This is a genomic window from Caballeronia sordidicola, assembly GCF_000729995.1.
Taxonomy (GTDB): Bacteria; Pseudomonadota; Gammaproteobacteria; order Burkholderiales; family Burkholderiaceae; genus Caballeronia; species Caballeronia sordidicola_A.
The window spans coordinates 1-57,671 of record NZ_JNFG01000028.1; the positions used below are offsets into that span (position 1 = coordinate 1).

The following is a 57,671-nucleotide window of genomic DNA, read 5'->3' on the forward strand; positions in this document are numbered from 1 at the left end:
ACCCTGAACCCCGCCCCCCCGTCCACCGGCGCGAGCGAAAACCTAATGGGCTCGGCAATCGCAATCATCGCCGTGGTCATGGTGATCGTGGTCATGATCATCTTCATCCATCTCCCACGACGGAAACGGGTCGGCTAACCCCCCCTCCGACGCTTGCTTCCACTCCTCATCGGTGACAAGACACGCGCCGAAAGCCGCGCGCCAATGCGACTCGTCCAGGCCGGTTCCGATCATCGCCAGTTCCTGCCGCCGGTCGCCAATAGCCATATCGTCCGCATCGCCGTACCAGTCCGCTGCAATTTCAGCTTCCAGCTCCGCATCGCCGGTCGGCCATTCGCTGCGCTCCTGCGCCGCCCACCACATGCCCGCTGGACCATGCCGCAACGCGCCGCCCGCTTGCGACAACGAGCCGCCAATATCACTACGCGTTGCCAGCCAGAAAAAGCCCTTGCAACGCAATACGCCAGGCCATTCCTGATGCACCAGCGCCCACAGCCGTTCGGGATGAAACGGCCGGCGCGCGCGATATACAAAACCACCGATATCGGAATCGGCAGACTCCGGCAGCGCATCCGGATCGGCGTTCAGCATCGCCAGCCAGCCGGGCGCGCTCGACGTCGCATCGAAGTCGAAGCGGTCCGTGTTCACCAAGTCGCTCGCCGGCACCGCACCTTGGTGGGCATCGATCAGCTCCGCGCGCGGATTGAGCGCATGCAGGATGCGCCGGAGTTTGGCGAGTGTGTCGGTATCGACGAGATCCGTCTTGTTGATCACGATCACATCGCAGAACTCGATCTGCGCGATCAGCACTTCCACCACCGTGCGGTCGTCTTGTTCGCCGCTTGGTTCGTCGTTGCCCAAGCCGCGCTCGCTCAGCGCATCCGTCGACGCGTAGTCGCGCGAAAAGCTTTCCGCGTCGACGACGGTCACGATCGTGTCGAGGTGCGCGATGTCGTTATCGAAGACCAAGCTTTCGGCGATCACCTGCGGGTCGTCGGTACCGGACGCTTCCACCACGATCGCGTCGAAGCGACCTTCAGCAGCGGCGTTGTTGATTTCACTCGATAGATCGTCAATGCGGCCGCGAACAACCGCGATGGACGTGTCGGCATGATGCGCGAGCAGATGGTCGAGCAGCGTGGTCTTGCCTACGCCTGGCAAACCGGCAAGCACGGTAACGGGCAGGGGCTGATTCATCGCGTTTGGCATCGAAAGAGGGCGCGTAGTCGCGCGAGCGGCCGCTGAAAACGGTGGCGCTTTCAAGAAAACCCGCCTCAGGTATCGGCGAGCTGGAACGCGGAATTGTGCATCAAACGCGGCTGGAACGCCGCGCCATGCGATGAAAAACAGAAGAAGCGGGACGAACCAAAACGAAACGAAGGGAAGCGAACCTGAATCAGCGCGATGCCGTCAGCAACTTCCACTTGCCCAGGATATTGATGATCTGCCTGGAGTACTGATCACGCAGCGACGGCGTTTCCGAGTGATAGGCGCCGACCGCTTGCCACGTGTTGCCATACTTGTTCATCTTCTGGCGCAAATGCCACGCGGCAATATAGACCGACTTGCACGGCTGCATCAGCGTGGTGGTCGAGATGCCGTACTGCGCGAGCTGCGTCAGGTGGACCGAATTGATCTGCATCAGACCATAGTCGATGGAACCGTTCGCGTTCTTGTTCATTGCGTCCGGCTGGTTGTGCGACTCCTGCCACGCGATCGCCCGCAGGATCAGCGGATTGACCTTTTGATACTTGGCGGCTTCATCGAAACAGTCGGCGTGCGCCGGCGCGGCTGCCAGCAAGGCGCCGAAACCAATCGCAAAGAGTCGCAAAAAAATTTTCATCATTGTTGGGTACCACCTGATCGACTGTGCGCCCTGCACCCGCAGACTGCTGCGGTAAAGACGCCACTCTCAGCAAAACCGGGTAACACCCGGCAAAACTAGGTAAGACTCTGTAAACACGGGAAAACCCGCCCGCATTTTGCACGTCCAGCGCGCCGAAGCGCTCGTATCATACCGGCAGACTATTGCGTTTTAAATTTGACGTTCCGACATAGTCAAGCCATGTGACGCCAATACATGAAAGGTAATAGAAAGTTAGACTAATCTGCCGCGTCTGCCTTTATAACGGCACGAAACTCAAATTGCTCTACTGTACGGGCGAAAACGAACAAATATGACAAATCAACCTCTTCGCTATATGGAAAGGGCTGAGTAAGGGTCAAGACGCATGGGTTTTATCTGAAGTTTTATTTTGAGATTTGTGATGCTCAAATATTTAAGGAGCATCGGCCAAGGATTAGTACATTTGTGACAAACCTGACACGAAAAGCTGCTATGGTTCACGTTTTTGGGTTATGGCATTGCCCGGGCAACGGCCCTGGAAACGTCTGTTTTAAGCCTTCGTGGTGTTAAAAGCGTCGAAAGACACGCAACACGACCGGCTTGCACCGACGTGATCAGCAGGTCTAGACATCACACTCCATGAGAAGAAAACGTATGGCATTGCGCCGTGTTGCGACCGCTTTGCTGGTGGCCGGTCTCGTCACCACGCAAATTGCGCACGCACAGGTGACACTGAATTTCGTCAATGCGGATATCGATCAGGTCGCGAAAGCGATCGGCGCAGCGACTGGGAAGACGATCATCGTCGACCCACGCGTCAAAGGTCAGTTGAATCTCGTATCGGAAAATCCGGTGCCAGAGGATCAGGCTTTGAAAACGCTGCAGTCGGCATTGAGAATGCAGGGCTTCGCACTCGTGCAAGATCACGGTGTGCTCAAAGTCGTGCCCGAAGCCGACGCCAAGCTGCAGGGCGTGCCGACCTTTGTCGGCAATGCGCCCACCGCGAGAGGCGATCAGGTCATCACCCAGGTGTTCGAGCTGCACAACGAATCGGCCAACAACGTGTTGCCGGTCCTGCGTCCGCTGATCTCGCCGAACAACACGATCGCCGCTTATCCGGCGAATAACACGCTGGTCGTCACCGACTATGCCGACAACGTGCGGCGCATCGCGAGCATTATCGCGGGCATCGACACAGCGGCGGGGCGGCAGGTCGACGTGGTGCCGCTGAAGAACGCGAATGCGCTCGACGTTGCCGAACAGCTGAACAAGCTGCTCGATCCGGGCTCGATAGGCAGCACCGACGCCACGCTGAAAGTCACCGTCACCGCCGATCCGCGCACGAACTCGCTGATGCTGCGCGCGTCCAGCGGCGCACGGCTCGCAGCCGCCAAGCAGCTTGCGCACAAGCTCGACGCGGCTACCACCCAGCCGGGCAACATGCACGTGGTCTCCCTGCGCAACGCTGACGCAACGCGCCTCGCCAAAACCCTGCGCGCGATGATGGGCAAGGGCGGCGACAGCTCGTCTTCGTCGTCGGGGTCCGGGTCTTCGAGCGGTTCAGGTTCGTTTGGCTCGAACGGTTCCAGTTCGTCCACCGGCACGAGCGGCACACCGCCGCTGCCGAGCGGACTCGGCAGCAGCAGTTCGTCGTCGGGCAGCAATCCGATGGCGGGCGGCGGCCAGAGCAAGGACTCTGGCTTCGGCAACAACGACAACAGCAGTTCCAGCGATTCACCCGGCAACGGCATGATCCAGGCCGACACGGCCACCAACTCGCTGATCATTACCGCGTCCGATCCGGTATATCGCAACTTGCGCGCGGTGATCGACCAGCTCGATGCACGCCGTGCGCAGGTTTATATCGAAGCGCTGATCGTGGAACTGTCCGCAACGACGGGCGCGAATCTCGGCATTCAGTGGCAGGGGGCGCTGCTTTCTCAAGGTGGCAACAACGGCATTTACGGCAACTCGAACCTGGGCACGGGCACGTCGAGCATCGTCGATTTGACGGCAGCCGGCGCCACGGTCGCGAACAATCCGGCGTCGCTTGCAGGTCAGACGAACATCCTCGCGCAAGGGCTCAACATCGGCCTGCTGCACAAGTTCGGCAACTTCTTCGGTCTGGGCGGTTTGCTCCAGGCGCTGTCGACATCGTCGGATGCGAACATCCTGTCCACGCCTAACCTCATCACGCTGGATAACGAGGAAGCGAAGATCGTGGTTGGCCAGAACGTGCCGGTGGTAACCGGTTCGTATGCGACACCGACCGCCAATACCGGCACGTCGGTCTCAGCGTTCAATACGTTCGACCGGCGCGACGTGGGCGTGACGCTGCATGTGAAACCGCAGATCACGACAGGCGGCATCCTGAAGCTCCAGCTCTATCAGGAAGACTCCAGCGTCGATACCACCACGACCAACAATCCCGGCGGCGTGACGATCAACACGCGCTCGATCCAGTCGACCATCCTGGCGGACGATGGTGAAATCGTCGTGCTCGGCGGCTTGATGCAGGACCAGTATTCGACGAGCAACAGCAAAGTACCGCTGCTTGGCGATATCCCGTGGATTGGCCAGCTGTTCCGCAGCGAAGCGAAGACGCGGACGAAGACCAACCTGATGGTGTTCCTGCGCCCGGTGATCGTGCGCGATCAGGCGACCAGCTCGCAGATCTCCAACGATCGCTACGAAAACCTGCGTCAGCAACAATACAACTCGACCTCCGATAACCGCATCGAGAAGGATAAGGACGTTCCGGTCCTGCCGCCGGCGCCGATCGGTCCGAGCCAGGGCGGCGTGCCGTCGCAGAACTTGTTCGACTGGAACAACATGACACGCTCGCCGTCGCAGGGTGGCAGCGCGACGTTGCCGCAGGTACCGCAACCGAAGATGCAGGATCAACAAGGGCAGTACCAGGGCCAGCAGCAGTACCAGACGGCGCAGCCGCCGGTACAGGGCCAAGGGCAAAACCAGGGCCAGCCTGCGAACGTGAACAATTACGCTGTGCCGAATAACTCGGCGCCGGGCGTGCCGCTGAACAGCAACACAGGAGTGCAGCCGTGAGCACGCTGAGTGCGTCCGTCGCCAACATTGCCACAAGCACGCCGTCGCCGCTCGCGGCACGGCTGATCCCGTACGCGTTCGCGCGGACCGGACAGATCCTGGTGGCGCATCAGCACGCGGACAGCATCGAAGTGTGGATCAGCGATAAAACCAGCGACGCGGCACTCGCCGAAGTCGCTCGCAACTTTGGCGCGCTTTCCATCGTGCGTTTGCCGGTGGCCGAGCTTTCGGCTGCGATCAATTCGGCGTACTCACGCAATGACGGCAGCGCGGCGCAGGTCGTGGGCGAAGTGGAAGGCGAAGTCGATCTGTCGCGGCTGATGCAGGACATTCCCGAAATTGAGGATTTGCTCGAATCGGAAGACGACGCGCCGATCATCCGCATGATCAATGCGCTGCTGACACAGGCAGCGCGCGAACAGGCGTCGGATATTCATATCGAACCGTTCGAGACGTCTTCGGTGGTGCGCTTTCGTGTCGATGGCACCTTGCGCGACGTCGTGCGCCCGAAGAAGGCGCTGCATGGCGCGCTGATCTCCCGTATCAAGATCATGGCGCAACTGGACATTGCGGAAAAGCGGCTGCCGCAGGATGGCCGCATTACGTTGCGCGTCGGCGGCCGGCCGGTGGACGTGCGTGTGTCCACGCTGCCGACCGGTCATGGCGAACGCGCGGTCCTGCGTCTGCTGGAAAAGGACGCGCAGCGGCTGAACCTCGAAACGCTGGGTATGGCCCGCGACACGCTGGGTCACTTCGACAAGCTGATCGGCCGACCGCACGGCATCGTGCTTGTAACTGGCCCGACCGGTTCCGGCAAGACAACCACTCTTTATGCCGCCATGTCGCGGCTCGAAACCGCCACCACCAACATCATGACGGTGGAAGATCCGATCGAATACGATCTGGGCGGGATCGGTCAGACGCAGGTGAACGAGCGCATTGGCATGACCTTCGCGCGCGCGTTGCGATCCATCCTGCGGCAGGATCCGGACATCATCATGATCGGGGAAATCCGCGATCTGGAAACGGCGCAAATTGCTGTGCAGGCATCGTTGACCGGTCACCTCGTGCTCGCAACGCTGCACACGAACGATGCGGCATCGGCTGTCACGCGTCTCACCGACATGGGCGTCGAGCCGTATCTGCTGGCGTCGTCATTGCTCGGCGTGCTCGCGCAGCGGCTGGTGCGGCAATTGTGTCCCGTGTGCAAGGAAGAGCGCTCGGAAGACGGGCACATTCATTGGCATGCAGTCGGCTGCGATAAGTGCGGCAACACGGGTTATGCGGGACGTCGCGGCGTGTACGAACTGCTGCTGCTCGACGATTCTATTCGCGCGCTGATTCATCGGAATGCATCGGATGCCGAAATTTTGACGGCCGGCCGCGCGCAGGGAATGCGCACGCTGCGCGAAGATGCAAACCGGTGGCTCGCGACCGGCGCAACGTCGCTGGAAGAGGTGCTGCGCGTGACGGGCGGAGATTAAACATCCATGCCGGCGTTTCGTTTCGAGGCAATCGATCAGGCGGGCAAGTCGCAGAAAGGCGTACTCGATGCCGACAGCGCCCGTGCCGCTCGCAGCCAACTGAGGACGCAGGGGCTGACGCCGCTGGTGGTCGAAGCGGCGGCTACTCGCACGCGGGGTGAGCGCAAACAGCGGTTATCGCTGGGGAAACGCTTGTCGCAACGCGAGCAGGCCATTCTCACGCGACAAATCGCCAGCTTGCTGACAGCGGGTCTGCCGCTCGGCGAAACGCTTTCGGTGCTGACCGAGCAATCGGAGCGCGATTACGTTCGCGAGTTGATGGCCGCCATCCGCGGCGAAGTGCTCGGCGGTCATTCGTTCGCGAATGCATTGGCGGAACATCCGCGCGATTTCCCGGAGATTTACCGCGCGCTGGTGGCCGCCGGGGAACATACCGGCAAGCTAGGACTGGTGCTGTCGCGGCTCGCGGACTACATCGAACAACGCAATGCGCTGAAGCAGAAGATCGTGCTCGCGTTTACCTATCCCGCGATCGTCACGCTGATCGCGTTCGGGATTGTCACGTTCCTGCTGAGTTACGTGGTGCCGCAAGTGGTGAACGTGTTCGCCAGCACAAAACAGGCGCTGCCGTTCCTCACCATCGCGATGATGGCGCTCTCCGGCTTCGTGCGGAACTGGTGGTGGGCCGGGCTCATCGGGGTGGCGCTGCTGAGCTGGTTCATCAAGAACCTGCTCGCGCGGCCTGGGCCGCGCATGGCGTTCGATCGCTGGCTGCTCACCGCGCCGCTGCTCGGCAAACTCGTGCGTGGCTATAACACCGTGCGTTTCGCCAGCACGCTCGCGATCCTGACAGCGGCCGGCGTGCCGATCCTCCGCGCGCTGCAGGCTGCGGGCGAAACGCTGAGCAACCGGGCGATGAGCGCGAACGTCGATGACGCGATCATCCGTGTGCGCGAAGGCACATCGCTGTCGCGGGCGCTCGGCAACACCCGGACGTTTCCGCCTGTGCTGGTGCATCTGATCCGCTCGGGCGAAGCCACCGGCGACGTCACCACCATGCTCGACCGCGCGTCGGAAGGCGAATCGCGCGAACTCGAACGCCGCACGATGTTTCTCACGAGCCTGCTGGAACCGCTGCTGATCCTTGCGATGGGTGGCATCGTGCTGGTGATCGTGCTGGCGGTGATGCTGCCGATCATCGAATTGAATAATCTGGTGCAGTGAACAAGCCCATCCCATGAATGCATTCCAGACCCGCCTGCTATCGCTCATCGCGCTCGCCATTTTTTGCGCGACGCTGACGTGGTGGGTCATCACGCTGACGACTCATCAGAGTGCGCCGTTGCCCGCGGCCGCGGCAGGGCGCGCGCCGTCGGTTGAACAGGCGGCTACGTTGTTCGGCGGCCAGTTGCATCAGCAGAACCAGGACGTGCGCCTGTTCGGGATCCTCTCGCTGCAACACGGCGCGGCGGCGATCGTGAGCTACGGGGGCGAGCCTGCGCGCGCGATCTCGCTGGGCGGGCCGCTGACGCCGGGCGTGACGATCCAGGAAGTGCGCTCGCGCTCGATCATCATCGATAGAAAGGGCAAACGCTCCGAAGTGTTCCTTCCGCCGAACGCGCCCGGCCCGACCATTTATGTGCGCTGAAGCCGCCCAGGATCAAACGGATCGGACGGGGCGACGCTTACGAAGTGAAATCTGCCCAGGCGGGAGCTATAGAATGCTTGCCTGCCCGCAACGACTGTTGATTGTTCTGACGAATGGTCGAGCGAGGGCGGCGCACGGGCATCGAACATCATGTCGGGCCTGAGCGCTGTAACGACATCAATTGGAAAGGAAGACCAAGTCATGCAAATGTGGATGAAGCGCCGCTACGAACTCCAGACGGCGCAAGGCAGCCGGGGCACTCCAGGCGCGCGTCGCCAGCGCGGTTTCACGCTGATCGAAATCATGGTCGTGATCGCGATTCTCGGTATTCTCGCCGCGTTGATCGTGCCCAAGATCATGAGCCGTCCGGACGAGGCGCGACGGGTGGCGGCGAAGGCGGATATTGGCTCGATCATGCAGTCGCTGAATCTTTATCGACTCGATAACGGCCGCTATCCTACCCAGGAGCAGGGGCTGCACGCACTGGTCGAGAAGCCGACCACCGAGCCGATCCCGAACAACTGGAAAGGCGGCGGTTATATGGATCGCGTTCCAGTCGACCCGTGGGGCAAGGAATATCAATTCCTGAACCCGGGCGTGCACGGCGAAGTGGACGTATTCAGCTATGGCGCGGACAGCAAACCGGGCGGTGAGGGCAATGACGCCGACATCGGCTCCTGGCAATAGGCTCTTTAGCGTCTTCTTGCCCCTTTAACAGAAGCCAATCGACGTGAACACGCAGCACAGGCAGGACTGTCCAGCACCCGAGGCGCCGCGCCGCGCGAAGGTGCGGCCGCAGGCCGGCTTTACGCTGCTGGAAATGCTGGTGGTGCTGGTGATCGCGGGATTGCTGGTGTCGCTGGCGTCGGTGAAGCTCACGCGCAATCCGCGCACGGATCTGAACGAGGAAGCGCAGCGTCTCGCGCTCCTGCTCGAATCTGCGGGCGACGAAGCGCAGGTGCGGGCACGGCCTATTGCGTGGCTGCCGATTGAGGGCGGTTTTCGCTTCACTATCCGCACGGAAGACGGCTGGCGTCCATTACGCGACGACCTGCTGCGCCAGCGCCGCTGGGAAGGCGGCGTGACCGGCGTGACAATCCAGTACGCCGGTACGGATCAGTCCGCGGCGCAGGTGGTGTTCGGCACTGAAGCTATCGACACCCCGATGGAAGTGACGCTCGTTTCGGCGTCGGGCAGCGTGACGATCGTCGGCACCGGCAACGGCCGTTATCAGGTGCGCTGATGCCAACGCTCGCGCCCGGCCCTCGTCACGGCCTTTCATCCAAACTTAAACTTGAACGCTCGCGCGGATTCACGATGATCGAAGTGCTCGTCGCGCTGGCGATCATCGCGGTGGCGCTGGCGGCGTCGCTGCGGGCTGTGGGCGCGCTTGCCACCGGCGAGGCGGACTTGCATCGGCGGCTCCTGGCCGGGTGGAGCGCCGACAACGAACTCGCGCAATTGCGGCTCACGCATACGTGGCCGGAAATCGGTTCGCGGACGTTCGATTGCTCGCAGGGCAATCTCAAGCTGATTTGCACCGACCGCGTGTCGGCCACGCCGAATCCGATTTTCCGGCGCGTGGAAGTCGTCGTGGAGTCGCCTGGTATCTCCGGCAATCTCGCGCAAATGGTCATGGTGGTGGCGAATGAAACCAACCGTTCGCTCTAGGCGGGACGTTCGTGGCGCTCGTGGCGCTCGCGGCTTTACGCTGATCGAGATGCTGGTCGCCATCGCGATCCTCGCGGTGATCGCGGTGCTGTCGTGGCGTGGCCTCGACCAGATCATGCGCGGCCGCACGACCATCACCAACGCGATGGAAGACGAACGCGTAGTGGCGCAATTGTTCGACCAGATGCGCATCGACGCCCGCCAGGCCGCAACCGAAGACGAAGCCGGCCAGGCCGCGGTGGCTATCGGCGGGAATGCGCTGCAGATCGTGCGCGGTGTCTACACGGCCGGCGTGGCGCCGCGCTTGCAGGTCGTGCGCTACCGCTTGACGGACAATGGCCGGGTGGTGCGATTTGCGTCGCCGACGCTCGGCAATGTGGGTGAGGTGCGGCGGGCGTTATCGGCGTCGGACAACTCCGACGGCTGGACCGCGATACCGCTGATGGGAGGCGTCTCGACCTTCGCCACGCGCGCCTACGTGCCCCAATCCGGCTGGACGATGCGCATGGCCGACGTGGCGGCGCGAATCACGCTGAACGACAACAACCTGAAAGTGCCGCAGCTCGGCAATGAGCCGTTGGCGCGCGCGGTGACGGGCATTCAGATCGCGGTCGGCGCGCACAATCTGGCGCAGCCGATCACGCGCGTGTTTCTGATCGGAGAATGACCATGCGTTCTTCATCGGCTCAGGCGAAAGGAATCAGGTCTGCGAGGCCTTCCAGGCATGTGCAACAGCGCGGCGTCGCGATCATCAGTGCGCTGCTGGTCGTGGCGTTGTCGGCCATCATCGTGTCGGGATTGTTGTGGCGCGAGCAGGTGCAGGTCCGCCGTATCGAGAACCAGAAGCTGCTCGCACAGGCGCAATGGATCTCGCGCAGCGCGCTGGACTGGACCCGGTTGATCCTGCGATCCGAAGCGGATACCTCGCCGACCGTCACGTATCTCGGCGGCGTATGGGGTGTGCCGATCGCGAAAACGCGGCTGTCGGATTTCCTCGGACAAATTGGCGATGTGCGGGCGCAGCAGGGCGCATCAACGTATCTGTCGGGATCAATTGAAGACGCGCAGGCCAAGTTCAACCTGCGCAACCTCGTCTCCACGCCTACGCCCGGCTTGCTGATCATCGATGCGCAGGAGATTGCGTCGTTCCAGCGGCTGTTGACGCTGCTCGGGCTGGACGCGTCTCTGGCGAAAAACGTCGCGCTGCAGATTCGCGCCGGACTGGCGCAATCTGCGACGCGGTTCCAGACGCAATCGACCACCGCCGCCGCGAACACCACGCCGTCCACCGTGGCGGCCGCGATCGCGCAGGGCGGCGGAACGGGCGGCGGCAATTTCACCGATGACCCCGGCCTCGCCGATGCGGACAGCGACACGCCCGTCGCGCCGCTGCAGATGATCAACGTGGAGTCGCTGCTCGATGTCCCCGGTTTTTCGCCGGAAGCCGTGGAGAAATTGCGGCCGTTCGTGACGGTGTTGCCGACCACGACGTCGGTGAACATGAATACCGCGACGGCTGAAGTGATTGCGGCGACGGTGCCTGGCATGTCGCTTTCGCAGGCGCAGGCGTTTGTCGCGCGCCGCGAGACCGTGTTTTTCCACGATGTCGCCAACGTGGAGCTTGGGCTGACCGGCGCGGGCGCGAACACCGCCAACATCGATTTGAATCAGATGGACGTGACCACCAAGTATTTCCTGATCCACGGCCGCGTGCAGCACGAGCGGGCGGAAGTGGACCGGACAACTTTGCTTTATCGCGATCCAGCGACGCATAGCACGCGTATTGTCTATGTTCGTGACCAGCTTTGATGCGTTTGGACGGATTTCATCGCGGCAATTCCATTGCGGCAATTTCATTGCGACGTCGCAGTACAGTGAATAACTTTCGATTCAGAAAACAAGAGAGCGGCCTTTGAGCACATTGATCGTCCTACTGCCGCCGCGCGATCCGGCGGTGCGCTCCGAAGAGTGGCATTTGCCGGAGCTGCCCTTTTTGCTGCTCGACAAGCGCAACGTCACGCAGCGCTCCGGCCGCGCCGCGCTTTCGCTGCTGCCGCGCGCGAGCGCGACGGTGCTGATCGTCGCCGCGCGCGACCTGTTGCTGACCGCCGCGCAAATGCCGCCGCTGAAAGGGCCGCGCTTGCGCCAGGCGTTGCCCAACGTGGTCGAGGACCAGTTGATCCAGGATCCGCAGACGTGCCATATCGCTGTCGATCCGGTCGCGCTCGCGAGCGGCCGGCGCGTGCTGGCGGTGATCGATCGCGGCTGGTTCCGCTTCGTGCTCGAGGCGTTTGCGAACGCGGGGCATCGGAACGTGAAGGCCGTGCCGGCCATGCGCTGCCTGCCGCTGCATGAAAGCGCCGCCGATACCCCGAATCCGTTCGTCGCGGGCATCCTGGGCGACGTGCTGGCAACCGCTCCGGTTTTGCTCGGCGGCGGTACGCTCCGGCCGCCGGAGAGCGCTACGACGCGTGTAGAGATAGCCATTGCACGCGGCGAGCACGCGGCGCTGGGAGAAGGTCTGGCCATTCCCACCGATGCCGTGACGTCCACGCTCAGCGCGCTCGCGGGCGCCCAGCCGGCCACGCTGTACGCCCTGCGCGACGTTCCCGGCGCCGAGCCGCGGTTGGCAACGGCTCGGCCCGCGATTCCCGGCGCGCAGCCACTGACGTTCGAAACTCTCGCACGCAACGCGCTCACGAACCACTTCGACCTGTGCCAGTTCGAGTTCGCCGCGCAGCCGTGGCGGCTCGACCGCGCGACCATGCGGCGCCTGAAGCTGCCGGTGGCGCTGCTGGCCGGGGCGCTGGTGGTATCGATGATCGGCATCAATATTCAATGGCTGCAGCTCGCCCGGCAACGCGACGCGATCAACGCGCAGATGACCGAAACGCTCCTCAACACGTTCCCGAAAACCACCGTCGTGCTGGATGCGCCCGACCAGATGTCGCGTCAGCTCGACCGCTTGCGGCTCGTGTCGGGGCAACTGTCGCCGTCTGATTTCCTCTCTCTCGCCGATGCCCTCGCCCGCTCGCTCGGCCCGATTCCGGTGAATGGCATTGCGGGGCTGGATTACCACGAGCGGCGGCTGGAGGTGACCTTCAAGCCGGAAACCAAGGTCGATCCCGGCTTGCAGAGACGGTTGGAGACGAACGGGCTGGCAGGCGGTATCGACAGCAATACCGGCAAGTGGACCGTCAGGAGCGCCCAATGAAACAAACCCTCATCGACACTTGGGGCGAGTTCTGGAACGCGCGCACCCAGCGCGAAAAAACCATCCTGATGTGGGGTGGGCTCGTGGTGGCGATTGCGATCGTGTACCTGGTGTTGTGGGCACCCGCGTATGAAGGCCGTGCCCGGCTTCGCAGCGCGCTGCCCGGCATGCAGCTCCAGCTCGCGCAGATGACCGCGCAAGCGAACGAGGCGCGCTCGCTGGCAGGCGGCGGGCAGGGTGTCACGCCGACCGGAGGCGCGTTGCGCGACGCGCTGTCGAAGTCCCTCACCGATAACAACATGCCCCCCGCGCAGGTCCAGGTGGTCGGCTCGGGCGTGCAGATCCAGTTGAAGAACGCGTCGTTCCCGGAATGGACGGTTTGGCTGGACAGTGTCCGCAAGCAGTTCAAGGTGCAGGTCAGCGAGGCGCATATCACGGCGCTGAAACCCGACGGTCAGGTGGATCTGACGGCATCGTTGCAACCGGCCCAGGTGCAATGAACTACGGCATGCGGCGGCTTCTCGCGGCGTGGCCGTGGTTCGTGGTGGCGGGAGCCTCGGTGGTCGTGATGCTGGCCTTCATGATGCCGGCGGCCTGGATCGTGCCGCAATTCGCGAAGTCCACGGACGGCCACGTGAATCTCGTCGATCCTGCCGGTTCCCTCTGGAAGGGTTCGGCCACGCTCATGCTGGCGACCGGCAGCGGTGCGGCCGCTGCCGGCGGCGCGACGCTCTTGCCGGGACGGATCGAGTGGCGCACGGCTTTCTGGCCTTTGTTCACCGGCCATGTGCGCATGGAGATGCGTCAGACGGACTCCATGCCGGATCCGGTTTTCGTCGATGCCAGTCTCGCCGGTTCGACCGTCTCGCCGGGCGCGATTGCCGTGCCGGCGAGCCTGCTCTCGGGTCTGGGCGCGCCGTTCAACACGCTCAACATGGAGGGCAATGTGCGCCTCGCCTGGACCGAATGGCGGATGCTCGGGCAAAACACGTACGGGCAGGTGATCGTGACGCTCGGCGACATGGCGTCGAGCGTGTCGCGCGTGAAGCCGCTGGGATCATATAAGGTGGTGTTTCAGGCGGAAGGCCAGGCGGGAACGATCAACCTGACAACGACGTCTCAAGGGCCGTTGCTGTTGAGTGGACAAGGGACGGTGTCGAAGACATCGAACGCGTTCAACGGCGTGGCTACAGCCACACCGGAGGCTCGCGAAAACCTGGCGGGATTGTTGAACCTGCTCGGACGGCATACGGGACCGGATAGCGTCGAGCTGACCTTCGTTAGATAAGGATATGGCGCCGAAGGGCCGCGTTAGCCGCGCTTTGCCTGCCACTTCCGCCACCGCGTTAGCCGTGAAGGACGTGGCGTACCGGTGTAGACAGTAGGACTCCGCGGCATCCTCGCCCCGGCGCGTCTTATTCTTTAACCGTACCGCCGTTGGTGGCCGCAACGGTCGACGAACTTTGCGCGGAATTCAACGCAGCGCTCGACTCCTGCACCGCAACGCCACTCGCAGGAACCGCAACCGGCGCCGCTGCGCTGCCGGTTTCCTGATCCATTTGCGCCGAGTCCCAGCCGCCACCGAGTGCCTTGATCAAACCCACCGACGACACCATCCGTTCCCCGGCGATATTCGCCAGCTTTTGCTCTGCGGTGAACGCCGTGGTCTGCGCCGTGAGCACGTTGATGAACCCGACCGTGCCCGACTTGTACTGATTAGTCACGATAGCCAGCGCCTGCTGCGCCGACGCCACCGCTTGCTGCTGGATCCCAACCTCGTTTCCGAGAATTCTCTGCGACGCCAGGTTGTCCTCGACATCCTGGAACGCGGTCAGCACCGTCTGCCGGTACGTTGCCACGGCCGAGTCATACGACGCGCGCGCCGCTTCGGTTTGAGCGGCCCGCAAGCCGCCATCGAAAATGGTCGCGGCGAGATCCGGCCCAAGCGTCCAGAAGCGCGAGGGCGCAGTCAGCAATTGCGAAAATATGGAGCTTTGAAAACCGCCGCTCGCCGACAAGGTCAGCGTGGGGAAGAACGCGGCAATTGCCACGCCGATCTGCTCGTTCGCTTGCGCCGCCTTGCGCTCGGCCGACGCAATGTCGGGCCGCCGTTCGAGGATGGCAGACGGCAGTTGCAGCGGTACGTCGGGCGGCGTGGCGTCGAGCGGTGACGAAGCGATGGAGAACGTCGACGCCGGCTCGCCGACCAGCACGGCGATCGCGTGTTCGTATTGCGCGCGGGCGACACCGTTATCAATAGCCGACGCTTGTGCCGATTGCAATTGCGTTTGCGCCTGGATCACGTCCGAGCGGGCGGCCGTGCCTTGCGCGTACTGGTTCTGCGTGAGTTGCAGCGTGCGCTGATACGCGGCGACGGTGTCGTCGAGGAGCTTTTGTTGCGCGTCCAGCGAACGCAACTGGAAGTAAGTCTGCGCGAGCGAGCCTTGCGCCGAGAGCTGGGCGTTGGCGAGATCGGCCGCGGCGCTTTGTTCACCGGCGCGCTGCGCGCCGACCGTCCGGCTGACGGTGCCCCACAAATCCGGTTCCCACGATGCATCGAGGGAAAGATCGTAGCTATTGTTGATTGAACCGCCGCTGGAGACTGAGCCGGTCGAGCGGCTGGAGGAACGTGCCCGCGAGCCCGTTCCCGATATCCCCAAGGTCGGGAAATACGCCGCGCGCGCTTCCGAGACGAGCGCCCGGGACTGCCGGTAAGCCGCCGCGAATTGCGCAATAGTCTGGTTCGACGCGTTCAGCCGCGTTTCGAGGTCGTTCAACTGCGGATCGTTATAAATCGCCCACCAATTTCCACGATCCGTCCGGTCGGAAGGCTGCGCGACTTTCCAGCCTTCGGGCGCCTCTTTATACGATGCGGGAACAGTAGTGTCGGGGCGTTTGTAGTTCGGACCGACGGCGCAACCGGCCATTGTCAGTGCCAGGGCTACGGCCAGGACGATTGCGGACTTACGAGGAAAGACGGGTATTAGGGTGAACGGCATCTGCTCTGGATTCCTGTCGGAGGTTGCGTGCGCTTCGACACAACGTGGCGTGAAGCGCTTCATACAACTGGTCCGAAATGGTAACTGAACGCGCGCGAAGGGCGGGCGTCGGGCAGGCGTTAGGGTAACGGTTTGAAAGGTAGCTGGGTGTTACCCGCCGTGTGGGTTCGGTTACGGGTCGTTACGCAAACTGGAGTTGCGTAATTTGCATAACGACGCGCCAGGAACAGCGGCGAGGGCTCAGGCGTCGCAGTGTTTCGGACGACAGAGCAGTGGAGTCTTGGCGGGAGCCGGGTCCGCCGCATTGCGCGTGCGGCGATTTTCGAACCACGCCGCACCCAGTACGACAAACGAGCCACCCGGCAGCAAGAACACGATCACATACAGCGCCAGCTTCCATGTGCTCAGATTGGGCGGCAGGATGTGCAGCAAGGTGGCACTGATCGAGTGGCCGAAGCGTCGGCCGAGGAGGAGGGTGGTTTGGGCAGCGCGGTTCATCGGGTAAATCCATTTTTGCATCGAATGGTTCGATGCTTTCAGTCGGTCAGAACATGGTCTCGGGTGGCGCTTTAGCGCGTAACTCGTTGCTTAGAATAATATTGACTATGCAATCTATTTTCAAGATGCGTTTCTTAGCAAATTTTTGCAGTGTTGTTTTTCAGTCGCGGGCGCGGGGCTTGTGTCGGATGGGTACGCGTTGGCTGGCGGATGCGGCGCGTCGTTTTGGTTCGGGGACTTTCATCGTGTTCGTTTTGCGCGCTACGATCGGCCGTGCTTTGATGGACGGCCCGCGGCTTTTGAGCTCCGCGTGAATTTCCCTAGCCGGAAGCGGTAGAGGCTGCTGCTTACCGCTTTTAGCCCACCAGAACAGGGACTTTTGGGGAAAAATGCACCTTGGGCGGGAGGGTCGTTGCGCATCTGACAGGCCGCGTTTCATCCGGAGTCAGGCGAGCGATCCAGATCCGAAGAGATTCGCCGGCGCCGAAAAACGATGCAAGCGTTTAAGGCAAATCTGGAGACTTTAGATTGGACACATCGGCGCCTGTTTGGAGTCGGCGGAGTCACCGCGAGCACACCGAAGAGGTGAAGTCACGGCTGATTACGGTGCCGAATTAAAACAATGCCTATGCAAGGGTTTTGGCTATCGAACTGATAGTAACGAGTCTGCCGATGCAGCTATTAGTATGTAGACGCCACATTTTCGTCAATTGTCGCCGTCTTGCCCGCGCACGCGACGTTTGCCTGATTACATAAGCGAAGGCCGCGCCTCCCAACGAGAGCGCGGCCTTCTGCAATCAAAATCCACGGAAAACCTATTGCGGCGTCAGGTTCTGCCCAGATTGTCCCGGCTGATTCTGGAGCGTTGGCGGCATTGGCTGGACGGGCAGGTTTTGCTGCATCGGCTGCGATGGTGGGGCGGGGGAAACTGGTGGCAACGCGTTGCCGGACGCCGTCGCCCCACCGGGCGTGCCCATCTGCGATGGCCTGCCGCGCACAAACTGCTTGAAGTCCGCGCCGGCCTTCCACGGGTTCGGCTCGCAACCGAGCATATTGTCGCAATGGGCGGCGAAACCGATCGTCGCGGTCCCTTCGTTGCTGGGCGTCTTGGTGATCTGGTACGCAAGGGCGCGTTTGCCGCCGGACGGACCGTCGGTCTGGATGATCGCATCCGTGATCGTCTCCAGCTTGTATTCGGAATGGTTGCTCACCCAAACCTGCGCGCGAGCCCACCACGCGTCGCATTCCGCCTTGTTCGTGCAGGTGAGCGGCGCCGTGGCCTGCTCCATGGTCTCGCCTGAAATCTGGCCGGTCGTCGAGCAGCCCGCCAGCAGCGTGATCGCTGCTACCACCGTGCTGATTGCCGCGGACTTGGCTACGCTGTTGCTGCCCAACAAAGGCTTTCTCATTTTTCTTCCTCTCCTTGTATGTGTCCAGACTGGCCGATCGTGCCCGCCAGCCGCTGATTGGTCTGGTTCAGCTGATACGTCGCTATTTTCAGACCTGACCCGCGGACGAGCGTTTCCACGCGTTGCGCACTGTTGCAAAACAAGTAAGGGTTGCCGCTGCTGAAGCTGTGCGGCGAGGAAAAAGCTGCTGGATTTGCGATGGGCGCCGGCTTTGAAGCCGGCGCCCAGCAAGTTCAAACGCTAATGCGGTTCAACGTGTAAGCACGATAAGCGCCGACGAAGGCATCGAACGAACCGACTTCTTCACGCTCGATTCTTGCCTGATCATCCAGCGACTTTGCAGCGAGCGCCGCCATTTCGCGCTCGACGTCAGCGCTGAGCGGACGGCCACGGAAGTAATCGGCATGCTTTGCGCTCAGTTCCATCGCAAATTCGTTGAAGCTTTGATGCCGCTCGCGCATGGTCTGGAGCACGCGGGCGGACGGCGTCAGCGAGACATCGGCCAATCGTGCTCGCTGGGCCTTCAAAGCCGTCATGTGTTCATCGATGCCATGCAGCGCGTCGAGCGCCCGCGCGACCGGCTCGATGGCGTCGAGCAATGAATCCGCCCAGCCTTGCATGGAGACTTCACGGCCATCGCGTGCCAGCGTCAGGCCGGGCTTGCGGCCTTCCTTCGTGATGCGCGCGAAGTTCTCGTTGGCTTCCTCGTTGGCGGCGCGCGGCAAAAGCGGGCTGTCTTCGAGCGCGCAATACAGCAAATACGCGTCCATGAAACGCGTGGTCTCCAGCGAAATCCCGGTCGGCTCGAACGGGTCGATATCGAGACAACGCACTTCAATGTATTGCACGCCACGCGACGACAACGCATGCAACGGCCGCTCACCAGGTTGCGTCACGCGCTTTGGCCGAATGGTCGAGTAGAACTCGTTCTCGATCTGCAACACGTTCGTGTTGATCTGCACCCATTCGCCGTCGCGCTGCGTGCCCATGGCTTCATACGCCGGATACGGCTCGCTCACCGCTTTCGCGAGCACGTCGAGGTAACCGTCGAGTGTGTCGTAGCTCGGCAGCAACGCGGATTGCGCCGGGTTGTTCGTGTAGCCGAGATCGCTCATCCGCAGGCTGGTGGCGTACGGCAGATAACGCGTGGTGGCGTCGAAGGTCTCGAGCGTATTCGGGCGGCCTCGCAGGAACTGCTCGTTGAGCGCAGGCGATGCGCCGAACAAATACATCGGCAGCCAGCTTGTGCGGCGAAAATTCCGGATCAGCGCGAAATACCGTTCGGACTGGAAATCGACGAGCGGCACGCCGCTGCGGTTATCGAGCGCGGCCCATGCACGCCAGACATCTTCGTGCAGCGAATAGTTGTAGTGAATTCCGGCGATGCATTGCATGGTGCGGCCGTATCGCAGCGACAAACCGCGCCGGTACACGTGCTTCAACATGCCTATATTCGATGTCCCATACCAGCCGAGCGGGATGTCCTGATCAGCGGGAAGCACGCCGGGCATGGAGTCGTTCCAGAGCAATTCGCTGCCGAGATGGGCGTAGGCGAAGCGATGCAAGTCGTCGAGTTGCTCGAGTGTGCGCGCGACGTCGTGCTCGGCCGGCGTGATCAGTTCGATCAACGCTTCGGAGTAGTCAGTGGTGATGAGCGGATGCGTGAGCGCGGAGCCAAATGTGCGCGGATGGGGCGTGGTAGCAAGCGTACCGTCGCGCGTCACCCGCAGGCTTTCCTTCTCGATGCCGCGCAGCCCCTGGCGCAACGCAGCGCTTTGGGGGCCGCTGGTCAGTGCGGATAAGCGGCGGCGCAAGGCGCTGTCAGACGGAGATGAGAAATTCGTATTTGCCATTGCTGCGACGGTTGCGTGTCGGGCGCAGAACAGAATGCGCCGAACCAGATTTTTTAGGTAGCGGGCACTTTAACATCTCAGTGTAAGACGTGCTTGAACCCTTGCCGGATAAGGGTTTGCGCGAATTCGAGTCGTTTGGAGCGGAAGTCTCGGCGATGGGGTTTGCTAGATGATGCAGGCGTTGCGGTTCGGATGGGTAACCGCTGGTGGTTTTTTGAATGCGCTTTGGACGTGCGCAGCCTCACCCGCCTTTCGCCGACCCCGCGCGATCGGCGATCTCATTCCACACATGCAAGGCAGCATAGGCGCGATATGGGCGCCACGCCTCAGCTCGCGCGCGTAACGTCGCCGCTTTCGCCATCGACGGATCGCGTGCCACCAACGACTGCATCAAGATCAAGTCGGTACCGGGCCACGCATCGGCATCGCGTAGGGCGCGCATCGCGACATATTCCACTGTCCACGGACCGATACCCGGCATGGCCAGCAACGCGGCCCGCAGTTCGGCGCGGTCCGCATGCGGATCGTCCAGCGGCAGCGCGCCTGCTGCGACCTCGCGTGCGAAGCCCTGCAACGCGGCCACGCGTTTGCCCGGCATGCCGATCTTCTCCAGATCGACTGCGGCCAGTGCGGCGGGCGTGGGGAAACGCCAAGCCGTGCCGGCGTGCGGATGATCGGTGAGTGGCGTACCGGCACGTTCGACGAGTCTCCCCACAATGGTCGATGCCGCTTTCACGCTGACCTGCTGGCCGACTATCGCGCGCACGACCAGCTCGAAGCCGGACCACGCGCCGGGTACGCGCAGCCCGGGCACGGCTTGAGTCAGCGGCGCGAACCACGGATCGCGGCCGAGATGGGCGGCGATCGCGGGTGCGTCCGCCCGGAGATCGAACATGCGCGTCAGATGCTCGCCGATCGCTTTCGCATGGCGGCTTGCCGCGCCTTCCAGCGTCGCGACGAGACAAGGCTTGCTGGCGTGCTTTGTTACGCTGAGCGTCCCCGAATCACCGAGCCACTCGATTGCACGGCGATACGCACCGTCTTCCACCGCTTCGACGCCAAGCGTCGCGCGTCCCGCGAAAAATCGCAGGACGCGTGACCAATCGTAGGGTTCAACGTAGGGCAGCTGGATGCGGGTGAGTTTGGTTGGTGGCAATTTAGGCGCGTTCGAAAGCAGAGAGGATCGGGATGCTAATCGGCATCGTAGCGCTCAATGTGGTTTGGGAGATGCCATCAACCCAGATCCTCCGCGTCGACGGTTTCAAGCGGCGCAGCCACCCGATGCTCTTTTTCCGCCGATAACAACGCGACCTTGCGCGCGGTTCCCCATCGATACCCCGCCAGCGCGCCATCCTTATGCACCACGCGATGACACGGAATGGCAAGCGCCACAGGGTTAGACGCGCACGCATTCGCCACCGCCCGCACCGCCCGCGGCGACCCAAGCGTTTCGGCGATATCCGTATAACTGCGTGTCTGGCCGTATGGAATCCTCTGTAACGCGTCCCACACGCGCTGTTGAAATGCCGTTGGACTGATATCGAGCGGCAGGTCGAAGTGCTCTCGCGTGCCGCGCAAATAAGCATCGATCTGCACGATAAACGGTGCGAGTCGCGCCTTGTCCTCGATCCGCTCCGCGTCCGACAACTCCTGCGTCAGTTCGGCTTCGAGCGCGGCGGGGTTATCGCCGAAAGCAATCTTGCAGATGCCCTTGGGCGTTGCCGCGACCAGCACGATTCCGAGCGCCGTTTGCGCGGTCGCGAAATGCACGACCAGCCCGGCCCCTTTGCGTCGATAAGTCGACGGCGTCATCCCCAACTCAGCGGGCGCCGCCTCATACATCCGCGATGTCGAACCGAAGCCGGCGTCGTGCATGGCGCGCGTCACGTCGTCGCCACGTTGCAGCGCGCCGCGTAGCGTATCCGCGCGACGAGCGGCCTGGTATTGACGCGGCGACACGCCGACCACACGCGAAAACAGCCGCTGCAAATGAAACGCGCTGACATGCACGGCGCGGCTCAGTTCCGCGAGCGTCACGCGTTGCTGCGGGTCGGCGTCGAGCACCTTGCACGCCCGCTCCACGATCGCCAGCTCGCGCGACAGGCTGCCCGGCTGACACCGCTTGCACGCCCGATAACCGGCGGCTTCGGCTTGCTGGGTAGTATCGAAGAATTCGACGTTTTCACGCCGGGGCTGGCGCGACGCACACGATGGGCGGCAAAACACGCCGGTCGTACGAACGGCATAAAAGAATGCGCCGTCGGCGCTTAAGTCGCGGCTCGACAAGGCGTCCCAACGCGTTTCATCGTTGGAGAAAGCAGCGGTACTTGATTCAGTTTTCATCACAATCCTCAGTTTGCGAAGGGTACGTGACTACTTTAGAGGCGGACGTCTATAGGTACTCGCCGGATCTTGCTCTGTCATTTCTTCCTTGAAGTACGGGGCTGTGAACGCATGGACAAATGACGCACAGATGCGACACACCATCACCATAGGGGTTTTTACTACGATAAGTGTTGCGTCGACCCTATCGGCTGTGTAATATCGGAACTGTCTCCTCCATGTCTCCTCCTGATATGGATTCAGCCCGCTCCGCAACGAGCGGGCTTTTTTTCGTCTGTACACTTTGAAGCCTTTGTAGCCGTGCTGTTTCGCAACACTTGCTAAACTTGGAGCTGGCTTTTCATGCTCAGTTGTTGTCGGTTGTCACGTAATAACGGAGACACGCGATGCAAATATCCATCCGCGAGATTGATCACGTCGTGATTCGCTGTGCGAACCTTGATGCCATGGTGGGCTTTTACAAGACGGTGCTGGGCTGTCCGGTAGAGAAGGAGCAGCGCGACCTTGGGTTGGTGCAGATGCGCGCAGGACGCTCGCTGATCGATTTGCTGGCGGTGGGCGCAAAGATTGATCGGCCGGAAAGCGGCACGCCGGGCACGGGCAACAACATGGATCACCTGTGCCTGCGAGTGGAACCCTTCGATTCCGCCGCGTTGCGCGCGCATCTGATTGAGAACGGTGTGCTCCTGGGGGAAGACGGCCGTCGATACGGTGCTGAAGGCTTCGGCCCGTCGCTGTATCTCTTCGATCTGGAAGGCAATCTTGTCGAGTTGAAGGGGCCGCCGGAAGCGTGACCGGCGTCCTTAGCTAATCCGTCAGCGAGGTTTTCCCTTGAACACCGTCCAGTCGATAGCGACCGGGTCTACCGTAGCGCTGCCCAGCGATGCCTCGCCGTCCTGCACCGTGCATTGAAGCCGCATGGTCCGTTCCGCCAACGCACCGAGCGCTGCGGCCACGCCATCGGTGAGCGACCAGACGGTCACGTTTTGCATCCGCTCGACCTTCGCCTTGACGCCCTGCCACCAGATTTCGGAGGTGCGGCCGCCATACGCGATCACGATCACCCGATCCGCGCGTCCGCTCGCCTTTGCGATGCGCCGTTCTTCCGGCTGCCCGACTTCGATCCACGTTTCGATTTGTCCGGTCAGATCCTTTTGCCAGAGATCGGGTTCGTCGGTGTCGGACAACCCTTTGGTGAATTCGAGGCGTTCGCTCGCGAATAACGCGAACGCGGCGACACGCACCATCATCCGGTCGTCTGTTTCGGACGGATGCCGGGCGATCGTCAGCGCGTGGTCGCCGTAGTAGTGCCGATCCATGTCGGCGATTTGCAACTCAGCTTTGTAGATTGTGGATTTAAGGGCCATGCAACACCGGAAAGCCTGTTTGAGAGGCCGGAAAAAGGGGAATTCAGAACGGATGTTTCGGGCGGATCCGCAGCGTGCTCACGCATACCGACGCGTTCCGAATGACGTTCGATGACGTTCGACGCGTGATGATACCGAACGCGTTCGTTCGTTGCGGGGAATCGCTGGTGGAGGGGAGGTGTCGCCGGCGGCCCGGAATTGGTCTGTGCCACTGCCGGTGCAACGTAAGACCGTCCTGAGAGGACGCGTAACTAACCCGGCGGGCGTGAATAAATTCACGCCGCGAGCTAATTGCCCGATTAGATGAGCGGCGGTTTTTAAGCCGCCGTTATCCCTTCAGGCCGTGATTTACATGTGGTTAATTCATTGCTTAATAAATCGATCCGCAGTCCACAAGCCTTGCGTATCGCTGTTTGCGGCATTCACAAATTCAACGTCATGGCCGACAACCTGCACTACACGGAAATGAGCGCCTTCCGGAGCCGGGATGCATTGAAATCCGGTGAAGAATTCCTGCATTTTCTGCTGCTCGCCTGCTTGGGCGTGCTGATCGGCGGAATCGAATTTGTCCTTCGATAAACAGCCGAACGCGTTAGGCATGAAACTGAAGGTTTGTTGCGGCTGGATCACCTTGTCCTGGGCCTGAACCGAGGTGATCGCGCCCAATAAGCCGATCATCGCAAAACCAGCAATGGCGCGCATCTTCATCTATAGCCTCCATGCAACTCTTTAGCGGGATTTAGCTATGTATTCAGTGACTAGTTATTAATATGCAGCGTTTATCCTAGACGAGAATTTGCAAGAGGCAAGCACAACTTGTGTGCGCTCGCAACAAGACAGATTGTCGCAGACGGCTACTCGGGATTAAGCGGCTTTAAGCGCGCGGCACCGCCATTCAAAATGGCGAATGATGCGGCGCAAACACAAAAGACAAATAAAAGATGCCCAGTTCACTGGAACCGGGCATTAACCCCACGAGTGAGGGAGGAGACACAACAAAATACTGGACCTGATCGCTGGTCAAAGCCCGTTTGATACTAAGCAGAATCTGTGCCGAATGCGGGAATTGAACAGGGAAATGTGACTTGGCAGATGAACTCGTTTTAAGTCAGACACTTGGCGCACGACGCCTTTCCGTGCAGCGGCGGGGTGTAATCCGGGTCATGTCGCGATCCTGCCGTTTTTTACATAGTGTCTTGTCAGACGCGAATGTTCGTGGATTAATCGATGCTTCCTAACAGGAGCTTCCATGACCCTCGCTCAATGGCTGCCGTTCGCGGTTGCCTCCGCCATCCTTGTTGCCATTCCCGGGCCGACCGTGCTGCTGGTCGTCTCCTACGCGCTCGGCCACGGCCGCAAATACGCACTCGCCACGACTGCCGGCGTTGCGTTGGGCGACCTCACGTCGATGACCGCTTCCATGCTCGGGCTTGGCGTGTTGCTCGCGGCATCGGCGGAACTGTTCATGGTTTTGAAATGGGTGGGCGCGGCCTATCTCGTTTATCTGGGCATCAAGTTGTGGCGCGCGCCGGTGATGGATGCCGATGCGGTGAGTGCGCCTACCGAGTTGCGCACAAGTCGGATTGTCGCTCACGCTTATGCGGTGACGACGCTCAATCCGAAGAGCATCATTTTCTTCATTGCGTTCCTGCCGCAATTCATCGATCCGCATGTGGCGAGCATTTCGCAGATTGCGATCATGGAGGCGACGTTTGTCGGATTGGCTGCGGCGAATGCGTTTGCTTATGCGATGCTGGCTTCGGTCGCCCGGCGCGCGATTCGGCGGCCTGGCGTGCAGCGGGGGGTGAACCGGACCGGCGGCGCGTTGTTGATGGGAGCGGGGGTGTTTGCGGCGGCTTGGAAGAAGGCGGTTTAAGGGACGGGTGGGCGGTGCCCTGGAGAACCGCGAAGTCGGTTATCGCGAGCTTCGCTGCTGATCCGGTGAGACCATTCTGGTGGCTTCACCGAAACGGTCTCTCACCGGATGGGCTGAGGGTTCGCAAGCAACCCTCGCTTTTTTCAACTGGTTGTCTCAACCCATTCGCCGCCCCGAAGGGGCTATGGCGACGCCTGTGGGTTGCTGAATCACGCGAGCACCTCCAAGCCGTGTTTCTGAACGACTTGAAGTAGGCGCGCCGCGAGACCACTCGGCTTTTTTGCACCAGCCTCCCACTGCCTGACGGTCGAAGGGCTCGTGTTCAAGTAATGAGCAAAGACACTCTGGCTGACATTGGCACTCTTTCGGATACGTGCAACGTCCTTAGCCTCATAGCGGGGCGGCTCCTCGATGCACAGGTCGTCATACTCACGCATTGTCTTTTTGTCGATAAGCTTCGCGCGAAACAGGCCAGACGCGGCGCTGTGAATCGCCTCGGAAGCGTCGCTCTTGAATCGTTTGTCAGCCATTGCAAATCTCCAATAGTTCCTTCAGATCAACCAGCAAGTCGATATCGACTGATGTCTTGCTTCCATAGTCCTTGGCGAGCCTCTTAAACTTCTTTAGATCGATATCGCCGATGTTGTCCATGTCGCTTTTTGCAAATAGAAACACGAAGATCCATCTTCTGCCCACCTTGTTCACGACGAGGCCACGTTTCGTGTTCCTGTCCAGTCGCTTCTTCCAGACGTTGCCGCCGAGATCGTCGCCTTGGCCGTCCATCAGTTGCTTTGCGGCTTTGCACAGATCGTCGTTGGTAATGCCGGCCGACTTGGCTGCCTTGCTGAACCATGCTGTTTTAAAAACGCGCTGCGTGAGTGCCTGCATTGCATGCCGGTTTGACGATAAACATCAACTATGCCACCTAGTGGTATAGCGTTCAAGTCAAATTCTGGCGCAGGCGCGCCCATGATCCATCCCGGCTCGCGGGCAGGAGCCCGCATCGCACATCGCGCGCGGGTCAGCGAAAAGGAAGGCTAGCATCAGCGTGACCTGTCCCTGATTTCGCGACGGTGGGGTCTATGACAACGTTCAGATGCTGCAGACGTCGAGTGGTGCAAGGCTACATCAATACAAAAGCGGTGGAGTTGCTATCGGGCCGCAAGAGTGACGCTGCTGAAAATGTTGAGTTTAGTGACCAAAAAATTCCCGCGACACGGTCCCTCCGCTCTTCTGTCGAGCTACCGCTGGTTCCAGAGTGCATATGCCACTTTTAGCAGGAATGCGGTCGTCTCTGGGCTCAGTTCTTTCAGCCATGCCAAGGTCGGAATAGGCTTTCTATCCGGCGTGGGGCCGGTCAAGCGCCGGCGTACACCCACTTCGATTCGGCGACTCCATGACGCTCTGATAGGAAGCCCGAATCACACGCCAAGCCATCCAAACCACACGGCCATTCGCCAAAGCCCTGCAATGATGATCACGGCAGCGATGGTAGCCAACGCGATCTGCCTGCGGCAGCGAGTTGCTTGCTCTTCTTCGAGACCCTGGGGTTTGGCCATTTTGGGCTCCCTGCGTGCGTTCTCTTCTGGAATCCTACATCAAGGAACGCCATGAGCCATGCGACGCCTACTTCCCAATACAAAAGCGGCTGAAAATCACGCCCAGCAGATCATCGGAACTGAACTCTCCGGTGATCGAATTGAGCTGATCCTGCGCGAGCCGCAGCTCTTCGGCGAATAGATCGAGTGCTTGCGAATTCTGGTCCGCATGGTCGGCGGCGATCGCCAGATGTTCCCTCGCCGCTCGCAGTGCGATCAAATGCCGCTCGCGCGCCAGATAGATACTTTCTGCGCCCGCCTGCCACCCGGCAATCTTGAGCAATTCGCTGCGTAACAGCGCAATCCCATCACCGGTTTTCGCCGACAAACGCACTTCGCGCACACCATCACCGGCCACATCCGCCGATGCCTCTACGCCTGCCAGATCAGCCTTGTTCAGCACGCGCACCACTGGCACGCCCACCGGAAAACGCGCCGAGATTGCTGCATCGTCGGCACTTAGCGCTTCGCGTGCGTCCAGCAGATGCAGCACGACATCCGCGCGGCCGATTTCCCCCCAAGTCCGTTCGATACCAATCCGCTCCACCTCGTCCTGCGTGTCGCGCAGGCCGGCAGTATCGATGACATGCAGTGGAATGCCTTCAATCTGAATAGTCTGCGTGACCTTGTCGCGCGTGGTGCCGGCAATCGGTGTGACGATGGCGAGTTCCGCGCCGGCCAGCGCATTCAGCAACGACGATTTGCCCACGTTCGGCTGCCCCGCGAGCACAACCGACAGCCCCTCGCGCAGCAGCGCGCCCTGACGAGCGTCCGCGAGCACTTTGTCCAGCAAGGCACGGATGCGGGCGAGCTTGCCGCGGGCATCGGCGGCTTCCAGGAAATCGATCTCCTCCTCGGGGAAATCGAGCGTCGCTTCGACCAGCATGCGCAACGCGATCACGTCTTCCACGAGCGCATGGATTTCGCGCGAGAAAGCGCCATCGAGCGAGCGGCCCGCCGAGCGTGCCGCAGCTTCCGTGCTCGCCTCGATCAGATCCGCTACAGCCTCGGCTTGAGCCAGATCGAGCTTGTCGTTGAGAAACGCGCGACGCGTGAACTCGCCCGGTTCGGCCAATCGCACGCCGAATTCACGACCGGTCTCCACAGCGCGCTGCAACAGCAGTTGCAACACGATCGGGCCGCCGTGTCCCTGCAGCTCGAGCACGTGTTCGCCGGTGTAGGAATGCGGTGCGGGGAAATACAGCGCAATGCCGCGATCGATTGCGTCACCGCGCGCATCGATAAACGGCACATAGCTCGCGTGCCGGGCCTCGAGCAACTGTCCGCACAGCGCGAGCATTGCGTGTTTCGCCGCTGCTTCGCCCGCTCGCCCGAACGACAGCCGGATCACGCCGATACCCCCACGCCCCGGCGCGGTGGCGATCGCGACGATCGGATCGGTGTCGTTATTGGACATGGTTGTTTCCAGCGGAACGCGAGTGAACGAGTGGCGGCATTGTAGCGTGGCGCTTTCGTTTCGCTGCGTCGCACGGTCCGCTAGGAGGATTCTTAATTTATCTTAAGTGGGATATGATGAACCATAGGAATGGCTGTGAGTGTGCATCGTTTCATTGGGTGCAAATGTGGTCGTTATTGGGTCACGGCGATCAATCACTCATCGCGGCATTCTCGACTTATTTTTCCTGAGCGCGCTAAAAATGAGAAAGATGCGCCATATCTAACGTAGGCGGTTGACTCCGCCACTGTGTTTGCCTCGCACAATCGCGACCATGCCAACACCCAAAGAGAAAACCGATTTTTCGGATCGGCTCAAATTTTCGATGACGCGCGCGCCCGAGAAAATGCGCGGCGCAACCGATCTCGCTTTGCATTTCAATTTGCGTTATCACGGCGAACCCGTGTCGCCGCAAACCACGCACAAGTGGCTGACCGCGCGTTCAATTCCCACTGCCGACAAACTGGCGACACTCGCTGAGTGGTTCAAGGTCGAGCAGCACTGGCTTCATTACGGGCCTCCGCCGAGCGGGAACCCGCAAAACGCACCGAAGCCGATCACGCATGATGAGAAGTATCCGGCGTCGGAGGAAACGCTTGAGCTGGCTTCGAAGATCGAGGCGCTGTCGTCGCATCACCGGTATTTGCTGGAGGAGTTGATTGATCAGTTTTATGGGACGGGTGGGAAGCGCTGAGGCGCATTCATAAACAACTCACAGAAACAAAAACGCCCGGCATAAACCGGGCGTTTTCAAACCAATCCAACCGAAGGCCAAAAACCTAAGCCTTCGCCACCTTCTTCTGCCCCATCATGCGCGTGATGTAATACTGCTGCGCTATGGAAAGCACGTTATTCACGACGTAATACAGCACCAGTCCTGACGGGAAGAAGAAGAACATGACCGAGAACGCCAGCGGCATGAACATCATCATCTTGGCCTGAACCGGGTCCGGCGGCGTGGGATTCAACCGCGTTTGCAAGAACATGGACACAGCCATCAACACCGGCAAGATGTAAAACGGATCGGCCTGCGACAAGTCGTGAATCCACAAGACCCACGGCGCACCGCGCATTTCCACCGACGACAGCAACACCCAATACAGCGAGATAAACACCGGAATCTGTACAACGACCGGCAGACAGCCGCCGAACGGATTCACCTTCTCGGTTTTATATAGCGCCATCAGCTCCGAATTCATCTTCTGCGGATCGCCTTTATACCGTTCACGCAATTGCGTCATGCGCGGCGTGATGGTCTTCATGCGTGCCATCGACTTGTAGCTCGCCGCCGACAACGGGAAGAACACCGCCTTGATCAACAGCGTGAGCAGGATGATCGACCAGCCCCAGTTGCCCACATAGCTATGGATCTTCTCGAGCAGCCAGAACAGCGGCTTCGCGATGATCGTCACCATGCCGTAGTCTTTCACGAGCTCGAGACCCGGCGCGACGCCTTCCAGCATCCGCTCTTCTTCCGGACCGGCAAAAAGCCGCGATTGCACGTCGACGGTTTGCCCCGGCGCGATGGTCTGCAACGGCTGCTGCACGCCCACGCGATACAACTTGGGATCGATCTTCTGCACGTAGATATCGCGCTTCACGCCCTGCTGCGGAATCCACGCCGACGCAAAGTAATGCTGCACCATTGCGACCCAGCCGTTATCGGCGGAGGGCGCAAAATCTTCCTTGCCCTTGTCGATATCGCTGAACGTCATCTTCTGGAAGTGATGCTGCTCGGTATAAACAGCCGGCCCGATGAACGTATGCGAGAAGCGCGGCGTTTCCACCGGCGAATCGTCACGCACAAGCTCCATATAGAGGCGCGGCGTAACCGGCGCAGTGCCGACGTTCTGCACCTTCGTGTCGACACCGATCACATAGCTGCCGCGCGTGAACGTGTAGGTCTTGATGACCTTCACGCCACCCTTGACCGGCGACTCGAACGAGATCGGCAACGTGTTGCCGTCACCCATCGTCGTCTGGCTGCCCGGTACGAGCGTGAAGACGTCGTTGTGGTTGGGGAAATCGCCACCGAGCAGGCCCGTGCGCGCGAGATACGTGTGGGTCGCGGTGTGATCGAAAAGCGTGATGTACAGATCCGGCTGCTTGCCGTCACCTTCCTTCACGAGCGACAGCTTCGAGAGCGTGCCGCCGCGCGTATCGATCTGGCCGGAGTAGACGTCGGTCGAGAAATTCACGAGCTGATCTGCGGCGGTCGCGGGTGCGTTCGAACCAGGCGCGGCCGGTGCGCCGGGTTCACCCGGTGTGGCCGGCAAATCGGCGGCTTGCGTGCCCGGCGTCGTGGTTCCCGGTGCAGCGCTGCCGACCGTCTTGGTCGGGACGGCGCTCGGGAAGAACATCGACGGGCGCCCATGGTCACGTTGCCAGTTGTCGTACAGCATGACAGCCGACATGAAAAAGATGACCCATAGGACGGTACGTTTGATATCCATGCGTTGTCTCAGTGTCGATCGAAGAGCGCGTTATTGGCGCCGTGGGGGTTTGAACTCACTGAATTTGCCGGATTCGATGAAACTGGATCTGGCAAATTCGATGCGCTCGGGGCAGAGTCGTCGACTGGGTCGGCCGCTGACGCGCCATCCTGCTGAACGCAGCCGGCGGCGGACGGAGGCACGGGGACCAGATCGATGCCGCCAGCCGAAAACGGATGGCAGCGGCACAGACGTTTTGCTGCGAGGAATGAGCCACGCGCGGCGCCATGATACTGGATTGCTTCGCGCGCGTAGTCAGAACACGATGGGTAAAAGCGGCACCGGTTGCCGAGCATGGGGCTCACCGCAACCTTGTAGAAGCGTAATAAGGCGATCAACGCCGTTTCTGCCATTCGTGCCGTCTGCATAAAATTCGCGCTCAGGTCGACCGGACCAAGCCGGTGTGCGCCTGAAGCGGCTCATGAGCCCGCAGGCGCGGGTGGGTCGTTGACGATAGTCGATGATGCACCCTGTTCTCCCATTCGCCGTGCCGCTTCGCGCACTGCACGGTCAATCAGGCCGTCGATCTCCTCGCGAAACAACGTGCGCAGCGGCGGCGATTTCGCGCTCGGCATGGCCTTGCGGTCAATTTTCGCATGCAGCCGCAGCAGGATATCCCAGCCGCCAAGCTCCGCGCGCCGAAGCCGGAATGCCTCGCGCGCCAACCGCTTGATCAGGTTACGCGTCACCGCGCGCGGCGCAAACTTCTTGCCGATAACCAGGCCCAGTCGCGCCTCGTTGCCTGTCGGCTTGCCATACAGGACAAAGTGCGGAGACCGCCGCCAGGGGCGCAAACGAAAAACGGATGAGTATTCATCCGTTTTCAGCAGCCTTGCGGCCTTGGGGAACGCGGCACGCGCTCGCAACTGACTGGTTTCCGGTCCGGAGCTTGTCGTGCTGCGCACCTGGCCGTCGCACGCGTCTGGGCGAGTGCCGGGGTGCGCCGTCAAAAGCGACCTTATACAGCCAGGCGCTTGCGGCCCTTCGCGCGACGTGCGTTGATCACCTTGCGGCCGCCGGCCGTCTTCATACGGACGCGAAAGCCGTGGGTACGCTTGCGGCGGGTAACGGAAGGTTGGTAAGTGCGTTTCATGTTGGTCTCACTTGGGTAAAAACGGACCGCCGGCCAGACGTAAGCGACGAAAAACGCGACGAACCGGCCGGTGGTACAGGAATTCGGGTTTTGCGGAACCCGCTATTTAAACCGTTTTCCTATTGACCGTCAATAGGTTACGAGACATGGCGAGCGGTTTTCGAAGAAGTCCACAGGCCTGATGATCCGAAACGCGACATGGTCCGTCCCTGTGGATAACTCGCGCCGCGGTTGCATTTGGCGTTAGAATCTCCGCTCAATCCGACGTAACCGCACGTTGTCCCGGTCCGCTGTACCGCCTGCAAAAGCATGGTGGGCAAGGCTCTGGGGCACGCTTGCCCGCGCGCACCGGGCCTTGTCGCCGAGTGGCGGCGAGAGCGGCGGCAGGACTCGCGGTAAACCCTAACGACTGCATTCGATGAACGATTTTTGGCAACACTGTTCCGCATTGCTGGAGCGCGAACTTACGCCACAGCAGTACGTCACATGGATCAAACCGCTGGCCCTGGTCGACTTCGATGCCGATGCGAGCACGCTGCGCATCGCCGCGCCCAACCGGTTCAAGCTCGACTGGGTGAAAAGCCAGTTTTCCGGGCGCATTGCCGATATGGCCCGGGATTTCTGGCACGCACCCGTCGATATCCAGTTTGTTCTGGACCCCAAAGCCACAGCACGCAAGGCGATGGGCGCGCCCGCGCCTTCCGTTCCGTCAGCGCCCACTGGCGCGCCGCCGGGTTCGCCTTCCATGCAGCGACCGGCCGCGCAGCCCGCTGAAAGAAGCAACGGCGGCCACGCGAACGCGAGCGCCCACATCAACGCCCTCGCGGCGGAAGCCGCGCAGCACGCGCAATCGCTGCAACATAACGACCAGGGTGACAGCGGCGACCTCGACCTGCCGAGCCTCGACGCCAACGAAGCCGCCGCCGCGCGCCGGACATGGCGGCCGGGCGGCACGACATCGTCGAATGGGGAAAACGATTCGGCGTACGAGCGCTCGAAACTCAACCCCGTTCTCACCTTCGACAACTTCGTGACCGGTAAGGCGAATCAGCTCGCTCGCGCAGCCGCGATCCAGGTGGCGGACAACCCCGGCATTTCGTACAACCCGCTGTTCCTCTACGGCGGCGTGGGTCTGGGCAAGACCCACCTGATTCACGCGATCGGCAACCAGTTGTTGCAGGACAAGGCTGGCGCGCGCATCCGCTACATCCATGCGGAGCAATACGTGTCGGACGTGGTGAAGGCCTACCAGCGCAAGGCTTTCGACGATTTCAAGCGTTATTACCATTCGCTCGACCTGCTGCTGATCGACGATATTCAATTCTTCTCGGGCAAATCGCGAACGCAGGAAGAGTTTTTCTACGCGTTCGAGGCCCTGGTGGCGAACAAGGCGCAGGTGATCATCACGAGCGATACGTATCCGAAGGAAATTTCGGGTATCGATGACCGGCTGATTTCGCGCTTCGACTCCGGCCTGACGGTCGCGATCGAACCGCCCGAGCTTGAAATGCGGGTGGCCATCCTGATGCGCAAGGCGCAGTCGGAAGGCGTGAGTTTGTCGGAGGATGTGGCATTTTTTGTCGCGAAGCATTTGCGTTCGAACGTGCGTGAACTCGAAGGTGCGTTGCGCAAGATCCTCGCGTTCTCACGATTTCACGGTCGCGAGATTTCGATCGAGTTGACCAAGGAAGCGCTGAAAGACCTGCTGACGGTGCAGAACCGGCAGATATCGGTGGAAAACATCCAGAAGACGGCGGCGGATTTCTACAACATCAAGGTCGCCGATATGTATTCCAAGAAGCGGCCGGCGAACATCGCGCGGCCGCGTCAGATCGCGATGTACCTGGCGAAGGAACTTACGCAGAAGAGCCTGCCCGAAATCGGCGAATTGTTCGGCGGGCGCGACCACACCACGGTGCTGCACGCCGTGCGGAAAATTTCGGCGGAACGAGGCACGGACGCTCAGTTGAACCACGAACTGCACGTGCTCGAGCAAACGCTGAAAGGTTGAGCGTTTTGCGCGGCGACGGGACGCGCGGCGCGCAATGCAAAAGACGCTCGAACTGCAGGAAAACGGCGGCTGAACGTAGCCGCCGACGACGAACAGCCCCAAACCAGCGCCGAATCAGCAACTAGCCATGCAAGCGGCGAAATACGCGCCGAACGCCCGCTGACGATCGTGCGCACGGCGGTTTGTCGCCTGCGCCCAAAAGCGCCACAAAAAGCGCCAAATAATGGGCCTGTTTATTGACGAAATTGCCCCCATTTTCAGGGGGCGGTCAGGTTTTGAGGCACAATACGGGTTTGACCGTCCAGCGGCCCTGGGCGGCGTTTTGGCGCAAGCCTGGCACGTGCGGGTGGCAATCGCCGCAAGCGCGTGACACGAGACCGTCCGAAGGTCATCCATGCGGTGGCAAACGCTTCTCAAAAAGCGGTGGCAAAAGCGGGGACTGCAGCGGTGACACAAGCGGCGGACGGCCGTCACATCAACGAAGGAACTCTATGCAACTGGTCAAGACCGAACGAGATAATCTCCTAAGGCCGCTGCAAACCGTGAGCGGAATCGTCGAACGCCGTCATACGTTGCCGATTCTCGCCAATTTGCTGATCACCAAGACTGGCGCCGACGTGTCGTTCCTCTCGACCGATCTCGAACTTCAGATCACCACGCGTGCTGACTTCGGCACGGGCAGCGATCAGGTTGCCACCACGGTTGCCGCTCGTAAGCTGCTCGATATCCTGCGCGCCATGCCGCCGGGTGAAGTGTCGCTCGATCTCACCGACAAGAAGCTGACGGTACGCTCCGGCAAAAGCCGCTTCGCGCTCCAGACGCTTGCTGCCGATGAGTTCCCGACCGTCAACCAGGCAACAGAGTTCGGCGCGAGCCTGTCGGTTCCGCAAAAGACCTTTCGGCAATTGCTCGGCATGGTCCACTTCGCCATGGCGCAGCAGGACATCCGCTATTACCTGAACGGCATGCTGCTGGTGGTGGACGGCGACCAGTTGATGGCAGTTGCAACGGATGGCCACCGGCTCGCGTTTTCATCGATGAAAATCGAGGGATCGTTCGCGCGCCAGGAAGTGATCATCCCGCGCAAGACCATCCTTGAGTTGCAGCGCTTGCTTGAAGACATCGACGACTTGCTGGTCATCGACATTGCCGCGAGCCAGGTCAAGTTCACGTTCGGCCAGGTCGAACTCGTGTCGAAGCTCGTGGAAGGCAAGTTCCCCGACTTCCAGCGCGTGATCCCGAAGTCGCACAAGAACACGTTCCTGATCGGCCGCGAAGAATTGCAGCGTTCGCTGCAGCGTGCCGCCATTTTGACGTCGGACAAGTTCAAGGGCGTGCGCTGCCTGATCGAGCCGGGCCAGTTGAAGATCATGTCGACCAACGCCGACCAGGAAGAAGCGCAGGAAGAGCTGGAAATCGCGTATCAGGGCGACAGCGTTGACATCGGTTTCAACGTCACGTATCTGCTCGACGTGCTCGCGAACCTGAAGATCGACATGCTGCAAGTGAGCCTCGGCGACGCTAGCTCAAGCGCCCTGATCACGATTCCCGAGAACGACGAATTCAAATATGTGGTGATGCCAATGCGCATCTGACGCGGCCAAAACTAAAAACTTTCCAAGGGGCGCATTGCCCCTTTGGCATTTTTAAGGCGTTTCGAAAAGTCTCATGCAGCGACCGCGCAGCAATCCCCGCAGTGACCGCGTAGTGACCCAGTAGCGATCCAGTAGTGACGCAGAACCGGAAAAAAACCCATGACTGAAAACCCAATTTCGCAACCCGACAACGCTTATGGCGCATCCTCCATTCAGATCCTCGAGGGTCTGGAGGCGGTCCGCAAGAGGCCGGGGATGTATATCGGCGATACGTCGGATGGCACGGGTCTGCACCACCTCGTTTTCGAAGTGCTGGACAACTCCATCGACGAAGCGCTCGCCGGCCATTGCAACGACATCCACGTCACCATTCACGCCGATAACTCCATCTCCGTGACCGACAACGGCCGCGGCGTGCCGACGGGCCTGAAGCTCGACGACAAGCACGATCCGAAGCGCAGCGCCGCCGAAATCGTGATGACCGAACTGCACGCAGGCGGCAAGTTCGACCAGAACAGCTACAAGGTGTCGGGCGGCTTGCACGGCGTGGGCGTGTCGTGCGTGAACGGCCTGTCCGAATGGCTGCGCCTCACCGTGCGCCGCGACGGCAAGAAGCACTTCATGGAGTTCCATCGTGGCGTGGTGCAGAACCGTGAACTCGTGACGGAAGACGGCATTACGTACTCGCCCATGCACGTTGTAGGCGACACCGAAAACCGGGGCACCGAAGTGCATTTCATGCCCGATATCACCATCTTCGGCAACGTGGAATTCCACTACGACATCCTCGCTAAGCGCATGCGCGAACTGTCGTTCCTGAATAACGGCGTGCGGATCCGCCTGACCGACCAGCGTGACGGCAAGGAGGACGATTTCGCGTTTATCGGCGGCGTGAAGGGCTTTGTCGAATACATCAACAAAGCGAAGCAAGTGCTGCATCCGAACGTGTTTCACGCGATTGGCGAGAAGGACAACGTCACGGTCGAAGTGGCCATGCAGTGGAACGACAGCTACAACGAAAGCGTACTGTGCTTCACGAACAACATTCCGCAGCGCGACGGCGGCACGCACTTGACCGGCCTGCGCGCGGCCATGACGCGGGTGCTGAACAAGTACATCGCCGATCACGACATCGCGAAGAAAGCGAAGATCGAGACGAGCGGCGACGATATGCGCGAAGGTTTGTCGTGCGTGCTGTCTGTGAAGGTGCCGGAGCCGAAATTCAGCTCGCAGACGAAGGACAAGCTGGTGTCGTCGGAAGTGCGTGCGCCGGTGGAAGACGTGGTCGCCAAGGCGCTCGAGGAGTTCCTGCAGGAAACGCCGAACGACGCGAAGATCATTACGAACAAGATTATCGATGCCGCGCGGGCCCGCGACGCCGCACGTAAAGCGCGTGAAATGACGCGACGTAAAGGCGTGCTCGACGGCGTTGGCTTGCCGGGCAAGCTGGCCGATTGCCAGGAGAAGGATCCGGCGAAGTCCGAGATTTATATCGTCGAGGGCGACTCGGCTGGTGGATCGGCGAAGCAGGGGCGTGACCGGAAGTTCCAGGCCATCCTGCCGCTGCGCGGCAAGGTGCTGAACGTGGAGCGCGCGCGTTTCGACAAGCTGATTTCATCGGAGCAGATCGTGACGCTGGTCACGGCGCTGGGAACCGGGCTCGGCAAGGACGATTACAACCTCGAGAAGCTGCGTTATCACCGCATCATCATCATGACCGACGCGGACGTGGACGGTGCGCACATCCGTACGCTGCTGTTGACGTTTTTCTATCGGCAGATGCCGGAGATCGTGGAGCGTGGGTTTATTTATATCGCGCAACCGCCGCTTTACAAGATCAAGGCGGGGAAGGACGAGCGGTATTTGAAGGACACGCACGAGCTGAATCAGCATATGTTGAAGCTCGCCTTGCAAGGTTCGGAGCTGACTGCAAGCGAAGGCGCAACGCCGATTAGCGGCGATGCGCTCGGTGAATTGGCGCGTGCTTATTTGCTCGCGCAAGCGGTGGTGGATCGTCTCAGCCGGTTTTACGACGTCAACGCGCTTGGAGCGGTGATGGATGGCATCGAGCTGGATTTGACGACGCAAGAATCCGCCGTGGCTTCGGCTGCCGCTTTGGAGGCCGCTTTACGCGCCGATCCGTTGAAACCTGAGGTGACCGTCGAGCCGGCTTATGACGCGGTGCGTGAGATCCGGTCGCTGCATATCAATCGCCGGCATCACGGAAATGTGAAGGTTTCGGTGATCGATGAAGACTTCCAGCTGACCGCGGACTACAAGCAACTGCAGACGACCGCGAATACGTTCAAGGGGTTGATCGGGCCGGGTGCGGTGATCAAACGTGGCGAGCGGTCGATGGCGGTTACCGACTTCAAGAGCGCGATGAAGTGGTTGATCGCGGATGCAGAGCGGAATGTGACCAAGCAGCGGTATAAGGGCTTGGGCGAGATGAACCCGTCGCAGTTGTGGGAAACGACGATGGACCCGACCGTGCGCCGGTTGTTGCGCGTTCAGATCGAAGATGCGATCGCAGCTGATGGCATCTTTACGACGCTGATGGGTGATGATGTTGAACCCAGGCGCGCGTTTATTGAATCGAACGCGTTGCGGGCGGGGAATATTGATGTTTGAGGTTGTGTGTAGCGGGAACCATAACCTGAGATTTTGGGACTCATCCACTGAGAAATTTATTGATGGATACGCTCCGATAGCTCAGTTTGGTGGTACCTAGCTAAAGTCACAGCCGCGAGAACGACGGCCACCTCATCGAGGCGGCCGTCGTTTTCTCAGTCTGGGCAACAATCAGAGGGGCTTATCAGCCCGACTTCTGCTGTCTTCGCTGGTCTGCGGGTCTCGCTTGCGCTTCAGTCCAGTGTACTGAAAGCGATTTTGCCAGAGACAGCATCGCCCAGCTCACGCACAGCGACTTCTTGGTCGCCAGAGCATCGTAGTAAAGTGGCCCGGTTTGCTTCTTTAGCGAATGCTCGTCGTGTCGGGAGATGCGCGGCGCTCCTAGCCTCCGAAAGACTTCAACGCGGCGATGACCGTTGATACGCTCCTATCCGACGTCGGCAAAAGCGTCGAATCCGGCGAAGTCAGTGACGGTGGAGTGAGTGGGCGGCTGGGGCGAGTGTGTGTGTGCTGACATGGATTAGTTCTTTTAAGCTCCCACGAAAAGTTTCGTTTAAGGGGTCATCGATAGCCGAAAAGCCTTACCCGACATGGCGTAAGCGGAACTAATCGGCAAAGGGCGCTGGAGGCAATTTCAGCGTCCTTTGTTTGCAACGGGCCCTCCAATTTTGCTTCAAGGCGCCGTCGGTGCTTAGAGCCCGGGGTGACCGTCCAATTTTTCGGGCACGGACTTGTGCTCCGTTTGGAGTGTTCGTCGAGAATCAGCCACTCCCCCCGTCGCAAACTCCTCTCGCCACTCCCTTGTCAGCAATTCCGCCGTCTCCCGCATCGCCGCTGCGATTGCTCCCATGTCGCGTTCGGCATCGCTCCGAGTTGGCGTTGTTCCGGCCGCGTCTGCTGTCTTGCCGGCAATGTTTCCAGTAGGTCTGCGCGCAAGCCACTCGGTCGCTCGCACGGCGCAGGTGGACGAAGCTCGCGTTGGGTAATGCGAGGTCGAGCGCTGCAATGCGTATGTCACTTTCTGCGTCTCCGAGGATGTAGCCTAGCATCTCGAGAAAGTTGTGGGACGTGTCGCGGCTTGACTGTAACTCTCGAAGTCAAGGCCGCCGCGTTTGTCATCAACATCGTGCGTTTCGAAGCGTGACGCTGACGCTGGGGCGTTGCGCCCATCAAACTCTGCAAACAAACCTCTTAGCGCCGCACACGGCAAATCTGCACTAGGTTATTGTCAGAAACTTGAAGATTATGCGAGGCCGTGCTGACGTCAGTTTGAACGTCGGTCAGCAAGACATCGGGTAACCCGAAGAAGCGCAGCCGTTCGGCGCAGACGGCTAGCCGCACTCAAATTTTTCTCGGACGCCCCCCGACGCCGTAGGTCATTTCGATGGCCCTATCCAATCCGAATAACTTTGCGACGTACCTTTTGTCAGAATCGTCACTAGGCTCCGCCTGTTCACGCCTCCGCATCCAATGCTCCAGTTCTCCTGGTACGTGAAAACGAAGGAGTTCTGCGCTCCCTCTGCTGGCGACGGCCAAGATTAAGTCGAGGTACATGAATTCAGCGTGATTGTTCGTATTCCCAAGTATCACAATTTGAGTAGCAGTCGAAAACCGGTCTTCCACCGCACGTTTGAACCACCTCATCTTGTTCACAGGGGAGACCTGCTCAACCCACTGGACCATGGCTGACAAGCTCCACACGTTCACTTTGGCGAACCGCTTCGATAAGTGATGGAGCCGAGCCATCTCGGCCGACGTAGCGTCAAAGGCGACAACAATCTCGGTGAGAGAGGGTTGCCGGTTTGATTCCGGCATGCCCATCAGCGCTTCGCGCGCTCGCCGTCCACTTTCAGCGATTAAATCATCAAGAATGTTGTTGGAGCCTTCGGCAAGCCGCTGTCCTTGGAAAAACTGTAAGTAAAAGTCTGCCGCCTCCGCAAGCACATGTGGATATTTTGACAGCCCTCCCTTATTCTTCAAAAGGTGTTTCGCCATGTTGACTTCCCCGCCGAAAAAAGCTGAATTCGGCGAAAAGGCGAATCCAAAGATTGGAGCTGAACCGATTCGCGCATCGGCATCCGAATTGGCTTCGAGAAAATAGTCATTTCCCGTTACTTCAGAGAAAGCCTTAACCTTTCCGTCTTTAACCACCTGAACCCACATCGACGGCAACGCTCCGCGACGGAAGGCTGGTACAACGAATGCAGGAAACGTGGGAACCGTGGGGTAGAAGCCACGTACCCGAGCACTTGAGTCGAGCATCATCACATTACCCCCAAATCCACGTGAAACTCGGCCAACAGGTGTTCGAGGAGCCCCTGATATTCAATGGCGGGCTTCATTTTGTTGGCGCGATAGGTGTACACGGAAATATTGACATCATTCTTGAAACGGCGAACAAAATCGGCATCCGCAATCGAGGCAGGTATGTACATCGCCTCTAGATACTCGGCCGTCATTGGGAGGGCCTCCTTGACCAACAGTTCGACGGCCAGCCTTCGGTCATCTGCTTCGTCCGTGTTGATATCGCGTATCATGGACCGAACCGCTTCCACCTCATATTGACCAGCGATATTTTCGAGTGCGAGGCCCTCACCTTCCCAGTAATTGCGATTCTCACCATAGAACGCCGTAACGTGCCGTCCTTGACTTTCTTCATCTACGGGATATTCGAACGACTCAAGCGGCATCTTTGCGTGCATCCACCTTGTGTAACGACCACCGGAAAACGCCCCGGTATCAAAAGGAAATAGCCGATGCGCGTGGTCGAGTACACGTTCACGGAATATCAACACAACGGGAGCGTGGAAAGAATTTTGCATAGCGTCCCGCCGGTTAAACCTATACGCGGGGCGGCCGTAAAATAGATACGTAAGCGGGTCGTTAAATACGGGGCAAAGCTGAGGCGACAGCAATCGCTGCTCAAGGATATCCCGAAGTGCGAACGCATCTGTCGTGTGGACCCAGCGGAGCTTCTCGGTCGGAGCTGCGAAATCCTTGACCCAGTGAAAGAGTCGATGGTTGTGTGGCGCGGCAGCCGAGTCTACGGGTAAAGAGGCCACTCAAGTTTCTCTCGTGAAGTTAACAGCGGGACGCGGGCTTCGGTATTGGCAATGGCCGCGTAACAATAACATGGGCTCGCCAGTGAGGCTGGTGCGGATTAGGAAAGACAGGTGTCCCTGCAGAATCCTATTCGGCCCACGTTTTGGAATTTGCACCGCATACGTCGTTAATGTCGTCGTCAGGACCGGTTCTGAGCGGGCGAACATCATGCAAAAGCAAGCCCCTGTCCGAGGGTGCAGTGTTACATCCTGCATACGTCGAATATTGAACGGAAACATTGGAAATGCGCGTAAGACTTGTTTGGGAGATTGCGGAAGACGATGTCGTCCGACTAAAAGCATTCGTAGAAAAATTTGCTTCTAGTACTCTTCACCATTTAAGCGCGTCAGATGACTCTTCGTGCGTCGGGGGGAGGGCGGTGGTTCCAGCTTTTGCAGGTGGTTGAAGAGACGTACTTATTGTTTTACGCTGGTTGTTGGTCGTTTGAACCCACGATGTCGTGCGGCGAGCAGGACAGAGTTGTCGGGCCTCGGCTGCCGCATCTCTGGCTGCTTGGTTGGCAGCAGGCTTACCTTCGTCGAAATCGCGGTACGTTTCTCTGCTCTTCTGGTTGAGACAAGAAATAGACCACATCACTCGAAACGCCTTAAAGGGCGAACTACCGATGCGCCTCGAATTTTCGCCTTTACAGCCCTACGACGGCACGTTCCCGAATTTCCGTTAGGACCTGCACAATCTGTGTAACTGTGGCTGAGGGAAATATTCCAAGCGGACCCTGTGCGTTCAGGTCCGAAAAGGGCGACTGAAACAATCTGTCGGCATCCATCACGCCCGATTGAGTAAGTTCTTGCACGATGAGGTTGATGAACTCAATCTGGTCTGGCGTGGCGGTCGTGCCGCTGATAAAAGCGCCGAAGGCCTGCATGGCAGCCTCACGGTCCAGCCCTACCAGCGAGCGGATGAAAATGCCTAATCCCCGGCTCTTTTCCTTAGCTTCATTGATGAGAGACTGAGTTCCTCCCGCTTCTAGTAGCATTTTCTCCAGTTCAGCTAGGTCGGCCTGTGTCAGCGGCTGGTTACGGCGTAGTCGTTGCAACGACAGGTGCGATTCATGGGCTCTAAGGAACTGCCGCGCTTTCTCCCTAAACTTGCCCATATTTAGTCCGGTGGTGACTTGCGGCAAGTCGACAGTGGCAATGTCACCAAGCTCGTCCTCGAAGTCCGTGTAGACGACTCTCTTTTGGCTCTTGAGTACCAGAGGCTGGCGGTGGTTTTATCGTACATCTGCGCGAGTTTGCAATCCGCCGACAAGTGCGCGCCGAGATAAACGCTGACGCGGCACCACTACTGATGCCAGGATGGACGAGCTAAAGCGTCGAGCCGGGATACGACGCGTCGCTTTGGAGCGGCTCAAGGAAGTGGAAGAATGGGCGCGCGGCTGGAGCGGTCCAATCGCTTGAGGACATTAGCGGCCGTGTTCGAGAGCAGTTGGCTGTCGTCGAAAGTTGGGTTATCGAGGCGAAGGATTCGGCGCGCGGCGGACTGGCTGGACCCGACAGTAGCTCGAAGGTTGGACGAAGTAGATGAGCCACGCGGTGACCAGATGCATCGACATCCTACTCGACGCTCCGTGCGGCAATCCGCAGCCATGTGGACACCTGACATGTCAGAATGAATGCTTAAACTTCCTGCGAAAGCCGCCGATAGAACAAAGAGACTAACAAAAGCGAACAAGCGAATTTGGCGAGCCAATTTACCGACATAGCCGGTGGCGGCACGGTCGGTAACAGTAAAGAAGGCGCCTCGATGCAATATAAGGGAATGGGAGCGCGCCGACCCAAGGTAAATTATAAGCGGGCGCCTGCTAGCAAAATTCGAAGAATATGGGGGGAGAAGGCATGTCACAGATACTGAGGACAGCGTCACCGGTCCGAGCATGGCTGGCAGAATTTCTTCTCGTCCGGGAGATACTCAAGGGGCCGACCGGCATTCCCCTGTACCGATACCAAGTGACGCCAAGTGAATATCGCGAACTCGAGCAAATTCTTTTGGACAACCGCGCACACGCCCTCCACCGGACCTTCGGGTTTTCGTGGATGGCGGGCTTCTGCTTGTTCGTTGCAGAAAGCTTTCGCCGCGAATACGACGCGAAAGACGGCGGGTGGGCTTGGGCGCGGTTCGAAAACCGGTTGAAATGCAGCTTCACGCCCCAGCAACACGCCGAACTTGTTAGACAAGGGCTTAATCAATATTGGAAGCGACCGATTCGCCAATTCCAGAATCGTAGAGATAACCTCCTCGGCTCCCTTTTCACGGAGGGTGGGCTCCCATGGCCATTGGTGCAAAGCGAGTCGCACGGCTTCGGGAAAGTCGTGCGAAAAGGTCTCAAGTATTTCTATCGGACAGAAACCGGGCGCCGCACCACCACAGATTTGATGGCCGACTTTGAGCAAGACCTCCCGCTAACCTTTCGCACACTCGAAACCCGACAGTTACTTGCCGGAATCGTCGAACAGCTGATGTATCTGGCTACCCGATATTCGCTCAAGGGCAAAACCGACCCTGCTCAATATCTGGATGAGGCGAGTCCACGATGGTGGTCGGAATTCCCACTTCCGCTGGATGAAGACAACGCGCGGCGATTGATTAGTGAGTGGCTGCGCGATGCAAGCCAACGCCAAGAAGAGCGCGAAGCGGCGCGCGCAAGTGTCGGTGCGTTCTCATGCACCCATCGCCTGCTCGAGCAGGCGGACAGCTGGCGCGTACGCTCGGAGGTCACGCTCCCACGGGAAGCACAATTCCCCATCGACCCTCGCAAGTCCATTACGACGCGGTTCGAACTAGCCTTTTTCGAAGGCGACCGGCTGCTTGCCAGAGCCGGCACGGCGTATGGCCAGCAGAAAGACGAGGAACCCGGATTGTCAGTACGTTTTCTGCGGACACAGGTATCTCTCGACCGAAAACGCCTGAGTGATGAAATCAGCCTGAGGTTGCTTGCAAATGGCAGCCCGGTGCACGTTGTACACTTCGAGCAAGGCGCGATTGACGTGCACGAAATGCCGCTGGTATTTGAGTGCCGAGCGGACGAGTGGTGGTTCATAGCCAGCGCTTCGTGTTCGACCAGCAGCGACCGGGTCCGCGTTCGCATTCCGAGCAACTTTAGCTACTCGAGCAGCAGCGCTGTCACCGTCCGGACAGAAACGGATGACGCGCTGTGGCTCGAAGCAACCGATGACCTGCGTTTGTCTTCGGAAGCCGGTGAGCACTATTCGATAACTCTCAGGCGCAGCGCGGAGAGTCACAGCCAGTTCGCCCTGAAAGGAAACATTGCACAGTACGAGTCCGTACCGCAGGTAGTCTACGAGGGCTGGCCCAAGCTTGAGGCTTCGGTCGAAGCTGGGGCATCTCAGCCCAATGTCCAAGAATTCGCGAATCGTCAACCGGTGGCTTCGACGAACGGGGCGGAACATTTGGGCAGTATTCGCTACAGCGCAAAAAATACGTCCGGTGACGTCCTTATTCAGCGGCGGTTCGGCGTTGTTCCCAGAGGGTTCGTTATCTCACTGTTTCCGGCCTCGCCCGGCAAACCCGCGCGTCTTGTGGCGAAAAACTCCCGATTGCTGGAATTGCAGGTCGTCAACGGCGCAATCAAAAGCTGGTCGGAGTTCGGCGACCAAGACACTAATGTCTTCTTGGAATACGAAGGCGACGAGCCACCTGCCTTCCTAACACTGGAAGCACGCGGCGATTCTGGCCCTGAATCGATTCAATTCAGACTGCCGTTTCCATACCAAGGCGCCCGATTGCTTGGGGCAGATGGGAAGGCAAGTGCTCGCCGTGAGTTCACCCTAGCTGAATTGCTAGGCCTTCGGGTCGCGCTTTCTACCTCCGCACCAAACGGCGCCGAATTCTGCCTACAACTGGAACTGGTCGGTCGAGAGCGTCGCTGTTCCCGACACTATGTCGTAAGGACAGCCAGCGTGCCGGTATTGCTTAGCCTCTTTAGCTACCAGGCCGACATGCTGCAGATGCTCGGCGCGGTCAACGACCAGGATGCTTTTTTGCGCGTCACTGTAGAGACGGACCAGCGGCTTCTGCACTTCGATGTTCGGCGCTACAACGGTGCTCTTCGGTGGGAAAACCATTCGACGTTCGGCATAACCAGCCCATCTGGGAACACGCTCCAGACCGAAGTGACGGTCGAGGCAATGCTACTGCCGGACCCCAAGCAGGCTCCCGTCAAAATCCCCGAAATGACAAGTCAAGATGCGGGAACGGGCAGGTTTAGTACGCCCGCCGCGATGCTCCGCGACGGGCCGTGGCTCATCTATCCTGCCAACGAGTCACCGACGCAGTTCCGTCCAGAGCTATATATCCCCCAGCAACCTGGCAACATGGGTATACCGAGTGAAATCCGTTCACTGCACACAGCGGCGAGAGTATTTCATCCGGTAACCCAGCCCGACGTCATCAAACAGCAGATTGCCGATATGGCAATAGACCTGGACCATAGCGGCTGGCAGTATCTTGCGGACCTACGACAACACTACCGCCACCTTCCCCTCTCTGTGTTCGAAGCCTGGCTCGCGCTATCTCGTAACCCGGCAGCGCTGGCGATTGCGGTCTTCAGACTCGAGTTTGACGAATTGTTTTGCGAGCGTATACGGGACGACTTGGCAGTGATATGGGAGTGCATACCATTGCCGGCTTGGGCGAAAGCCTACGCCGAGTTTCGGAAATGGCTCACACTGCAAGGTGTTCCTGAAATTCTGATGGGGAGCGTCCTCAAGAATCGCCGAGCGGTACTTCCCACCGTCGTGTCGGGCTTCAACGAGGTAGGAAATTACCTAGAGACCGGCGACCCCATCAATCTGCCAAAGCTCCCCATCGAATCTATCCTGCCAGGTTGGTACCAACAACTACGCCGGTCGCACGAAGGGAACAATCATTGGCCAACCGACCTTGGCCCTGCGCTCAAAGAGTGGATAAAGCGACAGGCGCTTCCCAAACAGGTTAGCGGGTTGTCCATGGTTGAATTCTCTGACGCTGTCACCTACCTACCGATTTTTATGGCGTCTGTGACAGCCGGAATCGCAAACATTGACGAGCTAAAGGCGAACCGGTCCTACGCGAAGTTTGCAATCAAGATGGTCTCTGATTTTGACCGAAGCAGCTGGTACACGCCAGTTCACGGATTGATGGTCTCCTATCTACTCGCAGCAGCGAAGGTGTGAGGAACGAATGAGGTACTTTACAAATCTGATTGAACAAAGCCTGAGTCGCGCTCGCGAGGCCACTTTGAGCGTGCTGGGTATCAATGACGAAAATCTGCGTAGCCATCTAGGTCAGCAGATGAACGATGAACTTGGTTCGGACGGATGCTTTTTGGCGCCGCCCGTGTTTGAGCATACGTTCGGGTGGCAAGAGACCGAGGAAACCACGCTGAATGATTTAAGGGGGACCCTCCTCTCGGCGAGTCTGCTCGATACGCTCCAGAATGCTCAGCCTCCGTACCGCTTTGCATCGGATGCGCACCCTTACATTCACCAACTGCAGGCATGGGAAACCCTTCTCGGACCAACACCAAAATCCGCAGTAGTCACGAGTGGCACGGGCTCGGGGAAGACAGAATGCTTCATGGTGCCCATTTTGGAAGACCTGATTCGCGAACGCGAGAAGACCGGGCGACCACTCATTGGTGTGCGCGCGCTGTTCCTGTATCCACTCAACGCGCTCATCAACTCGCAGCAGGAACGGCTCGACGCGTGGACGAAAAGCTTCGGCTCCGATATCCGCTTCTGCCTGTACAACGGAAAGACGGAGGAAAGCGCGAGTCAAGTTCGCAAGTTGCAACAGCAACGGCTGAACCAAGTACTGTCACGTGAGCAACTCCGCAGGGAGCCGCCACCTGTCTTAATGACCAATGCCACCATGCTGGAGTACATGTTGGTTCGACAGGTCGATGCTCCAATCCTCGAGATTTCTCGCCAGCAGCGCTCGCTGCGCTGGGTAGTACTGGATGAGGCGCACACCTACGTAGGTTCCCAAGCCGCCGAACTCGCCCTGCTCCTGCGACGCGTCGTTCAGGCGTTTGGCAAACGGCCCGAGGAAATCCGTTTTGTCGCAACTTCGGCAACCATCGCCGACGGCAATGCGAAGGAACGATTGCAGCACTATCTCGCAAGTCTGGCCGGTGTGCGTCCCGAGCAAGTTGTTGTAATTGGCGGTTCTCGGAAAGTGCCTGATATCGACCGGGCAGGGCCGCAGGAGCCGCGAAGCCTCGAAGCGATTCGCGCAATCGACGGCAGCAACGAAGTCGCTGCTACGCGTTTTGCGGCACTCGCTAATCATCCTCTAGCCAGCGAGTTGCGCCACGCTGTTGTCAGCAAGGGCCGCCCTCTTGACCTAAACGAACTGGTCCAAGCCGCGGGCAACGCCCTGCAAGGCGAAGATTTGGCTGCTAAACAGCGCGAAATCCTGGAATGGCTTGACCTAATGAGCGGAACGCGGCGCGCGGGTGACGAGCCACCGTTTCTTAAACTCCGTGCGCACCTCTTCCAGCGCATGCTGCACGGGCTTTGGTCTTGCGTCGACCCAAACTGTTCTGCGAAACCTGGACATCTCTATTCCTGGCCGTTCGGGAACGTCTACGTAACGCAACGCTCGCGCTGTGATTGTCATGCGCCTGTCTACGAACTTGGCTTTTGTGACGAGTGCAAAACCCCTCACCTTCTGGCGGAAGACAGCGCTGGACAACTTTTGCAACGCAGCCCTTACGCAAGCGACGAGTTCTCCCTGAGCTACGAGAGTCCCGCAGAGGACGAAGCACGTATCGAACCATCGTCGAGTCCCCGGCAGCGACAGCGCGCAGAGAAGTTCATCCTGGCAGCGTCGGATACACGGAATGACCCATATTTCCCACTGGCACTTAACCTTAAGACCCTGGCCGTAGGCACTCCATCATCTTCGGACACTATCGAACTCGCTGCTACGCCCGAGTCTGAGGCATGCTGCAGTCGTTGCGAGACTGGCTTTACTGAGTCACCTGGAGCGCTTCGGAAAGCATACCTCGGCGCGCCGTTCTATGTAGCGAACGCAGTTCCAACCGTCCTCGAGTTCTGCCCGGACCCATCTCCCGAGGATTGCGACGGCAAATCTCCAGAAGAGCTTCCGGGGCGCGGGAGGAAGCTAATTACGTTCACGGACAGCCGCCAAGGTACAGCGCGCATGGCGGTCCGCATGCAGCAAGAAGCGGAACGGTCTCGCCTCCGAGGGCTTGTTTTTGAAGTGCTGCGCAATGCCCAAGCGAAGCTCGATGCAAAGCCTAAGGACGTGCCCACGGTCGGCTACGATGCACTCATTCAGGAAGCGAGGCGCGCCAAAGACATCGGATTAAGCGACATAGCCGCCAGGTACCTGCAAATGGCGGAAGAATCTAAGTCCGGTTTTTCTGGCGGCAGAGTCAGCGAAACTTCCTGGCCCGAAATGGTGAGTGAGTTGGCCACATCTAAAGACATAGCGCAATCAATTCTGGACTACAACAAGTACGCTAATCCAGAACTCTTCGGTGGTCATGAAGCTGCTCCCGCGATGGCGCGCCTACTTCTTGCTCGGGAATACTCGCGCAGACCGAAGAATCAGAACAGCACGGAGACGTTGGGCCTCGTACGTATCAGCTACAGTGGTCTCGAGAATGTCACTAGTGCGCCCTCATTATGGGGCGAACGCAAAGCGAAGCCCCTACCAGGCGAAGATAACGACGTCGCGACCAAGCTGACGCTCCAGGATTGGAAAGATTTTCTCAAGATTGCGCTCGACTTCCATGTGCGCGAGAACACCTTTATCCGCCTCGACCCGACGATGCAGAGGTGGATGGGAGGACGGTTCACGTCGAAAACCCTAATGCCGCCACGGCGGGACGCGGCGGAAGGTTCTACGTTTAAAAAGTGGCCCCTGGTGAAGCAAGGGAGAGCCAACCGCCTTACTAAGTTGCTCGAATTAGGATGCAACCTCGACAGAGCCCGAGCCGAAGACAAAGACATCATCAACCACTTTCTTGAGCAAGCTTGGACAGCTTTGGTTGGAGCGAGAATACTTGAGCAGTTCGAAGGGGGACACGCGTTAAACCTCAACAGCCTAACGTTCTCCCTTCCCACCGTCGCGTGGGTTTGCCCACTGACTCATCGAATGTTCGACACCGTGTTTCGTGGGCTGACTCCGTACCTGCCTGACCGGTTTCGCGAAGGAGACTTTCAGTGCCGAAAAGTTCAGCTACCGACTTTTTCCCAGCTATTGCCGGGTGGCGATTCTGAGTCTGTACAGACTCAGGTTCGCAGGCTTGTCGCGGAGAATTCAGATATCCGAAAACTTAGGGTACAAAATCTCTGGACCGACCTTAGCGACCGAACGGCGGAAGGTGGATTCTATTACCGGACCGCGGAACATTCTGCGCAGCAATCTTCGACCAAGCTAGAAACGTACGAAGAGATGTTCAAGCGCGGCAAAATCAATGTGCTGAATTGCTCGACTACTATGGAAATGGGTGTCGACATCGGTGGCATATCTGCGGTGGTCATGAACAATGTGCCTCCCCATCCAGCGAACTATCTCCAGCGCGCCGGTCGCGCAGGCCGCCGCAATGAAGCTCGCTCAATCGCGTACACCTTATGCAAGGCTGACCCGCACAACCAACGCGCGTTCAAGGAGCCGAAATGGCCGTTTATCACGGCCATTCCGGCACCGAGTATTACCCTTAGCTCGGACCGAATAGTGCAACGCCACGTCAATTCGATGCTTCTCGCTAAGTTCCTGCGAACGCTCGGTGACACTGGAACGGACCGCACAAAACTCACCTTGAAATGGTTTTTTGGTGGCGGAGAGACGTCGACCTGCTCTCGTTTCATTGACTGGATACGAAGCGAACCTGAAGAACTCAATGCAAGTGTTGCGGACCTTGCTCGTGGAACCAATCTGGCGGCGAGGTCCTTGTCCTCAATCATCGACGACGCCATTGCGATTTTGCTGCCACTCGAGTCTCGCTGGGGTTTGGAGCACGGGAAGCTTACCCAGTTACTCGCATCTGCCACAGACGAGCCTTACAGAAAGGCACTCAGTTTCGAACTGAAGCGCCACGAAGAAGAATATCTGTTGCGTGACCTCGCCGCCCGTACCTTCCTGCCCGGCTACGGATTTCCAACCGATGTCGTGAATCTAAACACCTATAACGTCGAAGATTTCAAGGACCGGACTCGTCAACGAGACGAGAAGAGCCGAGAGGACAATATCTTCACTTCAAAGGAACAACCAACGCGCGGACTGGACGTCGCCATACGCGAATACGCACCGGGCGCACAAATCGTCATTGATGGACGGGTGTACCGGTCCGCGGGGATAGGTCTACATTGGCACTCGGGTGGCGCTATAAAGGAGGCTCAGAAATTTGATATCGCCTGGCGCTGTACGAATTGCGGCACAGCGGGCGTCACCGAGAACGCTTACTCCAACAGTGTTAACGTACAGTGTACGCAATGCGCTCATCCGATACTTCCTACAGAGAAGAAACTGGTGCTTCGCCCATCAGGATTCGTCACGGACTTTTACGAGTCGACAACCAACGACATCAGCGTACAAAAATTCATTCGGGTTGCTCCCCCGCGAATTCAACTTGACGGCGAAACGCTCGCGCTACCGGACAGCCGCTGCGGATATCTCCGTTTTGGCCACAACGGCAGCGTCTTCTATCACTCGTCTGGCGAGCATGAGAATGGATACGCGATTTGCCTTGCATGCGGACGCGCGGAGTCGATGACCCACGACAGCGAGGTTCCTGCTTCGCTTCGTCCTGACAAACCCCATCGTCCGGTCGGCGGAGCCACTGGCAGCCGCAAAGACAAGACGTGCGCAGGCACATCAGTCAAAGCAAACGTCTATCTCGGCTATCACACTGCTACCGACGTTCTCGAGCTTTTGCTGAAGAGCCCGATAACCGGAGAGTGGCTTGGAGGCTCCCCGGAGGCGGAAGTCATTGCGACCACACTGGCAGTCGCGTTGCGTGACGCAATCGCTGATGAGATTGGCGTTTCGAGCACGGAAATGGGGTTTGGTGTGCGCCTCGATAGAGACATCTCCACGGGCAAAATACGGTCCGTCATTCAGCTCTTTGACCGAGTCAACGGCGGCGCTGGATTTGTGTTGACGGGCCTACCACAGGTAATAAAACTGCTGACAAAAGCTGCGCACAAGTTGAGTTGCCCAGCCAATTGTGAAAACGTGTGTTCCTCTTGCCTCGCGAGTCAGGACAGTCGTGTCGAGTACGAGGAATTGGACCGGCACGCGGCAAAGGGATGGCTTGAGGTAAACGAATTCCTGCGGCATCTTGAATTGCCCGCTGAGTTCCACCGCATTCCCGGCGCGACATATTGTTCCTTCGGCCCACAACGCTTCATTCGAGAAACTATCAACAAAGGTGCGACCGCCATTCAATTTTTATTGCGCGGTGACCCTAGGGAATGGGACCTGGACCTTCCAGAATTCCGCGATAGGGTATTGACTTGGAAAGTTATGGATTCGCTTGACGTTAGCATCGCATTTCCGCAGTCGAAACTTCTCTCGAACGACGTTAAACGAAGCCTCTGCATTTTGGACAAACTTGGCGTGCATATATGCCAGTGCGACGATAGCTGGGATGCCTTTGGCGTTCCTGGTGTCGTGCAAATTTGCCGTGGGGAAGATACCCAGACGCTCTTTACCATTGCGGGGGACACAGGCATTCCTGGTGAAGGCTGGCTGCGAACGAACGATTCCAGCATTTGGGTGTCGACGAGGCTAGTTAAGCCATTCAACATGACGCCAATCGACATGGCTCGCTGGGATAGCGGCGAGACGGGGGCCAAGGTTCTGGACGTCGTAACCGAGCTAAATGGGCCTGTGTCCTCTTTATCCACGCGACTGAACGCGCTGCTTCGGGAGAAGGCGCCCTCATTGGTAAGCCTGATAGAACAGGACTGCGCGACCGAAATCAGCTATAGCGACCGATATCTCAAATCGCCATGGTCTTTGATGGTGTTGGGTGGTTTTCTGTCATTGTTCAAGAACAATGACCTTCTTCGTCTGGAGATTAAAATTCTTCAGCCCCAAGCGACGCGTTTGAGTAACAGTATCAAACATGACTGGAGTCGCCGTGAAGACCTGAACGAGTTAGCAAAAGCGTGGCTGCAGACCATCGTTTCCGTGGAACCCCGAATCTTGATGGTCGAAAAGTCATACGACCTTCAACATAGCCGGGTCATCTCGATATCTTGGGCATCGGGAAAGAAAAGTAAGCTCATACTAGACCAAGGTGTCGGTTACTGGCAGCCAAAAACGCCTTATCGTGAACAAACGTATTTTGACTTCAACGGGAGTCTTGAGACACAGGCCCGTCAGATGGAGGACCAGTACAAAATCACCAATATGATTAATGGGGGCGCGTGGCCAACTTTCTTGACAATTGTGTCCGAGTGACTCCGGCTTATTGACGAATCGTCCGTTCTACGTAAGAGGCAGACAAGGCGATTTTGCCTCCTCGTCTGCAAAAGCGGTTCTGGCAGCGACACCGCGGGAGTCACTTGAGCCGCAGCGCTATTCCAAGCGCAAGATAACTTCGTTGATTAAACACACCGAGAGGCTATCTGCTGGATTTTGGCTGAGGACAAGTATCTGTTTGACGACCGTAGCGTCGCACCCGCCGGAGCCTTCAAGGTCGCGTACATGTGCGACGAGACGCGCCCCCGCGGGACGGGCGCGCGGTCACACAGCGAAAAGTTGACCAAGGCAATTGCATTGTAATCAACTATCTTTTTTCATCAGACCGGCTGCAATCAATCGATATTTGATGACATGAGATTGATGCCCGGTTGTCGCCCACTTGCGTACCAGCGTTTCGCTCACACCAATGTCGAGCAGCAAAATCATATGGTAAAGCACCGACAGCGCCTCGATTAATCGACTAACGACAATGAGAAAATCTGCGCACGATTCTCTCGTTCGCTTGCCCCCAAAATGGGCGATATCGTTGCGCAGGTCGGCGCATCGCTTCGCGAAGTCATCTAGCAAGGAATTGTCGAACTCGATTGGTAGCATGCTAAACAGAGCGATAAGCCGCTCTTTCAAACTGGGCTCACCTTGGAACTGTAGAGCGCCTTGCAACCACCTCCGGTGTTTCGCGCCGACCTGGCTGAGAATTTCGTCGATTTTTGTTTGGAGCCCACTGTCACGAGGCCGGCTGCCAATCTTGGAGCGATGGAACGACTCTAAGCCGTACGTGAGGTTCGAGAACTTGTTTTCCGTGTACTGGTCCATCTTCCGTTTCGTTGACGGAAATGCGAAGTAGCCCGCGCCATGTTCTTTTAGGCCCGCCTTCCATTGCGAACACATTTCACCGAACGAGTCCTTTATCTGGGGGAACCGAACCGGACAATCCCTCCACTTCGGAGGCACATCACTTCCTGGCAGTCGCCGGAAATACAGGGTGAATTTTTTTCGCGAGCGCGACAGTGTCACGGTGGGCCACGGCAATGGAAAGTCAGAGTCGGTCAGAACAATAAAAAGGTTCTGCAACACGGCTAGTTCCGAAAGCACGGCCTCGGCCGATTCACCTCGCTTGAACCGCATCTGGAGACTCAGGTATTCGCGCAACGCCACCTCATATGGGCGGGGAGAGCCGCTCCGGGAATCATTGAGATGGTGCTTAAATATTAACCGCCCCGACGAAGTTTCGTAGGCTAGGTCGGGGATGCGCGTGTTTGACAATTTCAGAGTCCTGCTTGTACGCGCGACTCTTATCGAGCCTACATCCAGCCAATCCTCGAAGCCTTTCAGCGCTACATCGAATTCTGAAAACTTGAACGCCTTAGCTCTACGTGGAGGAGGCTCGTTCCCGACCACTGAGAACGTTGCGAAATATTCTGCATGGGAAAACCTGGCGGAATGAAACGTTCCGCCGTTTCGAACAGCATCCAATAGCAGGACGTGCCTTCCCGAAACTTTGAGTATGCCTTGAATAGCTTGAGGCGGTTGTCCGTCGGTAACCGAGGCGAAAAACTCCCCCGACCCGTCCGCGTTCGGCATTAAGCCATCCAGGTCCAGATTGGTTGCCCCCGTTTTGTCAATCTTTAGTCTACCCGTTACATGATGTTCCGGGGCAAAGTGGTTATCTGGATAGGTCGCGTCATACCACCAAAAGTGGCCTTGCTCGTCGATGATGCAATCGTTCAATTTGTTCTCTGGAAAGTTAATGCCCTGACTATAAATAGCTGTTTGTGTTAAGAAGTTAGGCGCTGTACTCACGTCTCCAATGGTCGTTGGGATGATTCAAGGGCACGGGTGCAGCGCTTCGGAGATGAGCCTTTAGCGCGATGCTAATGGCTGGCGGGAGCACCGCTCCGTTCTAATAGGCCCTCAATGTTCGCGAGTGCGCTGAGCCGCAGCAGTGCGCGGGTCGGTTTGAAGATGAAGCCGTTACCTCCGCCCCCGTAGGTCGTCGGCGGGGCGCTCGCTACCAGCAGGCCGGTTCGCAACAGAGAAATGGCGGTCGCCATGAAATATTCCGCGTTTTTGAAGACGTCCGCGACTAGTTCTTTGATGGCCTCAATCTGCACATCGCGCGGTGATTTTGGTGGCTCGGCTCCATCACCCCGCAGCCTGAACATCGTGCCCAACAGAATAACTTCAACACGCTTCAGTGGAGCAAGAATGTCGGCGAGGTAAAGGAAGTCGTCCGCGGCGATTGACCGGTGGGTGACCTGCTCTGCAAAGACCGCGGCCAGCAATCGAAGATTCAGCCAAGCCGTACCTTCCTCTGCCGCGCGTTGATATCGAAAGAGAATTGCGGCTGCGTCGGGTGGGTCTGCCTCGTCGAGCTTTCGCGTCCCCGATTGCTGAAATTGAATTCCGGGCGCGATTTTTATGCTTTTCTTGAAGCCCCAGCCTATGTCGTCCCCCGAAGACCATGTCCAGCGAACTAACGTCACCTTTTGCCGACAAGGCAACAATATTGCCGGTCGTTCCGATGACCGGACACCTGTTGTGCCGGCCGTCGAGCCGTCTCAATCTCAAGCGTCAGCGTTCGGACCGGTGGCCTTCGTCGCATCTAACCAAGCCATCTGAAGGCGCATTCTGCTGCCTGCATTGAGTTTGCGAAGGCCGACTTCACGGGCCATTGCTGGCACGCCAGATTCTCCGTCATGCCCCGCCCGCATCATCTCGAACGCGAGCGCCCTTAGTTCGGCAAGCGAAATTTCATCAACTGACCGTACTGTTCCATCGATAGGTCTTCGGAATCGACTTTGCTTGTCAGCAGGGTCACCCTTAGCACGGAAGAACGTACCTACATCTTCTGCGTCTCCGATGTGGTGCTGCGACGCCAGCCGTACCACCCGGTCCTGGATTTTAGCGCCTGTCCGAACCCAGCCGTGAACGCGGGCGATACGACGCGCTAGAACTTCATCCCGAACCGGTCCTTCCACGCGCACGACGTGCTCAATCAATCGCAAAAGCGTCGGGTTGTAGATGATATCGAAGAAGGCGTTGGCATCGACCGCGTAACCCTGGAGCGTCAAATCGACCTCAATGAAACGTCCCTCAATTGAGTCGCTTGGATATAAAACGGCGTCATTCCGAGCGTAAGTGACAGGAAGCTTTGTAGTGTCTACATCTGCATCGACATCCGCCAACGGATGGGCCACGGCCTCCCCCGAATGACCTACCTGCTCGTCCGGCATTGCCATGACGTCCGCAATGACCTGCCCTGCGAGGACCGCCGCCTCTTGCTCCGTCCGCACTCGCTTTGCTCGCTGTTCAACGAGTAATGCCTCAAGCTGGCAATGAATTTTTTCGACGGTTCCCTGCATATCAATCCACCAGTCAGTCGACCATATCCGAAGAATTTCCCATCCTAGGCCACGAAGCACCTGCTCCCTCAATTTGTCGCGGTCCCTGGCCGTTGCCGAGCGGTGGTATGTCGCGCCATCGCATTCGATACCTGAGAGATATCGTCCCGGGGCATCAGGGTCAACGACGCCAAGGTCGATTCGAAACGCAGACACGCCGACCTGCGAGTGCAACGTCCAGCCGCGCTCGGACAATGCAATACATACAGCTTGCTCAAATGGACTGTCGAATCCCCCGATGCTTCCCGCGACCGCTTCTCCAAGAGCTCGCGCTCCGCGCTCTGCAAACTCGAGGAAGTGTTTCAGGTCCCGTACACCGAGCGCCTGCGTTCGCGACAAATCCATCTGTTCGGGACGGAGGCTTGAAAAAACGCGTAGCTCTTGTCGAGCTCGTGTAATCGCGACGTTCAAACGGCGCTCTCCGCCCTGGCGATTCATCGGACCGAAATTCATTGAAACGTTGCCGTCAATGCCGGGTCCGTATGTAATCGAAAAATACATGATGTCCCGCTCGTCACCTTGCACGCTTTCCAGATTCTTAACGAACACCGGTTCAAGTTGCGATTCGAGGAAGAATGGCTCGATAGACGGGTCTTTACGCCGGGCCTCATCGAGCAAGTCCTCAATCAGCGACTGTTGTTCGGCGTTGAATGTGACCACGCCAATGGTATGGCCAGACTCGTGAAAGCCCGGTGATTTGAGTCGACCGACCAGGTCAGCGACCAGCGCCTTCGCCTCCAGCTGATTTGTCCGTGCGCCACCTTTCTCATAGCGACCGGTGCCGACGTGATGGAAGCTAACTGCTCGGTCATCGGTGACAGGGCTTGGGAAGGTGACGAGCTCACCACCGTAATATCTATGATTGGAGAATGCGATGAGGCTTTCGTGCCGGCTGCGGTAGTGCCATGACAGCTTCAATGTCGGTAGATTCGCCCCAATACATTCTTCGAGGATACTTTCGAGGTCAGTCTCAACATCGGTATCGTCTGCGTCGGACTCCGCGCGGTCGAAGAAGCTCGTCGGCGGCAACTGCTTGGGGTCGCCGACCATGATGACCTGCTTACCCCGGGCAATTGCGCCAATCGCGTCCCACACTGGAATTTGAGAGGCCTCGTCAAAGACCACTACGTCAAATGCCGCAGTCGCTGCAGGAAGGAACTGTGCAATCGAAAGAGGGCTCATCAAAAGGCAGGGCGTCAGCTTCATTACCGCGCTCGGCGCTTGCGCCATCAACTCGCGCAGGGGCAGATGGCGACTCTTCTTTTGCATCTCATAACGAAGCAAGCCCCATTCAGACCCTCTGCTCACGCTTTCCTGAGACGGATGGCCGGCCGACAATTGAGAGCGGACCCAAGCTTGGGTCAGCTTAGTGAAGCGGTCGTCCAATTCCCTGAAGTCGCGGATGCGCTTTTCATGCTCAGCAGACACGAACGTGCGAAGCACCTCGTCCGCATCAACAACAGCGTTCAGCCACCAGCGACAGTAATCCGTTTCAAACGCCTCGCGTGTCTTGGAAGCTGGTACAGCTCCG

The 57,671-nt window shown here is 59.0% G+C and carries 43 protein-coding genes and 1 pseudogene (1 of these 44 running past the window's edge); 20 read left to right on the forward strand and 24 right to left on the reverse strand.

Features of this window, described 5'->3' with window-relative positions; all coding sequences use genetic code 11:
* Nucleotides 1–42: 42 nt before the first annotated feature.
* Together FH08_RS0124815 and FH08_RS0124825 are read right to left on the reverse strand one after the other, a co-directional pair.
* On the reverse strand, nt 43–1,197 hold the full coding sequence (locus FH08_RS0124815) for a GTP-binding protein (RefSeq protein WP_031360951.1): 1,155 nt from the start codon (nt 1,195–1,197) through the stop codon (nt 43–45).
* A gap of 199 nt (nt 1,198–1,396) precedes the next feature.
* Nucleotides 1,397–1,843 (reverse strand): lytic transglycosylase domain-containing protein, encoded by a 447-nt coding sequence (locus FH08_RS0124825; RefSeq protein ID WP_152602916.1) that lies wholly within the window; start codon nt 1,841–1,843, stop codon nt 1,397–1,399.
* 657 nt (nt 1,844–2,500) lie between these two features.
* Here FH08_RS0124825 and gspD point away from each other — a divergent pair.
* From gspD to FH08_RS0124885, 12 genes are all read left to right on the forward strand, one after another.
* Nucleotides 2,501–4,912 carry a type II secretion system secretin GspD gene (gene gspD, locus FH08_RS0124830; protein ID WP_035567087.1) on the forward strand — a complete coding sequence of 804 codons (2,412 nt, stop codon included), beginning with the start codon at nt 2,501–2,503 and terminating at the stop codon, nt 4,910–4,912.
* The gene (gspE, locus tag FH08_RS0124835; protein WP_031360954.1) at nt 4,909–6,396 is read left to right on the forward strand and encodes a type II secretion system ATPase GspE; all 1,488 of its coding nucleotides are present in this window, start codon (nt 4,909–4,911) and stop codon (nt 6,394–6,396) included. The genes gspD and gspE overlap by 4 nt, the downstream gene beginning before the upstream one ends.
* Before the next feature lie 6 nt (nt 6,397–6,402).
* Entirely contained in the window at nt 6,403–7,620 is a 1,218-nt protein-coding gene (gspF, locus tag FH08_RS0124840; protein ID WP_031360955.1) for a type II secretion system inner membrane protein GspF, read from the forward strand.
* Nucleotides 7,621–7,633: 13 nt separating this feature from the next.
* The gene (locus FH08_RS0124845; RefSeq protein ID WP_031360956.1) at nt 7,634–8,044 is read left to right on the forward strand and encodes a general secretion pathway protein GspC; all 411 of its coding nucleotides are present in this window, start codon (nt 7,634–7,636) and stop codon (nt 8,042–8,044) included.
* Between the two features lie 201 nt (nt 8,045–8,245).
* Complete coding sequence (gspG, locus tag FH08_RS0124850) at nt 8,246–8,731, forward strand: type II secretion system major pseudopilin GspG (RefSeq protein ID WP_031360957.1); 486 nt, start codon at nt 8,246–8,248, stop codon at nt 8,729–8,731.
* A 43-nt stretch (nt 8,732–8,774) separates the two neighbouring features.
* Nucleotides 8,775–9,287, forward strand: a complete 513-nt coding sequence (locus tag FH08_RS0124855) for a GspH/FimT family pseudopilin (RefSeq protein ID WP_051888486.1) — start codon at nt 8,775–8,777, stop codon at nt 9,285–9,287.
* The gene (gene gspI / locus FH08_RS0124860) at nt 9,287–9,715 is read left to right on the forward strand and encodes a type II secretion system minor pseudopilin GspI (protein ID WP_051888487.1); all 429 of its coding nucleotides are present in this window, start codon (nt 9,287–9,289) and stop codon (nt 9,713–9,715) included. Before FH08_RS0124855 ends, gspI begins: the two co-directional genes overlap by 1 nt.
* Nucleotides 9,693–10,382, forward strand: coding sequence for a PulJ/GspJ family protein (locus tag FH08_RS0124865; RefSeq protein ID WP_031360960.1), 690 nt, complete (start codon nt 9,693–9,695; stop codon nt 10,380–10,382). Before gspI ends, FH08_RS0124865 begins: the two co-directional genes overlap by 23 nt.
* Before the next feature lie 2 nt (nt 10,383–10,384).
* The gene (gene gspK, locus FH08_RS0124870; RefSeq protein ID WP_031360961.1) at nt 10,385–11,524 is read left to right on the forward strand and encodes a type II secretion system minor pseudopilin GspK; all 1,140 of its coding nucleotides are present in this window, start codon (nt 10,385–10,387) and stop codon (nt 11,522–11,524) included.
* Between the two features lie 103 nt (nt 11,525–11,627).
* The gene (gene gspL / locus FH08_RS0124875) at nt 11,628–12,929 is read left to right on the forward strand and encodes a type II secretion system protein GspL (RefSeq protein WP_031360962.1); all 1,302 of its coding nucleotides are present in this window, start codon (nt 11,628–11,630) and stop codon (nt 12,927–12,929) included.
* A complete protein-coding gene (gspM, locus tag FH08_RS0124880) occupies nt 12,926–13,429 on the forward strand; it encodes a type II secretion system protein GspM (protein WP_031360963.1) in 504 nt (167 codons plus the stop codon). Before gspL ends, gspM begins: the two co-directional genes overlap by 4 nt.
* The gene (locus FH08_RS0124885) at nt 13,426–14,217 is read left to right on the forward strand and encodes a type II secretion system protein N (protein WP_031360964.1); all 792 of its coding nucleotides are present in this window, start codon (nt 13,426–13,428) and stop codon (nt 14,215–14,217) included. Before gspM ends, FH08_RS0124885 begins: the two co-directional genes overlap by 4 nt.
* Nucleotides 14,218–14,344: 127 nt before the next feature.
* On the opposite strand, the gene FH08_RS0124890 is transcribed toward FH08_RS0124885, so the two are convergent.
* From FH08_RS0124890 to ada, 6 genes are all read right to left on the reverse strand, one after another.
* Nucleotides 14,345–15,928, reverse strand: a complete 1,584-nt coding sequence (locus tag FH08_RS0124890) for an efflux transporter outer membrane subunit (protein WP_051888488.1) — start codon at nt 15,926–15,928, stop codon at nt 14,345–14,347.
* A gap of 240 nt (nt 15,929–16,168) precedes the next feature.
* Entirely contained in the window at nt 16,169–16,426 is a 258-nt protein-coding gene (locus FH08_RS0124895) for a hypothetical protein (protein WP_031360966.1), read from the reverse strand.
* Between the two features lie 815 nt (nt 16,427–17,241).
* Nucleotides 17,242–17,835 carry a hypothetical protein gene (locus tag FH08_RS0124905; RefSeq protein WP_031360967.1) on the reverse strand — a complete coding sequence of 198 codons (594 nt, stop codon included), beginning with the start codon at nt 17,833–17,835 and terminating at the stop codon, nt 17,242–17,244.
* Nucleotides 17,836–18,068: 233 nt separating this feature from the next.
* On the reverse strand, nt 18,069–19,688 hold the full coding sequence (gene gshA, locus FH08_RS0124910) for a glutamate--cysteine ligase (RefSeq protein ID WP_031360968.1): 1,620 nt from the start codon (nt 19,686–19,688) through the stop codon (nt 18,069–18,071).
* Between the two features lie 241 nt (nt 19,689–19,929).
* Nucleotides 19,930–20,844, reverse strand: coding sequence for a DNA-3-methyladenine glycosylase family protein (locus tag FH08_RS0124915; protein WP_031360969.1), 915 nt, complete (start codon nt 20,842–20,844; stop codon nt 19,930–19,932).
* Nucleotides 20,845–20,921: 77 nt separating this feature from the next.
* Nucleotides 20,922–22,031, reverse strand: coding sequence for a bifunctional DNA-binding transcriptional regulator/O6-methylguanine-DNA methyltransferase Ada (gene ada, locus FH08_RS0124920; protein WP_051888489.1), 1,110 nt, complete (start codon nt 22,029–22,031; stop codon nt 20,922–20,924).
* Nucleotides 22,032–22,417: 386 nt separating this feature from the next.
* Here ada and FH08_RS0124925 point away from each other — a divergent pair, with 386 nt between their 5' ends.
* Nucleotides 22,418–22,825 (forward strand): VOC family protein, encoded by a 408-nt coding sequence (locus FH08_RS0124925; protein WP_031360971.1) that lies wholly within the window; start codon nt 22,418–22,420, stop codon nt 22,823–22,825.
* Between the two features lie 21 nt (nt 22,826–22,846).
* On the opposite strand, the gene FH08_RS0124930 is transcribed toward FH08_RS0124925, so the two are convergent.
* Together FH08_RS0124930 and sap1 are read right to left on the reverse strand one after the other, a co-directional pair.
* Nucleotides 22,847–23,398 carry a YaeQ family protein gene (locus tag FH08_RS0124930; protein WP_031360972.1) on the reverse strand — a complete coding sequence of 184 codons (552 nt, stop codon included), beginning with the start codon at nt 23,396–23,398 and terminating at the stop codon, nt 22,847–22,849.
* Nucleotides 23,399–23,761: 363 nt separating this feature from the next.
* Entirely contained in the window at nt 23,762–24,106 is a 345-nt protein-coding gene (gene sap1, locus FH08_RS0124935; RefSeq protein ID WP_031360973.1) for a surface attachment protein Sap1, read from the reverse strand.
* A 541-nt stretch (nt 24,107–24,647) separates the two neighbouring features.
* Here sap1 and FH08_RS0124940 point away from each other — a divergent pair.
* Nucleotides 24,648–25,274 carry a LysE family translocator gene (locus FH08_RS0124940; RefSeq protein ID WP_031360974.1) on the forward strand — a complete coding sequence of 209 codons (627 nt, stop codon included), beginning with the start codon at nt 24,648–24,650 and terminating at the stop codon, nt 25,272–25,274.
* Nucleotides 25,275–25,483: 209 nt separating this feature from the next.
* Here FH08_RS0124940 and FH08_RS0124945 read toward each other — a convergent pair whose 3' ends face one another.
* The 4 genes from FH08_RS0124945 to mnmE form a co-directional block, all read right to left on the reverse strand.
* Nucleotides 25,484–25,804 carry a helix-turn-helix domain-containing protein gene (locus FH08_RS0124945; RefSeq protein ID WP_031360975.1) on the reverse strand — a complete coding sequence of 107 codons (321 nt, stop codon included), beginning with the start codon at nt 25,802–25,804 and terminating at the stop codon, nt 25,484–25,486.
* Complete coding sequence (locus FH08_RS0124950; protein WP_031360976.1) at nt 25,797–26,162, reverse strand: type II toxin-antitoxin system RelE/ParE family toxin; 366 nt, start codon at nt 26,160–26,162, stop codon at nt 25,797–25,799. The genes FH08_RS0124945 and FH08_RS0124950 overlap by 8 nt, the downstream gene beginning before the upstream one ends.
* 533 nt (nt 26,163–26,695) lie before the next feature.
* Nucleotides 26,696–26,833, reverse strand: a complete 138-nt coding sequence (locus FH08_RS52630; RefSeq protein ID WP_160172500.1) for a hypothetical protein — start codon at nt 26,831–26,833, stop codon at nt 26,696–26,698.
* A 67-nt stretch (nt 26,834–26,900) separates the two neighbouring features.
* A complete protein-coding gene (mnmE, locus tag FH08_RS0124960) occupies nt 26,901–28,289 on the reverse strand; it encodes a tRNA uridine-5-carboxymethylaminomethyl(34) synthesis GTPase MnmE (RefSeq protein ID WP_031360977.1) in 1,389 nt (462 codons plus the stop codon).
* A 313-nt stretch (nt 28,290–28,602) separates the two neighbouring features.
* Here mnmE and FH08_RS0124965 point away from each other — a divergent pair, with 313 nt between their 5' ends.
* Nucleotides 28,603–29,022 (forward strand): hypothetical protein, encoded by a 420-nt coding sequence (locus FH08_RS0124965; RefSeq protein WP_031360978.1) that lies wholly within the window; start codon nt 28,603–28,605, stop codon nt 29,020–29,022.
* Between the two features lie 85 nt (nt 29,023–29,107).
* Here the strand turns inward: FH08_RS0124965 and yidC are convergent, their stop codons facing one another.
* The 4 genes and pseudogenes from yidC to rpmH all read right to left on the reverse strand — a co-directional run bounded on the left by yidC (nt 29,108) and on the right by rpmH (nt 31,913).
* Nucleotides 29,108–30,781 (reverse strand): membrane protein insertase YidC, encoded by a 1,674-nt coding sequence (yidC, locus tag FH08_RS0124970; RefSeq protein WP_031360979.1) that lies wholly within the window; start codon nt 30,779–30,781, stop codon nt 29,108–29,110.
* Nucleotides 30,782–30,951: 170 nt separating this feature from the next.
* Nucleotides 30,952–31,173, reverse strand: a pseudogene (gene yidD / locus FH08_RS51420) (membrane protein insertion efficiency factor YidD); the annotation flags it as partial.
* A gap of 66 nt (nt 31,174–31,239) precedes the next feature.
* On the reverse strand, nt 31,240–31,725 hold the full coding sequence (gene rnpA / locus FH08_RS0124980; RefSeq protein WP_051888490.1) for a ribonuclease P protein component: 486 nt from the start codon (nt 31,723–31,725) through the stop codon (nt 31,240–31,242).
* Between the two features lie 53 nt (nt 31,726–31,778).
* Nucleotides 31,779–31,913: a 50S ribosomal protein L34 gene (gene rpmH / locus FH08_RS0124985; RefSeq protein ID WP_006998755.1), complete on the reverse strand. Its 135-nt coding sequence runs from the start codon at nt 31,911–31,913 to the stop codon at nt 31,779–31,781.
* 418 nt (nt 31,914–32,331) lie between these two features.
* On the opposite strand from rpmH, the gene dnaA reads away from it, so the two are divergent.
* From dnaA to gyrB, 3 genes are all read left to right on the forward strand, one after another.
* On the forward strand, nt 32,332–33,924 hold the full coding sequence (dnaA, locus tag FH08_RS0124990) for a chromosomal replication initiator protein DnaA (RefSeq protein WP_031360982.1): 1,593 nt from the start codon (nt 32,332–32,334) through the stop codon (nt 33,922–33,924).
* A gap of 491 nt (nt 33,925–34,415) precedes the next feature.
* Entirely contained in the window at nt 34,416–35,519 is a 1,104-nt protein-coding gene (gene dnaN / locus FH08_RS0124995; protein WP_031360983.1) for a DNA polymerase III subunit beta, read from the forward strand.
* Between the two features lie 159 nt (nt 35,520–35,678).
* Nucleotides 35,679–38,150 (forward strand): DNA topoisomerase (ATP-hydrolyzing) subunit B, encoded by a 2,472-nt coding sequence (gene gyrB, locus FH08_RS0125000; RefSeq protein ID WP_031360984.1) that lies wholly within the window; start codon nt 35,679–35,681, stop codon nt 38,148–38,150.
* Nucleotides 38,151–39,491: 1,341 nt separating this feature from the next.
* Here the strand turns inward: gyrB and FH08_RS0125010 are convergent.
* From FH08_RS0125010 to FH08_RS0125020, 3 genes are all read right to left on the reverse strand, one after another.
* Nucleotides 39,492–40,415, reverse strand: coding sequence for a hypothetical protein (locus tag FH08_RS0125010; RefSeq protein WP_152602913.1), 924 nt, complete (start codon nt 40,413–40,415; stop codon nt 39,492–39,494).
* Complete coding sequence (locus FH08_RS0125015; protein ID WP_152602914.1) at nt 40,415–40,972, reverse strand: hypothetical protein; 558 nt, start codon at nt 40,970–40,972, stop codon at nt 40,415–40,417. The genes FH08_RS0125010 and FH08_RS0125015 overlap by 1 nt, the downstream gene beginning before the upstream one ends.
* A gap of 926 nt (nt 40,973–41,898) precedes the next feature.
* A complete protein-coding gene (locus FH08_RS0125020) occupies nt 41,899–42,369 on the reverse strand; it encodes a type I restriction-modification enzyme R subunit C-terminal domain-containing protein (RefSeq protein WP_031360987.1) in 471 nt (156 codons plus the stop codon).
* Between the two features lie 742 nt (nt 42,370–43,111).
* Between FH08_RS0125020 and FH08_RS0125025 the strand changes: the two genes are divergently transcribed.
* Together FH08_RS0125025 and FH08_RS0125030 are read left to right on the forward strand one after the other, a co-directional pair.
* The gene (locus FH08_RS0125025) at nt 43,112–46,447 is read left to right on the forward strand and encodes an STY4851/ECs_5259 family protein (RefSeq protein WP_031360988.1); all 3,336 of its coding nucleotides are present in this window, start codon (nt 43,112–43,114) and stop codon (nt 46,445–46,447) included.
* Between the two features lie 7 nt (nt 46,448–46,454).
* The gene (locus FH08_RS0125030) at nt 46,455–52,715 is read left to right on the forward strand and encodes a DEAD/DEAH box helicase (protein ID WP_031360989.1); all 6,261 of its coding nucleotides are present in this window, start codon (nt 46,455–46,457) and stop codon (nt 52,713–52,715) included.
* A gap of 324 nt (nt 52,716–53,039) precedes the next feature.
* On the opposite strand, the gene FH08_RS0125040 is transcribed toward FH08_RS0125030, so the two are convergent.
* From FH08_RS0125040 to FH08_RS0125050, 3 genes are all read right to left on the reverse strand, one after another.
* On the reverse strand, nt 53,040–54,467 hold the full coding sequence (locus FH08_RS0125040; protein ID WP_152602915.1) for a HEPN domain-containing protein: 1,428 nt from the start codon (nt 54,465–54,467) through the stop codon (nt 53,040–53,042).
* Nucleotides 54,468–54,610: 143 nt separating this feature from the next.
* Complete coding sequence (locus FH08_RS0125045; protein WP_031360991.1) at nt 54,611–55,222, reverse strand: hypothetical protein; 612 nt, start codon at nt 55,220–55,222, stop codon at nt 54,611–54,613.
* Between the two features lie 81 nt (nt 55,223–55,303).
* Nucleotides 55,304–57,671: the final stretch of a DUF3320 domain-containing protein gene (locus tag FH08_RS0125050; RefSeq protein WP_051888491.1), read on the reverse strand. It continues 4,253 nt past the right edge of the window; only the last 2,368 of its 6,621 coding nucleotides appear in the window; its start codon lies off the right edge, out of view — the gene reads right to left on this strand; the stop codon is at nt 55,304–55,306.

Coding starts and splice junctions, on each gene's coding strand:
- FH08_RS0124815 (WP_031360951.1), bottom strand. CDS start 1,197: ATGAATCAGCCCCTGCCCGTTACCGTGCTTGCCGGTTTGCCAGGCGTA.
- FH08_RS0124825 (WP_152602916.1), bottom strand. CDS start 1,843: ATGAAAATTTTTTTGCGACTCTTTGCGATTGGTTTCGGCGCCTTGCTG.
- gspD (WP_035567087.1), top strand. CDS start 2,501: ATGGCATTGCGCCGTGTTGCGACCGCTTTGCTGGTGGCCGGTCTCGTC.
- gspF (WP_031360955.1), top strand. CDS start 6,403: ATGCCGGCGTTTCGTTTCGAGGCAATCGATCAGGCGGGCAAGTCGCAG.
- FH08_RS0124845 (WP_031360956.1), top strand. CDS start 7,634: ATGAATGCATTCCAGACCCGCCTGCTATCGCTCATCGCGCTCGCCATT.
- gspG (WP_031360957.1), top strand. CDS start 8,246: ATGCAAATGTGGATGAAGCGCCGCTACGAACTCCAGACGGCGCAAGGC.
- gspI (WP_051888487.1), top strand. CDS start 9,287: ATGCCAACGCTCGCGCCCGGCCCTCGTCACGGCCTTTCATCCAAACTT.
- FH08_RS0124865 (WP_031360960.1), top strand. CDS start 9,693: ATGAAACCAACCGTTCGCTCTAGGCGGGACGTTCGTGGCGCTCGTGGC.
- gspK (WP_031360961.1), top strand. CDS start 10,385: ATGCGTTCTTCATCGGCTCAGGCGAAAGGAATCAGGTCTGCGAGGCCT.
- gspM (WP_031360963.1), top strand. CDS start 12,926: ATGAAACAAACCCTCATCGACACTTGGGGCGAGTTCTGGAACGCGCGC.
- FH08_RS0124885 (WP_031360964.1), top strand. CDS start 13,426: ATGAACTACGGCATGCGGCGGCTTCTCGCGGCGTGGCCGTGGTTCGTG.
- FH08_RS0124890 (WP_051888488.1), bottom strand. CDS start 15,928: ATGCCGTTCACCCTAATACCCGTCTTTCCTCGTAAGTCCGCAATCGTC.
- FH08_RS0124895 (WP_031360966.1), bottom strand. CDS start 16,426: ATGAACCGCGCTGCCCAAACCACCCTCCTCCTCGGCCGACGCTTCGGC.
- FH08_RS0124905 (WP_031360967.1), bottom strand. CDS start 17,835: ATGAGAAAGCCTTTGTTGGGCAGCAACAGCGTAGCCAAGTCCGCGGCA.
- gshA (WP_031360968.1), bottom strand. CDS start 19,688: ATGGCAAATACGAATTTCTCATCTCCGTCTGACAGCGCCTTGCGCCGC.
- ada (WP_051888489.1), bottom strand. CDS start 22,031: ATGAAAACTGAATCAAGTACCGCTGCTTTCTCCAACGATGAAACGCGT.
- FH08_RS0124925 (WP_031360971.1), top strand. CDS start 22,418: ATGCAAATATCCATCCGCGAGATTGATCACGTCGTGATTCGCTGTGCG.
- FH08_RS0124930 (WP_031360972.1), bottom strand. CDS start 23,398: ATGGCCCTTAAATCCACAATCTACAAAGCTGAGTTGCAAATCGCCGAC.
- sap1 (WP_031360973.1), bottom strand. CDS start 24,106: ATGAAGATGCGCGCCATTGCTGGTTTTGCGATGATCGGCTTATTGGGC.
- FH08_RS0124940 (WP_031360974.1), top strand. CDS start 24,648: ATGACCCTCGCTCAATGGCTGCCGTTCGCGGTTGCCTCCGCCATCCTT.
- FH08_RS0124945 (WP_031360975.1), bottom strand. CDS start 25,804: ATGGCTGACAAACGATTCAAGAGCGACGCTTCCGAGGCGATTCACAGC.
- FH08_RS0124950 (WP_031360976.1), bottom strand. CDS start 26,162: ATGCAGGCACTCACGCAGCGCGTTTTTAAAACAGCATGGTTCAGCAAG.
- FH08_RS52630 (WP_160172500.1), bottom strand. CDS start 26,833: ATGGCCAAACCCCAGGGTCTCGAAGAAGAGCAAGCAACTCGCTGCCGC.
- mnmE (WP_031360977.1), bottom strand. CDS start 28,289: ATGTCCAATAACGACACCGATCCGATCGTCGCGATCGCCACCGCGCCG.
- FH08_RS0124965 (WP_031360978.1), top strand. CDS start 28,603: ATGCCAACACCCAAAGAGAAAACCGATTTTTCGGATCGGCTCAAATTT.
- yidC (WP_031360979.1), bottom strand. CDS start 30,781: ATGGATATCAAACGTACCGTCCTATGGGTCATCTTTTTCATGTCGGCT.
- rpmH (WP_006998755.1), bottom strand. CDS start 31,913: ATGAAACGCACTTACCAACCTTCCGTTACCCGCCGCAAGCGTACCCAC.
- dnaA (WP_031360982.1), top strand. CDS start 32,332: ATGAACGATTTTTGGCAACACTGTTCCGCATTGCTGGAGCGCGAACTT.
- dnaN (WP_031360983.1), top strand. CDS start 34,416: ATGCAACTGGTCAAGACCGAACGAGATAATCTCCTAAGGCCGCTGCAA.
- gyrB (WP_031360984.1), top strand. CDS start 35,679: ATGACTGAAAACCCAATTTCGCAACCCGACAACGCTTATGGCGCATCC.
- FH08_RS0125010 (WP_152602913.1), bottom strand. CDS start 40,415: ATGATGCTCGACTCAAGTGCTCGGGTACGTGGCTTCTACCCCACGGTT.
- FH08_RS0125015 (WP_152602914.1), bottom strand. CDS start 40,972: ATGCAAAATTCTTTCCACGCTCCCGTTGTGTTGATATTCCGTGAACGT.
- FH08_RS0125020 (WP_031360987.1), bottom strand. CDS start 42,369: ATGGGCAAGTTTAGGGAGAAAGCGCGGCAGTTCCTTAGAGCCCATGAA.
- FH08_RS0125025 (WP_031360988.1), top strand. CDS start 43,112: ATGTCACAGATACTGAGGACAGCGTCACCGGTCCGAGCATGGCTGGCA.
- FH08_RS0125030 (WP_031360989.1), top strand. CDS start 46,455: ATGAGGTACTTTACAAATCTGATTGAACAAAGCCTGAGTCGCGCTCGC.